This is a genomic window from Psychroserpens sp. BH13MA-6 (genome assembly GCF_052983595.1).
Genome location: NZ_JBRJGE010000007.1, coordinates 57,672 through 115,342, shown reverse-complemented (window position 1 = coordinate 115,342; position 57,671 = coordinate 57,672). Strand labels below are relative to the sequence as shown.

Sequence of the window (57,671 nt, the reverse complement as noted above, 5' to 3'; positions counted from 1 at the left end):
AAAATCGTTTTTTCTGATTTTCTTTATTTCCTCACCATTGGCATCATAGATCCTTGCTTCGAGTTTCGAGATGTTCACGTTGTCATCATAATGGGAAACGGCATTTAATTTTGAATTCCCATACTCATTGAAAACAGTTACAATGCGCTTTTTCGTTAATATATATTTATCGAAATCCTTAATTTCAACAACCGTTTGATCATAGCGCACCACAGCATTGACCTTAACTTTCAATTCTGAAGGAATGGTATAGGAAACTAAAAGATCCTCATCTTGAGAAATCACGAACATGGGTAGTAACAGCAAACAAAGTGTTGCTAAATATTTGAAGGGCATAAATGGCGTTTAATTTTGTAAGTTTTCAAATATAATTTTTTTCGAGGAATAGCCCTACGAATTTCTAAAATAAACAGAATTAATTACTTAATACTCTTTGTTTAGACAACCCCTTTTAATGAGATTAGTGATCCCCAAAAAAATGCCACAAGGGATTAATATATACTTGAATTCACTCCATAATACGCGTAATCCCCATTCTGAAAAAAAAGCGTCAATTCCAATGGGAGATACTTGAATGATGCGTTCTGAAAAAAAATATCTGGAGTTATCAAAGGGAATAAAAAAACCGACCCCTTTACCTCCTGTGGTCATCGCATCCAGAATTCCATGAGACAGTGTCGATAGAATGATTACTACAAAAAATAGCCACTTCCTTTGTTTGCCAAAACTCAGTGCTAAAATACTACTCCAGATGACAGCAAATATCACAGAATGTGTGAACCCACGATGTCCTAAAGGATGTAAATAAGGGATTCCTAATTGAAAACTCAGCACGTCAATATCTGGAATTACGGCAGAAACAATGGCGAGGAATACTAGTAGTTTTCCCGATTTCGAAGAAAGCGCTTTAGAGATTGTAAAAGCTACGATACCATGTCCAAAAATTGATGCCATCAGATACGATCTTTGGTGTCTATGATAATGGTTACTGGACCATCGTTTAAAAGGGATACTTTCATATCGGCTCCAAACTTTCCTGTTTGAACGCGCTTTCCTAAATGGTTTTCCAAAGCAGCTACAAAGGCTTTATATAATGGAATTGCGATATCTGGTTTTGCAGCCGCTAGGTAACTTGGTCGATGACCCTTTTTGGTACTTGCGTGCAAGGTAAATTGACTTACGACAATAACATCTCCTTCTATTTGCTGCAAGGACTTATTCATCACGCCATGCTCATCATTAAAGATGCGTAAATTGGCTACTTTTTTAGACAACCATGAGACATCTTCTTCTGTATCTTCATTTACAATACCAACCAACACAAGGAACCCATTTGATATTTTCGCTACTTCTTTGTCTTCAATCACTACGGAAGCATGACTCACACGCTGAATAACTGCTTTCATAACTTAACTTTCTTCCCAATTGTCTGTTCGGTAGTGTTCTTCATCACCATCTAATATCTGTAAATAGCTCCGATATCTAGAATACGCAATATCGTCGGTATCTAAAGCATCTTTCACAGCACATTTAGGTTCTTCAACGTGCAGACAGTTGTTGAACTTGCAATCCTGTTTCAGCTCAAAAAATTCAGGAAAATAGTCGCCTACTTCCTCTTTATCCATGTCCACAACACCAAAGCCTTTGATTCCTGGCGTATCAATAATCTTCGCATCAAAACTCAAATCGAACATTTCAGCAAATGTCGTCGTGTGTTGACCTTGACTATGCTGGCTTGAAATTTCTTTCGTCTTCAAATCTAATCCTGGCTCAATTGCATTTACTAAGGTTGACTTACCAACACCAGAATGACCAGCAAACATACTCACTTTACCAATCATGAGGGATTTAACTTTGTCGACATTTTTACCAGTTTCCGCCGAAATACCGATACATTCATAACCAATCTTTCTATAAATATGTGCTAAATAACGAACTTCATCTAAAGCTTCGTCATTGTAAGTATCGATTTTGTTGAATAACAGAATGGTCTTGATGGAATAGGCTTCCGCAGTGACTAAAAATCGATCAATAAAGCTGGTAAATGTTGGCGGATTATCAATCGTAATCAACAAAAAGACTTGATCAATATTAGCAGCAATGATGTGTGTTTGCTTTGATAAATTAACCGATTTGCGTACAATGTAGTTTGTGCGATCATGAATGCGATGAATAACGCCTGTGGTTTCGTCATTATTGGTTTCTAATTCAAAGTCGACATGATCACCAACGGCTATAGGATTGGTGCTTTTAATATCTTTTAGGCGAAATTTACCTTTAATTCTACACTGATAGGTCGCACCAAGACTCGTCTTGACGGTATACCAACTTCCTGTAGATTTATATATTGTTCCGGTCATTCATTAAAATTATGAAACAAAATAACGATTTTTAATTTTATGAAATCTTATCTTAGGAATATAATTTAAAATCAACATTATGAAAAAATTAGCATTAACTATAGTATTGGCATGCTTGTCATTCACGGATGCCTTCGCGCAAGTTGAGTACAAAGTAGTCACTAGTGTCGAATCCATTGTACCAAGTGGCCTAGGTAGATCGCGAATCATATCTTTCAATGAAGATCGAGATTACAAGGAATTTACCTCAGAACAGACTGAAGAAGACAATACCAGAAACAAATCAAAGCGAAGTGATATTCGTGTCAAAGATTTTGAAGAAACTAAACTTTTAAATTTTTACAACATTGGTGGCATTCGATTTCAGAATATTGCTGCAAATGATGCGGTGGTCTCCTCTAAAATAAATGGTATGATTGAAGCGGGATGGGAATTAGCTTTTGTGACTAGTGCTGTAGAAAGCGATAGTGGCAAAGATGATGGCAACGGTATATTTGTGACACGCTATATTTTTAAACGCAATAAACAATAAAAAAAGCCCGTCGATTGACGGGCTTTTTAATTTTTTAAATCTGAATGTTATTAGTTCACAGACATGACGCCTAACTTATCCTCAGACTTTCTGGAAGAATAAATAATATATTCACTGGCCGATTTTCTAAAAAATACACGTGGTCTTAAAACCAATTGAGATTTTTCTACATCTTCTTGGTCTACACGCGTCATTACTCCGTTGTTATCAAACATCACAGCCGCTGGAACCGCCTTATTGTAATTACCTAACCATTTGATGTCCTCGATATCCGTCACACCATAGTTTTTAGTATTGTCATTAAATATCACAGTCAACTTATCATTTTCGTAGATCGGCATGGCGCTTAAATACTCAGGTCCTTTTCCAAGCACAGCGACAGGAATACTAAAACTTGCACTTACCGTAAAGTTAGAATTGCCTGCAAATGCCGCAAAACCAACCGACATAGTAGTGTATGCCGCCTTTTGTTTTTTAGGAATGACATTAGACCATCCAACAGTACCATCTGGATTTACAGATGTTACAATAATTTCATTATTGATATGTGTGACAGGCGTAAAAGATAACGGCCCTATTCCTGAGCTACGACCAACAATAATTTGTTGGTATTCTGATAGAAGTATTAATCCACCATCACTCTTCTGCACTAAACTATGGGTCACATACAACGGCTTTACGTCTTTACCTTTTTTAGCTCTTCGTTCACCGATGAGCTTAACTTTCGTATCGTAGTCAAATTCATTGAATTTCAATTGAGTGACACTTTTAGCATTGACATCTACAACAGCTGCATAAACACCCTTAAGTTCTTTATTTGCCTTACCATTTTCTCTAACACTCGAATAAAAACCAACCAATCTTACCATATCATCATCGCCAGCTAACATCTCGCAATTAATAATTTCTTTGTCTGTAAAAGCAATGTCAATGATTTCTTTTTCATAACCATTAGCAGCCTTAAATGCATGTACTTGAAATTTTTCGTTATTCGTTTTCGTTTTTTTATCTCGATAACTTTCATTGATCACGATGAACACATCATCATTAAAATTAACGTCAAAATCTGCTATATCAAACTCTAAGTCTCTACGATCATTAAAGGGCACTTTTTCTAAATGCTGTGCCATGATATCTAAATTATTATTGATCAGCTTCATTTCATACTGAATCACTTCTTCTTTCTCAAAAAGAGCAGCATGAAGGATTAGTAGTCGATCAGCATTTGGAGATTCCTTAATGTAAAAGGCACCACGCTCACGGTTTTTAGTAACTTTTGTCGAAAATAATTTCTTTGTGTTTTTTGTTAGGGTTCCGTCTTCAGCTATTTCAGCAGCCAATAAATTCGCTACCTTTTCTTTTTTATCATAGACACTACCCAAGATAAATATGCGTCCATCGAGAACAGCGATTTCCTCAAACTCTGGTTCTTTATCCTTAAAATCTCCCATTTCAATCTCATTAGTTGAGATCAAAGACATGTCGTCAGCATTAAACACTTTAATGTAGAAGTTGTTTTTGGTAGTTGCTAAAGTGTAAATCTTACCATGTGCCTCTCCAGCAATTCTAACTATCTTTTCCTTGTCAGCATCAATTTCTTGTCCGTGAGTAATAGAAATAGGTCCAATAGTTTGTGCATTTACTAGACATGAGAGACCAAGGGTCATGAATAGACACAGCATTTTTTTAATCATAAGTAAATCTTGTTGTTGTTAGCGAAAGTATTTTCTTTCAGGAGCAAAAATAGACTATTATTTGGTTTTACAAACTTTTATGGCTTTGTGTACGAACCACTAAGAGCAAAAAGTCTCACCAAATGGTGAGACTTTATTTATCCGTTGATAATTTTTTCTTGATGATTTATGGATTCTTGGTGAATCGCTTTAAATAAGCGTAAGATAAATTCTTCACTCAGGCCTTTATCTTCACCTTCAAGCACCATTTTCCCAAGTATTTCATTCCATCTTTTACTCTGAAGAACGGCGACGTTCTTTTGTTTTTTCAATTCACCAATACCATCAGCCACCTTCATACGTTTACCCAACAACTCAATAATTTGATTATCAACCACATCAATCTGTGCTCTCAAATTATTCAAGGTGTTATTGTACTCGGCCTCAGGATCTGTTTCTTTACGAATTCTAAGATCTTCCATTATTTGCACAAGACTCTTTGGAGTTACTTGTTGAGCGGCATCACTCCACGCATTGTCGGGATCAAAATGTGTTTCTATCATCAAACCATCAAAGTTCAAATCCAAGGCTGTTTGTGATACATCAAAAATCATGTTGCGTTTTCCTGTAATATGAGATGGGTCATTTATTAAAGGTAAATCCGGGAATTTTGTTTGAAGCTCAATGGCGATTTGCCATTCCGGATTGTTGCGGTATTTAGATTTTTCATAGGTTGAAAATCCTCTATGAATAACTCCAAGATTCTTAATATCTGAAGAAGCCAATCGTTCAATAGCTCCTAGCCATAATGGTAAATCTGGATTCACTGGATTTTTAACCAAGACGATTTTATCGGTTCCCTTTAGGGCATCAGCAATTTCTTGAACAATAAATGGACTCACCGTTGAGCGTGCACCAATCCATAACAAATCAATATCGTGTTCTAGTGCCAATTCCACATGATTTCTATTGGCAACTTCGGTCGCAGTTTTCAATCCTGTTTCTGCTTTGACCTTTTGTAACCATTTAAGTCCTAAGGCTCCAACACCCTCAAAATTTCCAGGACGTGTTCTCGGCTTCCAAATACCTGCTCGATAATAATTGACATCCGTATCTTTTAGCTCATGGGCAATTTTAAGGACTTGTTCTTCCGTTTCTGCACTGCAAGGACCAGCGATAACCAGTGGGTGATTTAATCCTAGATCATCCAACCATTTTCTCATTTCTTTTGTATTCTCCATAATTCTCTTTTAAGCAATTCCGTTCAATATATCTTTTATATGATTTGTATTTTTCATTTCGTTGTAAATCTCATCAAAATCATCGGCTTCCATCAATGCCTTAAATCCTTTGAGGTTATTTATGTATTCCTCTAGAGTTTCAATAACATTGGCTCTATTTTGTTTAAAAATAGGTGTCCACATATCTGGTGAGCTTTTAGCTAAACGCACGGTACTTTCGAATCCACTTCCCGCCATATCAAAAATATCACGCTCATTTTTTTCTTTTTCAATGACGGTCTTTCCTAACATAAAGGAAGAGATATGTGACAAATGTGACACATAAGCAATATGCTTATCATGTGCTTCAGGATTCATATAGCGAATACGCATTCCCATATCTGAAAACAACTTCAGTGCTTTCTCTTGTAACTTAAAGGTCGTTTTCTCAACTTCACAAATGATGTTTGTTTTTTTCTGAAATAAGCCAGTCATAGCTGCCTTAGGTCCAGAAAACTCGGTGCCTGCAATAGGATGCGTTGCCAAAAAATTGCGACGTCTTGGGTGTGATTCCACTGATTGACAAACTGGTAATTTTGTAGACCCAACATCCACCACTAAGGTCGTATCAGAAATAACATCCAGTATCTTGGGTAACACTTTTACAGCCATATCTACAGGAATAGAAAGAATGACTAAATCGGCATGAATGAGATCCTCATACGTCGCTTTTTCTTGAATCACGTTTAAATCAATCGCCTGATCTAAATGAGCATCATTCGTATCAATCCCATAAACCTTCACTTGAGGATTTAATAATTGTATATCCATAGCCATACTACCACCTATCAACCCAACACCTATGATGTAAATTTTATCCATAATTTTTATTTCAGTCTTGCTAGAGCCTCCTCTAATTCTTCCAAAGGTGCACAAAGTGAAATCCTTATATATCTCTGACCATTGGATCCAAAAATGGTTCCTGGAGTGATAAATATCGATTTCTCTTTTAAAATTAAATCTATGTATTCTTCGGCATCTAAATATTCGGGCAGTTTTGCCCAAACAAAGAGTCCAGATGCATTTTTATTGAATGTACAGTTTAAAGCTTCTGCAATTTTCCATACGACTTCACGACGTTGCTCATAAACACTATTGAGGCTCATATACCACATATCAGAACAGTTTAAAGCTTCAACAGCGCCTTTTTGAATGCCCAAGAACATACCAGAATCCATATTACTTTTCACGCGCAACACCGCCTTTATATAATCACCATGACCCATCAACATCCCGACGCGCCAACCTGCCATATTGAACGTTTTACTCAATGAATTTAATTCTAGACAGACCTCTGAAGCACCTTTGTATTTCAAAATACTTCTAGGGTATTTATTCAAAATAAAACTGTAAGGATTATCATTAACAATGAGGATATCATTTCGCTTAGCGAACGTGATCAAATCTTCAAAAAGCTTGTTGGTTGCAATCGTTCCTGTTGGCATGTGCGGATAGTTTACCCACATTAATTTAACGTTTTCAACCCCTCTTTTTTCTAAAGCCAGTAAATCTGGGAACCAATGACTCTCCTCTGTGAGGTCATAAAATATAGGTTTAGCTCCCACCAAATTTGTCACGGATTTATAAGTAGGATAGCCTGGATTGGGAATCAAAACCTCATCACCTTCATTTAAAAAAGCCATCGAAATATGCAGAATCCCTTCTTTACTACCCATTAATGGGAGCACTTCGGTTAATGGACTTAAAGGAACATTAAATCGGTCTTTATAAAATCGAACCATGGCTTCTCTGAGCTCTGGCGTTCCTTGATAACTTTGATATTTATGTGCCGCATCTTCATTGAACGTCTCAACCAACGCGTTCAATACGCGTTCGGGCGGATTTAAATCCGGACTCCCAATCCCTAAATTAATAATAGGTTTTCCCTGGGAAATAAGCCTATTGACCTCTCTCAATTTCTTTGAAAAGTAATATTCTTCTACTTGCTTCAAACGATCAGCTATCTGTATCATAATTTCGCATTTTTATATTCCCCTAACACCTTAAAATCTTGCGCCATGATTTCCATGATGGATTTGGCTTTTTTATAATCCTTATAATCCTCGAAAGTGACATCCACAAAAAAAGCATACTTCCATGGTGTATCCATTTTAGGGAGTGATTGTATCTTGGTTAAATTTAGTTTACAATCACTTAAAACATTCAAAATAGTCGCCAAACTTCCTCTTTTATGGTCTAATTCAAATTTCACTGAAGCCTTATTGATTTCCGCCTCTGGAATTTCTGAATTTTTCGTCTTAACCACAAAAAAACGCGTCTCATTGTGCTTGATTGTTTGAATACTCTCTGCTAAAATCTCGAGTCCAAACAATTTTGCTGCAAGCGTAGAAGCAATTGCAGCCACTTTACTTATTTGACCTTCTTGAATGCGTCTCGCTACTTCAGCAGTATCCTTATCTTCAATCAATTTGATATGCGGGTATTGCTTAAAAAATGTCTTGCATTGTAATAAAGCCATAGGATGTGAGTACACCTCTTCAATCTCTAAAATGGATTGATTTGGCAAGGCCATCAAATGGTGTTGGATATCTAAATAATGTTCTCCTATGATATGCAATCCGTGTGTATCGATAAGTGCATAGTTTGGAATAATGGAGCCTGCAATAGAATTTTCGATAGCCATAATAGCGGCATCACTTTGGTTATTTAAAATACTATCTGCCACAGCATCAAAAGTCAAACACTCGTTGACTGAAATCGTCTCATCAAAAAATTGCTCAGACACAATATGATGAAAGGACCCTTTAATACCCTGTATAGCTACCGATTTAATCATAAAAAAAGTCCCGATTTTCATCGAGACCTATATTAAATTTATTGTTTATAAATTACACATATAACGCCTCTCATTTCTCTGAAAAAAAGAAATAAAACCAGTTGTAATATGTGAAATTAAATGTGTTCATCGTATAATTATGTTGCTAATGTAATTATTATTTTAAGAAATCAAAATTGTTGAACCACATTTTTAGGGAATCTATTTCAGTTTTAAAGATTTCACAATTTAAACAAACACCTTACTTATAATTACTATTTTTGAATAAATTTATTGCTATATGTCTATTGAAGTTACTCATATCACCAAATGCTATGGTGAACAAAAGGCTTTGGATGATATTACCTTCTCTGTAAATAAAGGTGAAATTGTTGGTTTTTTGGGTCCAAATGGTGCCGGAAAATCAACATTGATGAAAATACTTACTACATATATTGAGGCTACTGAGGGCGAAGCAAAAGTTAATGGGTTTAATGTACAAAGCGAAAAAATGGCTGTTCAAAAGAGCGTTGGATATTTACCAGAGCACAACCCGCTTTATTTAGACATGTACGTTAAGGAATATTTAAAGTTTAACGCTGGTGTTTATAGTATCCATTCATCTCGAATAGAAGAGGTTATTTCCTTAACAGGTTTAACACCAGAATCCCACAAGAAAATAGGACAATTATCAAAAGGGTATCGACAACGTGTTGGACTGGCGAACGCATTGTTACACGATCCGTCGGTTTTAATTTTAGACGAACCTACAACAGGTCTTGATCCTAACCAACTAATTGATATTAGACATCTCATTAAAAATATCGGTAAGGACAAGACCGTATTTCTCTCCACTCACATCATGCAGGAGGTTGAAGCTATTTGTGACCGTGTGATTATCATCAACAAAGGAAAAGTTGTTGCAGACAAGAAACTCAAAGAGTTACGAGACGAAAAAGAACAAACGGTTATCGTAGAATTTGATTATCGGGTTGAAGATGCGTTTCTTCTCAAACTACCAAAAGTTAATCGTGTGAAAAACACGCATGATTTTGTTTATGAAATCACCTTTACTACATCGGAAGATATGCGTTCACATGTGTTTGATTTCGCGCATGACAATCAGTTAAAAATCCTTCAATTAAATCAGAAAAATGCCAGTTTGGAAAGTTTATTCAGAGATTTGACAACAGAGGCTATTCCTCAAAAATAAGGGCTCCTGTATAAAATGCTTCTACATCAACCAGTGGAGGTGTATTCACAGCAATAACATCACCTGTACTTCTTATTTCGCCAGTGAGCGATTGTTGCGCATTGATTATCAAATCATTGCTACTGCGTTGAAATATGGTGACATCTTGTGCCTCCAGAAAACGCCCTTCAAATCTTGCATCGCCAGCATAAAATCCAATAAAGATAGTATCTACCTGTCCTGATAAAAAGACACTTGACAAATTATTAACGCCAATATTCATGGTATTGCAATCCACTTCGAGATTAAAATTTCCGTCGGTATGATAGCCTTCTGTGTCTTCAAAATCTTCTGAAAGCAACTGTAGAGCGTTATAACTCAAAACCCCTTCACTGCTGACTGTTAAACCCGAACTATTTCTAATTTGTGTAAGATTTGGAGCACTTACAAAGACTTTTGTAACACCATAATCACGAGTTATATTACAAGCGTTATTATTATATAACTTTAATCGGCCGTCTTCTACTTTAACGTCAATATCATTCATCAAATACTCTCCTGTTTGCACCTTAACACTTTGTGTAGGAGCATCCGAAACGATTAACTCTATACGTTCAAAAACGGTGATTTCGGTGAAAGTATCAACTTCAAATTCCTTCTCGATGATATCACCAGCATTTTGAAAACAATCGGGTATGTTTTCACCGTTGCAGGACAACAATACCAATAGACCAATGATGTAACTAACTTTTCTCATAATCTCACCCCTATTCCAAATTCTACAGCTTCTGCTTTTGCAGCATGTGATTTTAACGTAATCGCTCCAAAAAAGCGATCTCCAAAATAACGCTTAAGTCCAATCCTGTTATAAACCCGTCCCTCAAAATCATAAGGGTAGTACACATAATAACCAAGTTGTGTAATAAACGACATTTTATTAATGAACAACTCATGACCAACAAAAAGACCTACACGCTTCCAATCTTCGTTTCCTGTCACATTGAGTTCTGGAAATGCCACAGAATAAAAGTAAATCAATTCCTCTAAAAACTTTGAAAAAAAGACATCTGCTCCTATTTGAATCGCACTTTTTCGGTTCAAGCGTTTATCGGCATATGCTGAAATAATATAAAAAGGATATTGTCCAATGCCTACAATATCGCTCTCGTTGAGACCGCCTCTAAACACCAAATTATATTTGATGGGTTCTTTAAATTTTTTCTCTTCTACGGAAGGTAGATACTCTGACGTTTTATCATAATTAAACACATAATTTGTTCCTACATTAAAAACGAAGGTATTGGTTGAGTTATTAGGAGCTCTAAAATTAGCATTCGAATAATGAATAATGGAGATACCTGCTTGCAGTCCAAACCCCTTAAAAACCTGTTCCTTTTTATAGTTGAGCATGACATAGGTAGAGCTCAACAAATCCGACCCATAAGCGTTATTTCTAAAGTTCTCAACTTTGTCATATGGATGAGACGCATAGGCAATTCCTTGGGCGATTCTAAAGTTCAAATGACGCTTTAAAAAATAGAAATCATAATGGGCATACAAGCCATAATTCTCACCTAAAAAATCGTTTTTTAAATTTTGATAAATGAATGAAAATCCCCAATCTGGATAATTGTAGCGACTTTCCCAGGCCTTATAACCAAAAGTTTTCTTGCTATAACTCAAAATCAACCCTGTAGGATGGTCAGTGATTAAATGTGATATGGCAGGATTATGCTCTAGAATGGTCCCATAGTAAAAATGAGCATCCAAGCTAAAAAGATTAGGATCCTGATCTTGAGCATAGCTTAAGGCACATACAAAACAGCAGATGTAGGTTATTATAAAGCGCTTCATTCAATTTAATTATGAAGCAAAAATAACAGAATAATTAGAACACTTGTTCAGCAACCGACTTTATATTACTACTTTTTCCCATAGAATAGTAATGCAGCACTGGAATCCCTGATTTTTGAAGGGCTTTTGATTGTTCCACACACCATTCGATACCAACTTCACGAACTTGGCTATTATCCTTACATTTTACAACTTCAATAATGAGTTCCTCAGGTAAATCAACGTGAAAACGATGTGGAATCAAATTCAATTGCTTCTTTGTAGAAATAGGTTTAAGTCCGGGAATGATAGGAACCGTAATACCTTCATTTCGGCACTTTTCAACAAACTTGAAATATTTATCGTTGTCAAAAAACATCTGTGTTACAATATAATCAGCACCTTTTTTTATTTTCTTCTTCAAGAAGTGGATATCACTATCTAAACTTGGTGCTTCCATATGCTTTTCGGGATATGCACCTACACCAATACAGAAATTGGTAGGTGATGTATTCTGAAGTTCTTCATCCAAATACACGCCATTATTTAAATCTGAAATTTGACTCACTAATTCACTGGCATAATGATGCCCTTCCTTTTCGGGACGAAAATAGGTTTCTGTTTTTACGGCATCGCCGCGCAGTGCCATCACATTATCGATTCCTAGAAAGTCGAGATCAATTAGGAAATTCTCTGTGTCTTCTTTTGTGAATCCACCACAAAGAATATGAGGAATGGCATCAACGCCATATTTGTTTTGTATAGCTGCACAAATACCCACAGTTCCTGGACGTTTCTTAACAATTTGCTTTTTTAACAAACCATTGCCAACGTCTTTATAGGTGTACTCTTCTCTGTGATAAGTGACGTCTATAAACGGTGGTTTAAACTCCATTAACGGGTCAATATTATCAAAAATAGATTGGATGTGCTGCCCTTTTAATGGTGGTAAGATTTCAAAAGAAAACTGTGTATTACCCTGTGCGTTTTTTATGTGTTCTATTACTTTCATATTAGTTGGTTGCTATCAGAGATGCTATCCACAATGAGATAACTGTTAGCAAAATGAGTTGCAAAACAAATCTGATTTCTAGTTTATATTTCTTCATCTTATGAGGTTTAAAATTCAGTACAAGAGTATTGCTTTGAGATTTTCAAACCATTAGTTAATGTCTATTAAATTGTTAAGTTTCGGCTAAGTTTGGATTGAGCCATTTTCTTGCTTCATCTTCTGAAATAGCGCGACGTTTGGCGTAATCTTTCAATTGGTCTTCTGTGATTTTCCCAAGTCCGAAATACTTAGCTTCAGGATGTCCAAAATAATAACCACTTACACTGGCTGAAGGCCACATGGCTAAACTTTCCGTTAATGTCACACCTATTCGTTCTTCCACTTTCAAGGTTTTCCAGATGGTGGTCTTTTCCAAGTGATCTGGACAGGCAGGATAACCTGGTGCAGGACGAATTCCTTTGTACTGTTCCTGAATCAATTCGTCGTTTGTTAATGTTTCGCTTTGCGCATAACCCCAATGCGTTTTCCTAACTTCTTTGTGTAAATACTCAGCAAAGGCTTCTGCTAATCGATCGGCAAGTGCCTTAATCATGATGGCGTTATAATCATCATGATCTGCCTCAAATTTTTTAGCCAAATCCTCTGTTCCAAATCCAGTAGTGACACAAAAGAGCCCTAAATAATCTTCGATACCTGAATCCTTTGGCGCAATAAAATCGGCCAAAGCCATGTTGGGAATACCGTCACGCTTTTTCAATTGTTGCCGCAGAGTTAACAAAGTAGCCAATGCACTACCATCTTCCGCATATAATTGTATATCATCGTCGTTGACCGTATGCGCATGAAACAATCCAAAGATTGCTTTCGCTTTCAAAAGTTTTTCATCGAATACTCTTTTTAGAAGCTGTTGGGCATCATTGAATAATTCTTGAGCTTGCTGCCCTACCACATCATCCTTGAGGATTTCAGGAAATTTACCATGTAAATCCCAACTTCTGAAAAAAGGACTCCAATCGATATAAGCCTCTAGTTGGGTAATATCGAAGTCATTGATCACCTGAATTCCAAGGGTTTTGGGTCGTGTGATCTCAGTTGTGTCCCATGATAATTGTAATTTATTTTGTCGCGCATTTTCAATAGATATATAATCTTTACGCTTGCCTCGTTTCAGAAACTGTTCACGAAACTTATCATATTCCTCTCTTATTTGCTCCTTATATACCTGATTATTCTTCTGAAGAAGATTACCCACAACGGTCACCGCTCGTGAAGCATCGTTTATATGCACAACCGTATGCTCATAATTTGGCGCTATTTTTACAGAGGTATGTGCCTTAGAGGTGGTTGCTCCTCCAATCATTAGAGGGATATCCAGCGCTTCTTTTTGCATGGCTTTGGACACATACACCATTTCATCTAATGATGGCGTAATTAAGCCACTTAATCCAATAATATCGACCGCTTCAGACTTCGCCACTTCAATGATTTTTTCTGGTGGTACCATGACACCCAAATCTACGATCTCATAATTATTACAACCTAAAACAACACTCACGATATTTTTACCAATATCATGTACATCTCCTTTAACAGTTGCCATTAAGATCTTACCAGCAAACTCTTGTTTACCTTCTTTTTCAGCCTCGATAAATGGTTGAAGATAAGCAACTGCTTTCTTCATAACACGTGCCGACTTCACCACTTGTGGCAAAAACATTTTTCCACTTCCAAAAAGATCTCCTACGACATTCATTCCAATCATCAAATGTCCTTCGATCACATCTATGGGCTTTTCAGATTCTAAACGTGCCTCTTCAACATCCTCTATAATGAAGGTTTCAATCCCTTTGACTAAACTATGAGTGATGCGTTCTTGAAGCGTCGTATTTCGCCATTCTGAAACTTTAGTTTCATCTATTTTTTTCTGTCCTTTAAAACTATCGGCAAAATCCAGTAATCGCTCCGTCGCATCATCATGTCTATCAAATAGCACATCTTCCACATGTTGCAATAAGTCCTTCGGAATTTCATCATATACCTCTAAAAGCGTTGGATTTACAATCCCTAAATTCATCCCATTTTTGATGGCATGATATAAAAATGCAGAGTTAATCGCCTCACGAACAACAGTATTGCCACGAAATGAAAAGGACACGTTACTAACACCTCCAGATACATTAGCAAAGGGCAAATTTTCTCGAATCCATTTGGTCGCTCTAAAAAAATCCAAAGCGTTTAAACGGTGTTCATCCATTCCTGTTGCTACCGGAAAAATATTAGGATCAAAAATGATGTCCTGTGGTGGAAATTGCACCTCATTGACTAAAAGATCATATGAGCGTTTACAAATATCGATACGTCTTTGATAAGTATCGGCTTGCCCAACCTCATCAAAGGCCATCACAATAACGGCAGCTCCATAGCGCTTCACCAATTTTGCTTGTCGTTTAAATTCGTTTTCTCCCTCTTTTAGACTGATCGAATTAACAACCGATTTCCCTTGAACCACCTGAAGCCCGGCTTCAATAATTTCCCATTTAGAACTATCAATCATGATTGGGATTCGAGCGATATCTGGTTCAGAAGCAATGAGATTTAGAAACTTGACCATGGCATACTTACCATCGAGCATTCCTTCATCCATATTCACATCTAAAATTTGAGCTCCTCCTTCTACTTGATCTCTGGCGACATCCAAAGCTTCATCAAATTTTTCTTCTTTAATTAAGCGAAGGAATTTACGTGAACCCGTGACATTGGTGCGCTCACCAACATTAATAAAATTACTTTCTGGTGTAACGACTAAGGGTTCTAGTCCCGAGAGCGTTAAATATTTTTTAGAATCACTAACTATCATTTGGCAATCTGAGGTATTAATCTTGGTTGATAGTTTTTTGCAATATCGGCTATGGCTTTTATATGATCAGGATTGGTGCCACAGCAACCACCAATGATATTAATCAATCCATCTTTGAGGTAATCCTCAATAAGCTGTTGCATTTGTTTCGGAGATTGATCGTATTCACCAAAAGCATTTGGTAGTCCTGCATTAGGATGTGCCGACGTGAGAAATTCTGTTTGCTGAGACAATCGTTGTAAATAAGGTTTGAGTTGTTCTGCTCCCAAAGCACAATTAAAACCAACACTGAGTAAAGGGATATGTGAAATGGACGTCAAAAAGGCTTCAACGGTTTGCCCAGATAAGGTTCGGCCAGAAGCATCCGTAATGGTTCCTGATACCATGATTGGTATATCGATTTGACGTGCTTCTTTCACCTCTTCTATGGCAAATAAAGCTGCTTTCGCATTGAGTGTGTCAAATATAGTTTCTACCAAGAGCACATCTACACCACCATCTATTAAAGCTTCTACCTGCTGCATATAGGCGACTCGTAACTCCTCAAAGGTAATGGCTCGAAATTCTGGTCGGTTCACATCTGGCGACATACTTGCTGTTTTATTGGTTGGGCCAATACTACCAGCAACAAATCTTGGTTGATCGGGATTCACTTTAGTAAATTCATCCGCCACCTGCTTGGCAATTTTAGCTGACTCAAAATTGAGCTCATAAACCAAATCTTCCATATCATAATCTGCCATCGCGATGGTTGTTCCCGAAAATGTATTCGTTTCAACAATATCTGCGCCTGCATTGAAATATTGTCGATGTACATCGGCAATAGCCTCTGGTTGGGTGATGGAGAGCAAATCGTTATTTCCCTTCAATGATGAGGGATAATTTTTAAAGCGACTTCCTCTGAAATCTTCTTCTGAAAAATTGTAGCGTTGCAACATCGTGCCCATGGCACCATCAAGCACTAAAATTCGTTTTTGTAATTCTTCTTGTATGTTCTTCATTTAAGCATTATATAAATTTGAAGATAAATATCGGTCCCCTCTGTCACATATGATGACAACTACAGTTCCCGATTCTAATTCATTAATTACTTTTAAAGCCGTAGCGACAGCACCACCACTACTCATTCCTGCAAACACGCCTTCTTCATTTGCCAATCGCTTTGCCATATCTTTAGCTTCAGCCTCACTGACTTCAATCACTTGGTCTACTTTTGAGCGATCAAATATTTTAGGAACATAAGCAGGTGACCACTTTCTAATTCCTGGAATTCTAGAGCCATCTGTAGGTTGAGCGCCTACTATGGTTATTGCCTTGTTTTGTTCCTTTAGATATGTAGAGGTTCCCATTACAGTTCCTGTAGTTCCCATTGCCGAGACAAAATGGGTAATTTCGCCATTGGTATCGTTCCATATTTCAGGACCTGTTGTTTTGTAATGGGCTTTCCAATTATCTTCATTCTCAAATTGATTTAATAAGGTATACCCCTTTTCATCTCTCAATTGAAACGCTAGATCTCGAGATCCTTCAATTCCAATTTCCGCAGATGTCAAAATGACTTCTGCTCCGTAGGCCTTCATTGTTTTAATTCGTTCTTCGGTCGAGTTCTCTGGCATTATCAAAATCATGTGCAAACCGAGCAAATTAGCAATAAATGCTAGAGCGATTCCCGTATTCCCGCTCGTGGCTTCTACCAAGGTATCTCCCGCTTGAATATCTCCTCGCCGAAGTGCTTGGGAAATCATATTGTAAGCGGCTCTATCTTTGACACTTGCCCCTGGATTATGACCTTCCATTTTAAAATATAAATCCACATTTTTATGAGAATTAATCCTTGTCGATTTAATTAAAGGGGTGTTTCCAATTAATTCAATGATACTTTCTACTTTACTCATTTTGTTTGGTTCTTATATTATATTCTTTTTTATAGGTTAAAACGGAATTCGGTGGCACCGAATTGGTCACACACACATTCGCTCCTATGATACTATTTGCGCCAATAACCACATCACCACCCAATACTGTTGCGTTCGCATAAATGACCACATTATCCTCAATGGTAGGGTGTCTTTTTATATTAGCTAAGTTCTTTTTAACATGAACACCGCCTAAGGTAACACCTTGATAAATTTTGACCTCGTTATTAATAATGGTCGTCTCTCCAATCACAATTCCGGTGCCGTGATCCAAAAAAAATGAGGCACCGATGGTCGCACCTGGATGAATGTCAATACCTGTAATTCCATGCACATACTCACTCATCATCCTAGGGATAATACGAACGCCTATATTTAGTAACTTATGACTTAATCTATGGATGGCAATTGCATAAAATCCAGGATAGGCCAAATAAATCTCCTCGTGGCATTTATTGGCTGGATCATTATCTTCAAAGGCTTTAGCATCAAGATGCAATTGCAATCGTATTTCTGGTATAGACAATTCAAACTTTTTCCAAAATTGAAGGCCATCGGGAATTGACAGTGTGGTTGCCATTACCAAAAATTTTTCTCTGAGAAATTCAAGGTCTCCACTTTTTTCATCAAACAAATAATAATAGATCCGTTTGGTGAATTGTTCGATGTCATCCTTAAGTCTAACGTTATATTTAATATTCATGACTATTCCATTTAAGCACTGCCTGCTAAATATATTGTTTAATTATTTAACACTGAATTTCTATCCAATCGAACTTTCGGATCAAGACCAACATCATTTTTAAAAATAGGTTTTAAAAATTTTATGAGCTGATTACATTCTATTAAAAATGCGTCATGCCCATGTATGGACTTAATCTCAGAAATGGTGACATTCGCTTTTTTTTGCTTGAGTTCTACATAGGTTTTCCAATTTTCTTCAGGCTTAAAAAACAAATCAGAATTGATAGTTATAATGTGAATATCTGAGGTGATTGGCGCTACTACCTCCATAAAATTTCCTCGGTCTCTTGTGATATCGATTGTTTTTAGAATGTGATTCATGAGTTTGTAAGCTGCTAAATGAAAACGCTCATGCAGGCTTTGTCCGTGAAAATTTAACCAACTTTCAACGTTAAAAATAGCGGCTGCCTTTTCACTTCGTTGAAACTTACTCGTAAAGGATTCGGGAGTTCTATATAAGGTCATAGCATGCATTCGCGCATCCGACAGAGGTGCTTTTGAATGATTCAAAATAGCATCTTGAATATAGCAATTCGCAATTAACCAATCTGTAGACTTCCAATCACTTGCGATGGGAATAACATGCTCAATGAAGTTCGGATGTAAGGCTGCTAACTCCCAGGCAATGCCTCCACCAACAGAACCACCAATCACGGCAAACAAGCTAGTAATTTTCAATTGTCGTAAACCCTCTCCAAATAATTGAGCCACAACACGAGCGTTAAACGCTTTGTAATTATCTATCAAATGATCTTGCAATTGATCATAACCATTTCCGGGAATATTGAAAGCCAAAATTGTATAATTTTTGGTATCGATGCATTTGTCCTCACCAATAATATCTGACCACCATCCATCTTTTCCACAAACATTAGAATTGCCCGTCAATGCATGATTTACTAGTACAATGGGTGCTTGAAATAATGGCTGACCAAATAGTTGATAAGACAAGTAAATATCTTGCGATTTTCCAGAAGGCAATTTAAAATCTGATATGCATATGTATTGTAATTTAGACATTGTTTGAAGGTTTTAAATAAGTGCTATAAACGAATCAGTCTACAGCACTTACATTGAACACTATTTAAGATTTAAATTAAAACTGTCTTTTTTACAATGTCGAAAGCTTCTCTTAAATCAGCTTTTAAGTCATTAATATCCTCAATACCAACCGAAAGACGAATGAGATCCTTTGATACTCCTGTCGCTAATTGTGACTCATCACTCAGTTGCTGATGCGTTGTACTAGCTGGATGAATAATTAATGATTTCGTATCACCGATATTAGCTAACAAGGAGAATATTTTAGTCGTATCCACTATTTTTTTGGCAGATTCATAGCCACCATCAACACCGAATGTGACGATACCACTTTGTCCATTAGGCAAATATTTTTTGGCTAAATGCCTGTATTTACTAGACTCTAAACCAGGATAATTTACCCAATTCACTTCAGGTTGCTCTTGCAACCATTTGGCCAACTCAAGTGCATTTTGACTATGTTTTTTAATGCGCAGCTCCAGCGTTTCTAAACCTTGAATAATTTGAAATGCATTAAACGGACTCAAAGCACCACCATAATCGCGCAGACCTTCAATCCTGACCTTTGCAATAAAAGCGGCTGCTCCTATAGCTTCATTATAAACCAAGCCATGATAACCAGGAGACGGTTCGGTAAACTCCGGAAATTTGCCATTTCCCCAATCAAAAGTTCCAGCATCTATAATAACACCTCCTAAGGACGTACCGTTTCCATTGATATACTTGGTTAACGAGTGAATGACAATATTGGCACCATATGCAATTGGATTCAACAAATACGGTGTAGCCACCGTATTGTCCACAATTAGTGGCACTTTATAAGCTTTAGCTTCTTTTGATATCGCTTCGATATCCAATACATCTAATTTCGGATTACCTAAAGATTCAACAAAAAACACGCGTGTATTTTCTTGAGCTGCCTTTTGAAAATTTTCAGGATCAGATGGATCTACAAAGCTTGTTGTAATACCATGTCTTGGTAGCGTTACACTGAGCAAATTATAAGTCCCACCATAAAGACTATTCGAGGCAACAATGTGATCGCCAGCCTTCAATAAAGTGAGTAAGGTAGTTGAAATGGCCGAGGTTCCAGAAGCTGTTACAACGGCTGCAATACCACCTTCTAAAGCAGCCAATCTCTGCTCCAAAACATCGTTCGTTGGGTTATTCAATCGCGTGTAGATAAAACCTGGAACTGATAAGTTAAATCGCCCTGCAGCGTCATCAGCATTATCAAATACATAGGATGTGGATTGATAAATTGGAACGGCTCTCGTTCCTGCATTTTGACTAACATCATGTCCAGCGTGCAACGCTTGTGTTGCAAATTTTTGTGTACTCATTTTTCTAAGTTTTTGAGTTAATAAATAAATTAAAACAAAAGCCAAATAAGCTTCAAAGGAAGCATACTTAATAGAAAAATGTTAAAAAGAAATACATAACTACAGATGAGTAATTACGTTTGGGTTATCTATCCAGCTTATCGATAAATGAATCGAAAAACTCAGTAGAATTTAGCACCTTCATTGATTAATTCAATGGGTTGCTAAGGCTTCATCGGGTCTATTCCCTCCGCCTTTCTTGATAACATTTCAGTAAGTTATTGAACTTTGTGAACACAAATATTGCAATAGAAAAATTACAATTCCAAATTTATATCGCATTTTTTAGAAATATTTATAAGATTTCTATTTGATATACAAGAAACTGATTATTTCGTAATCTTTAGATGCTCCATTCAAAATAGCGTGAGGATCATAGGGATATAAAAAGCTTACACTTGGTTGTTTTTTGCCAGATATTTTTGACGAATAACCTCACCCACTGGTTTATTTTGAATTTTACTCTCTAACCAAGAAATAATATCTAAATACAGAAAAGCGCGACGTTCATATGGGTGATCTTCATAGGGCTTTAATATGTTATAGAGTTGCTCAAAGGCCTTCTTGATATCTTGCGGATAAATATCTTGTAACCCTCTAATGAATTTTATCATTTCCTTTTGCACCTCGTAAAGGTCATTAATTTTTAAAAGGAACTTATAAGTACTTCTTAACAAGGCTTCAATGTGATAATCCAAACCAGCTTCATAATGCGCTACCAAATTTAAAACGCGCGCGAAGCACTGTAAATCCTCGCGCATCAATAACGATTTATTACTGATAATTTTATCTAAGTAGAAGATACATTCTTTATTATTTCCAGCTCCAAAATGAAGACTAGCAAACTTGTAGTAAAAAATCATCGTATGGTGCACATCTAGCCGATCCTTGAACCTTTTCAGTTCTTTTTCAATTTTAGGAATAATTTTTAATCCATCCTGGAAGCTACCATCAATGAAATAAAGGTTGATTGAATTAAGATTTAAATATAAAAACGTAAGCGCTTGTACATTTTCATCTTTAGGAAACTTCTTTTCAGTGGTTATATGCTGAAATTTCAGTAGTTGTTCCTGAAATTTATCTTTATTGCCTATAAAAAAAAGCGCCTCAAGCAGGTAGTTATTCCCCTTGAGGAAAAACACAGGATTAAGCTGAATCATTTCTGGATGTTCATAGAACAAATCAACCCATTTCAAAGCATATTTATAACAATTTTTGAAATCCTGCATTAAAAAGCTATACCATAAATAGGCGTTGTATAACCATAATTTTTCTCTGAAGCCGAGATCCTTAATATGAAATTTTGGCAACCTATTTTCAAAATATTGCGTTACCTCTTGGCTTTCAGCTTCATTTTTAACATAACCTGTCTTTAAAATAATGCTATAAAGTTGCAAAGATAAATTAGACAGTTTACTCGCTATCACATTCTGAAAACTGAGTTCTTTCGCTTGTATGGTCAATTCATCAGCGCGTGTACTGATACTTCTTGTAATGTATTGTGACTCAATTATTTTTTCAAGTTCCACAATTTCGTAGGCCAAATTTTTCTCCTCATTTTGAATCGCCACCTCCTTGGATTTATCCAAAATTTTAAGACTTTGCTTATACAAGCCTTTATGATATAAAATGGAGGCAAAATCTAATTGTTCTCTAATTTGAGATCTGATATTTTGATGCGAAGGATTGAGCTTCAAACTAATTAAAATCTGCTTATACAGATGGGCTTTAACATTCGCTAACTGCTGTTTCTTAACCGTTCCAGTTTTTAGAATTGCCGACTCATCATATGAGGAGGCTTTGTCCAAAATATTGAATAAATTCAAAAATTTTGAATCCTGATTAACCTCTAATCGTCCAACATACAATTTGAATTGTCGCTTTTCTGATTTGGTGAGCGATTTTACCAATAGAAATAAGTTATCTTTTTGATCCTTAGTCATCTAATAGAATACGATTTATATTATTGATTTTCAGTTATTTAAATCTAATTTAATTCGTTGAACATCGTAAAGTTAGTTTAAACAGAAACGTTAATGTATAACCAAAGTATAAATTCGTAAGACAACTGAAAAATAAATGTTCAATAAATGTCTGATAACAACGTACAAATTTTTGACACAACGCTCCGAGATGGCGAGCAAGTCCCAGGCTGTAAATTAAATACCAATCAGAAATTAATCATTGCAGAGCAGCTGGATGCTTTAGGCGTTAATGTCATTGAAGCTGGATTTCCAGTTTCAAGTCCAGGTGATTTTAAATCGGTAGAAGAAATATCCAAACTCATAAAGAATGCCACCGTATGTGGATTGACACGTGCTGTAGAAAACGATATCAAAGTGGCTGCTGAAGCCCTTAAATATGCAAAAAAACCGAGAATACATACAGGGATTGGCACTTCTGAATCACATATCAAATTCAAATTTAATTCAGATCAGGACACTATTTTAAAACGCGCATACGACGCCGTTGCTTATGCTAAGTCTTTTGTTGAAGATGTGGAGTTTTATGCGGAAGATGCAGGACGAACCGATAATGAATTTTTAGCTCGTATCTGCGAGGCAGCTATTCAAGCAGGTGCCACAGTTCTAAACATCCCTGACACTACAGGCTATTGTCTGCCTAGTGAGTACGGTGAAAAAATGAAATATCTCATGGAACACGTTAGAGGTATTGACAAAGCCATCTTATCTTGTCATTGCCATAACGACCTTGGTCTGGCCACAGCAAATTCCATCGAAGGTGTCATTAATGGTGCACGTCAGATTGAATGCACTATCAACGGTATTGGAGAACGTGCTGGCAACACAGCTTTAGAGGAAGTTGTGATGATTTTAAAACAACATCCTTATCTCAAGTTAGATACCAGTATCAATACGCAACACCTCTATGGCATTAGTCAATTAGTTAGTGACAGTATGGGTATTTACACGCAACCCAATAAGGCTATTGTTGGCGCCAATGCGTTTGCGCATAGTTCTGGGATTCACCAAGACGGTGTTATTAAGCATCGTGAAACTTATGAAATTATCGACCCTAAAGACGTTGGTGTTACTGAAAGCGCTATCGTATTAACCGCAAGAAGTGGACGTGCAGCATTAGCTTATAGAGCCAAAAATGTAGGCTATGAATTAACGAAATTACAGTTAGATGATGTTTACGCTAACTTTTTGACGTTTGCCGACCGAAAAAAGGAAATCAATGATAATGATATTCATCAAATCATTGAAACGAGCCAAGTATATAGAGAAATAATTAGCGCATAAATGGGACAGACATTATTCGACAAAGTTTGGGATGCACATGTGGTAGATTCGATTCAGAATGGACCACAAATATTGTATATTGATAAACATCTAATACATGAAGTTACAAGTCCGCAAGCATTTAAAGAATTGGAAGATAGACATATTCCTATTTTCCGACCAGATCAAATTGTGGCAACGGCAGATCACAATACACCAACCACGAACCAACATTTACCAGTTAAGGATGCTTTATCTCGAAAACAATTAGAGCAACTCTCCTCAAACTGTAAAAAAAATAATATCACACTTTATGAATTAGGTCACAAATACAATGGTATTGTCCATGTCATGGCTCCTGAACTAGGAATTACGCAACCAGGCATGACCATCGTTTGTGGCGACAGTCACACATCTACCCATGGAGCTTTTGGGTCTATTGCCTTTGGTATTGGGACCTCTCAAGTGGCTCAAGTATTTGCAAGCCAATGCTTGTTGTTGACAAAACCAAAAAGTTTACGAGTAACGGTGAATGGCAAATTAAAGCATGGTGTTTTGCCTAAGGACGTCATTCTTTATATTATCTCTAAACTTGGCACCAATGCTGGTACGGGTTATTTCTGCGAATATGCTGGTGATGTTTTTAAAAACATGTCTATGGAAGGTCGTATGACGGTTTGTAATATGAGTATCGAAATGGGTGCGCGAGGCGGCATGATTGCTCCAGACCAAACGACTTTCGACTATGTTGAAGGAAGAGCCTTTGCGCCAAAAGGTGCTGATTTTGACCAGAAAGTGGCGTATTGGAAAACATTAGCCACAGATACAGATGCACAATTTGACAAGGAGTATTATTTTGACGCTGAAGACATAGAACCTATGGTGACCTACGGTACAAATCCTGGAATGGGAATTAAAATTTCCGATTATATTCCTGAGACTAGCGATGCTTCCTTTGAGAAATCATTGAAATACATGAATTTTGAAAAAGGAGAATCACTTATTGGGAAACCTATCAATTTTGTGTTTATTGGCAGTTGCACCAACTCAAGAATTGAAGATTTTAGAGTGGCAGCAGATTACATCAAAGGGAAACAAAAAGCAGATCATGTCACTGCTTGGCTAGTTCCAGGTAGTAAACAAGTGGAAGCCCAAATTATCAAAGAAGGCTTAAAAACTATTTTTGACGATGCTGGTTTTGAGCTTCGTCAACCTGGTTGCAGTGCTTGTTTGGCAATGAATGATGATAAAATTCCGCAGGGAGAATATTGTGTTTCGACGAGTAATCGCAACTTTGAAGGACGACAAGGTCAAGGTTCAAGAACTATTTTAGCAAGCCCATTAATGGCAGCAGCTACAGCCGTTGAAGGTAGAATCGTGGATATTACAAAACAATTAAATTAATATGGAAAAGTTTACAAGCTTAACATCGCAAGCTATTCCATTAGCTATTGAAAATGTCGATACCGATCAAATCATACCTGCACGTTTTTTAAAAGCCACAGACCGAAAAGGCTTTGGTGACAATGCCTTTAGGGATTGGCGATATGACAAAGATGGTCGTTTGAATGCTGACTTTGTGTTGAATGATGCCTCTTACCAAGGACAAATTCTAGTCGCAGGTGATAATTTCGGGTGTGGCTCGAGTCGTGAGCATGCAGCATGGACTCTAACCGATTATGGATTTAAAGTTATAGTATCGAGTTTTTTTGCAGATATTTTTAAAGGGAACGCCTTAAACAATGGCTTGCTACCTGTTCAAGTTTCTGAAGCTTATTTAGCTGAATTGATGCAGACCATCACGGAGCAACCTGACACCAAAATAACTGTAAATCTCGAGGCACAAACCATAGGAATTGAGGGTAACGCTCATGTTGAAAATTTTGACATAGACCCATATAAGAAAACTTGTATGATGAATGGCTACGATGATATTGATTATTTACTCAGTAAAACCGATCGTATTGTGGCCTATGAACAAGCAATGAGTCGCGTTAGGGATTGAGGCTTTGTTGGAGCTCCTTGAAAAGAGCGACTGCCGAAAGCCCGACCTTGGGAACGCCCAAATTAATAATAAAATGAACCCTTAAATTAAGGACAACCAACATACTAATTAATGAAATTACAAATTGCTGTTTTACCAGGTGATGGTATTGGACCAGAAGTGACCAAACAATCTGTAAAGGTTTTGAAAGCCATTGCACACGAGTTTGATCACACGTTTTTATTCAAGGAAGCTCCCGTTGGCGCTATTGCTATTGATCAAACTGGTACACCGCTACCAGATGATACTTTAGAACTCTGTAAACATTCGGATGCCATACTTTTTGGTGCTATTGGCGATCCTAAATATGACAATAACCCGTCGGCAAAAGTACGTCCTGAACAGGGATTGTTAAAATTGCGTAAGGCCTTAGAGCTATATGCTAATATTCGACCTGTAAAAGCATACGATACCTTGCTAAGCAAATCACCTTTGAAACGTGATATCATTAAGGGCACTGACATAAGTATTTACCGAGAATTAACTGGTGGGATTTACTTTGGAGAAAAGCAATTGAGCGATGATGGTGATACGGCTTCAGATTTATGTGAGTATTCACGTTTTGAAATTGAACGCATCACCCATTTGGCATTTAAAGCGGCACAAACGCGTAAACAAAAAGTGACTTTAGTAGATAAAGCCAATGTATTAGAGAGTTCGCGTTTATGGCGAAAAGTCGTCAAAGAAGTCGCTCAAAATTATCAGGATGTCACCTTGGATTTCCTCTTTGTTGATAATGCAGCCATGCAAATGATTTTAAATCCGAAACAATTTGATGTGATCTTAACCGAAAACATGTTTGGTGATATCATTAGTGATGAGGCTAGTGTGATTGGAGGGTCAATAGGTCTTTTAGCTTCGGCTTCTGTGGGCGACAAGCATGCCATGTTTGAACCCATTCATGGGTCTTATCCGCAAGCGAAGAACTTAGGCATTGCCAATCCCATAGCTTCCATATTATCAGCAGCCATGCTTTTGGAACATTTTGAACTCTTCGAAGAAGCTGATCTTATTAGGGAAGGTGTTGATCGCTCGTTGAAATTGAATATTACAACACCTGATTTAAATACCAAATACAATCATATCACAACGACGAAAGTGGGTGATTTTATTGAAGATTTTATCAATAACCCCAAAGACACCAATATGAATTTCGCAAACATACATTTAGGTCAATCTACTATTATTTAACTTTAAGGGTAAGTCTATTAATCATAGTGGCATTGAATAGAAAAGCATCTGGAAACAGGTGCTTTTTGTTATCATGACTTTCTTGGTCTTTAAACGAGAAACTGAAATAAATCCGGTTTGTCATTGAGGTAATCACCATAAAAGTTATGCAGTTTCATTTTAGTAATTAAAGGCTGCAAATCCTCGGCAGATTGTAATTCCAAGCCTACAACGGCTGCGCCATTTTCGCGATTGGTTTTTTTGGTATATTCAAAATGGGTAATGTCATCATTCGGACCTAAAATTTCAGCAACAAATTCTCGCAAGGCACCTGCTCGCTGTGGAAATTTTATAATAAAGTAATGCTTCAGGTTAGCATATAACAAAGCACGTTCCTTGATTTCGGCAGTTCTTGTAATATCATTGTTACTCCCACTAACCACGCATACCACGTTTTTCCCACTCAAATCGTCTCCATACTGATCAAGAACAGCAATGCTCAATGCACCTGCAGGCTCCACTACGATGGCATCCTTATTATATAAATCTAAAATGGTTTGACAAATTTTTCCTTCATCCACGACTTTAACATCATGCAATGTATCCTTACAAATAGCGAAATTCAAATCGCCTACGCGTTTGACCGCAGCACCATCTACAAAGTTTTCAATATGATTTAATGTCGTGTTTCGATTGTTCTTTATAGAGGTCAACATGGAGGGTGCCCCTTTTGGTTCCACTCCTATAATTTTAGTTTGAGGTGACAAGGCTTTAAATACCGTTGACAAACCAGCTGAAAGCCCACCACCTCCAACAGGTATAAATACATAATGAATTGGATGTGCCTTGGCTTGATCTATAATTTCTAAACCAACAGTCGCCTGACCTTCAATAACTTTCTCATCATTAAAAGGGTGAATAAATGTTTTGTTTAAGCATTCACAGACTTCCATAGCCGAATGGTACGCGTCATCAAAAGTGTCACCTACCAATACAACATCTACATAAGCCTCACCAAACATTTTTACCTGTTCTATCTTTTGATTTGGCGTTGGTGCAGGCATAAAAATAGTCCCTTTTATTTTCAACAGTTTACAAGAAAGTGCGACGCCTTGCGCGTGGTTACCTGCACTCGCACAGACAATTTCATTTTCTATCTGTGTCGTATCTAATGATGAAATTTTGTTATAGGCACCTCTAATTTTATAAGATCGAACCTCTTGAAGATCTTCCCGCTTAAAGTAAATATTAGCATTGAATTGCTTCGAATAGCGCGCATTCTTAATTAATGGCGTCACAGATGCAATGCCTTTTAATTTTTCTGCAGCTGCTTCAACAGCATCTAAAGAGGGTTTGTATGTTGTTTGAGTCTCCATTAAGCCAACACCGATTGCGGCGTTTTTACATCTTCTGTTTTGATGACTTTCATCGCACTCATAGATGCTCGCAATCTTTTACCTACAATCTCGATTGGATGATTTCTAATAGCCTCATTCACACGAATGAGTTCTACATTGTCTACGGCATTTGATTGTGCATAAGTGCTTCCAATTAAGGAGGTATCAACTGACGTCATAAATTCCTTTAGTAATGGCTTGCAAGCATGATCAAATAAATAGCAACCATATTCAGCGGTATCAGAAATAACACGATTCATTTCAAACAGTTTTTTTCTCGCGATGGTGTTTGCGATTAAAGGTAATTCATGTAGGGATTCGTAGTAAGCGGAATCTTCAATGATCCCTGCGCTCACCATCGTTTCAAACGCCAATTCTACACCCGATTTCACAAATGCTACTAAAAGAAGCCCATGATCAAAATAGGCTTGCTCACCGATATGACTAGTGGTTAACGCTGTTTTCTCAAAAGCAGTTTCACCTGTTTCTGCGCGCCATTTTAACAAGTTATGATCATCGTTTGCCCAATCTTCCATCATGGTTTTTGAAAAATGTCCTGAGATAATATCATCCATGTGCTTTTCAAATAGTGGTCGCATAATCCCTTTCAATGTTTCTGCCAATTCGAAGGCTTTAATTTTGGCCGGATTAGATAAGCGATCCATCATATTGGTAATCCCTCCATGCTTTAAGGCTTCTGTTATCGTTTCCCATCCAAATTGAATCAGTTTAGCCGCATAACCAGCATCGATTCCTTCTTCTACCATTTTATCAAAAGATAGAATAGCACCTGTTTGTAACAAACCACACAAAATAGTTTGCTCTCCCATTAAATCAGATTTTACTTCTGCCACAAAAGACGATTCAAGCACACCTGCTCTATCACCACCAGTAGCCACAGCATACGCTTTTGCTTGCGCCCAACCTTTGTTTTCTGGATCATTTTCGGGATGTACAGCAATTAATGTTGGCACACCAAAACCACGTTTATATTCTTCACGAACTTCGGTACCTGGACACTTAGGTGCTACCATTATCACCGTGATATCTTCACGAATTTTCATTCCTTCCTCCACGATGTTAAAACCATGAGAATAACTGAGGGTGGCACCTTTTTTCATCAGTGGCATCACTGCTTTTACCACATTACTATGTTGCTTATCTGGTGTCAAATTCAAGACTAAATCGGCATTTGGAATGAGTTCTTCATAAGTCCCTATAGGAAAGTCATTTTCAGTGGCATTTTTAAAAGATGCTCTTTTTTCATCGATAGCTTGCTGTCTCAAAGCATAAGCAATATCCAATCCCGAATCTCTCATATTCAATCCTTGGTTCAGACCTTGAGCGCCACAACCTATAATAACAATCTTCTTTCCTTTTAAGGCATTCACACCGTCTTCAAACTCTGAGGCTTTCATAAAGCGGCATTTTCCTAATTGATCTAATTGTTGTCTTAATGATAATGTGTTAAAGTAATTTGACATTTTAGTAGTTTTTAATGTTGAAATGCTTCGAGCATTTTTGATATCTTCATTTCATCTTTGGTGACTGCTATCCTCCCTGATCGGGTAAATTGCATGATTCCAAAAACACTTAATTCTCTGTATAACAATTCTATTTCCTGCTTACGTCCTGATTTTTCCAAAACAAAAAACTCCTTATTCACCGTCACAATTCTAGCATTGCTCTCTTTAATAATATTCTGAATTTGACGTTCCTCAAACAACAAATCCGATTTAATTTTAAACAAACAAGATTCTTGATAAATGGTTTCATCTTCTCTGTGATAAAACGCTTTAATAACCTCAACTTGTTTATCTATTTGACCGATGATTTTTTTCATTTGAGTTTCAGTCATATTCACCACAATGGTAAATCTTGAGACGCCTTCAATTTCTGATACAGATGAATTAATACTCTCAATATTAATATGACGTCGTTGAAAAATGGCTGAAATTCTGTTTAACAGACCAATGTTATTTTCTGTGTATACCGAAACGGTAAATTGATTAATTTGCTCTTCCATAATTATTCTAATCTTATATCTGAAACGGATGCTCCGGATGGCACCATAGGAAACACATTATCTTCCTTTTCTACACAAACCTCTAAAAAATAGGCTTCTTTACTTGCAATCATTTCCTCAACAGCAGCGGCTAATTCTTCACGTTTTGTCACTCGTTTTGCATTTAAATAATAACCTTTAGCAATGGCGACAAAATCGGGATTGGTCATTTCGGTAGACGCATAGCGTTTATCAAAAAATAATTGTTGCCACTGTCTTACCATCCCTAAAAAGTCGTTGTTTAAAACCACCACTTTCACAGCCGTTTTTTGCTGAAATATGGTACCAAGCTCTTGAATGGTCATTTGATAACCACCATCACCAGATATTGAAATCACTTCACGATCTGGCGCTGCCATTTTTGCTCCAATAGCTGCTGGTAAGCCGAAGCCCATAGTTCCTAAACCTCCTGAAGTAATATTACTCTTAGTCGTATTGAATTCGGCATAACGACAAGCGATCATTTGATGCTGTCCTACGTCCGTGACTATGGCTGCCTCTCCTTTGGTTTGTTTGTTGATTTCCTTTAAAACTTCACCCATTGTTAGGCCTTCCTTAGTTGGATAAAGATCCGCCTTTATCACTTTTTCATATTCAATCTGATAAAGGTCTTTGAATTTTTGGTGCCATGCTTCATGCGAATTCGATATCAATAGTGGCAAGAGAGCCTCTAAGCTAGTTTTGGCGTCTCCAAGAACAGCGACATCTGTTTTCACATTCTTATCCACTTCTGCAGGATCAATTTCGAAATGTATGATTTTAGCTTGTTTTGCATAGTTATCAAGGTTGCCAGTTACACGATCGTCAAATCGCATCCCAATGGCTATTAAGACATCACATTCATTGGTCAAAACATTGGGCGCATAATTGCCATGCATTCCAACCATACCTACATTTAACGGATGTGAAGTTGGAATAGCGGAAGCTCCAAGTATCGTCCAAGCCGCAGGAATACCTGCTTTTTCAATAACCGATTTAAATACATTTTCTGCTTCACCCAAAATGACGCCTTGTCCCCAAACCACTAATGGTTTTTTAGCCTTATTTATCAAGTCTGCAGCAGCTTTCAAATCGTCTGGATTGGCTGTGGGAACAGGTTTATAACTTCTTATTCCAGTACATTTCTTATATGCAAAATCGAATGTTTCGAATTGTGCATCTTTTGTAATATCGATCAAGACAGGACCAGGTCTTCCGCTTCTAGCAATATAAAAAGCCTTGGCAAGCACTTCTGGTATTTCAGAGGCTTTGGTTATTTGATGATTCCATTTGGTCACAGGTGTTGAAATACCGACGATATCCGTTTCTTGAAAGGCGTCACTACCCAACAAGTGAGAACCCACTTGACCCGTAATGCACACCATGGGTGTAGAATCAATTTGTGCGTCTGCGATTCCAGTGATCAAATTCGTAGCTCCAGGTCCAGACGTTGCAATGGCGACACCAACCTTTCCAGAAATTCTAGCATACCCCTGAGCTGAGTGTGTCGCTCCTTGTTCATGACGTGTTAGGACATGATGTATCTGATCTTGATACTTGTAAAGTTCATCATAAACTGGCATGATGGCACCTCCAGGATAACCGTATAATGTGTCAACACCCTCAGCTAACAAACATTTTATGATCGCCTCACTTCCTGAAATATGTTCAGTGGATGGGACAGTGTTTGATGGATGATGCATGGTTTGTGGATCTTTCATACGTATAGTTTAAAATTCATCGGTCACACAACCTTTAGATGCTGATGACACAGTTTTTGCATATTTATAGAGAACACCTCGATCAAATTTTAAGTCTGGTGCCTTCCATTGTTGTTTTCTTTCTTGTAATACCTCATCGGAAACCTCAACTGAAATTGTATTCGTCTCGGCATCAATCGTGATGGTATCACCGTCTTTCACCAAAGCTATGGTACCACCTTCTTGTGCCTCTGGCGTTATATGTCCAACCACAAAGCCGTGGGTGCCTCCAGAAAAGCGACCATCTGTTATGAGTGCCACATCATTTCCTAATCCCGCTCCCATGATAGCTGCTGTAGGCTTTAGCATTTCTGGCATTCCTGGTCCACCTTTGGGTCCTTCATATCGAATAACGACAACATCACCTTTCTTTACAAGGCCATTCCTGATACCATCATTTGCTTCATATTCACCTTCAAACACCTTGGCTTTCCCTGTAAATCGGAGACCCTCTTTACCAGTTATTTTTGCGACGCTACCATCTTCAGCCAAATTGCCGTACAACATCCTGAGATGTCCTGAAATTTTAATCGGCTTTTCAATAGGTTTGATAACTTGCTGTCCCTCTTCAAGGTCATTGACGTCCAATAAGTTTTCAGCGATAGTTTTACCAGTAACAGTAAGACAATCTCCATGAATTAGGCCTTTCTTCAGGAGGTATTTTAGTACTGCAGGAATGCCTCCTACAGCATGCACATCTTCCATAAGATATTGACCACTAGGCTTTAAATCAGCCAAAAATGGTGTTTCATCACTGATATCTTGAAAATCCTTAAGTGTGAAATCTATTTGCGCAGCTCTAGCGATAGCCAGAAAGTGAAGAACCGCATTGGTAGAACCTCCTAAAATGGTCACGAGACGCACAGCATTTTCTAATGATTTTCTAGTGATAATATCGGAAGGTTTAATATCTTTTTCTAAAAGTGCGCGCATCGCTTCTCCTGCCAGAATCGACTCTTTCTTTTTAGCATCACTCAAAGCAGGATTGGAAGAATTAAAGGGCAATGACATTCCTAATGCTTCAATTGCCGAAGCCATTGTATTGGCCGTATACATTCCGCCACAAGCACCTGCTCCTGGACAGGCTTTTTCAACGATATTTTGATAGTCATTTTCTGTCATGGTCCCAGCCACCTTACTACCCCAAGCTTCAAATGCGGAGACGACGTCTAGTTTTTTTCCATTATGACATCCTGAATCAATCGTCCCACCATAAACGAGAATACTTGGACGATTTAAACGTATCATTGCCATCAATGCGCCAGGCATATTTTTATCGCAACCTACAACCGTAACTAAACCATCATAGCTCATCGCCTGAACAACGGTTTCCATGGAATCAGCGATAATATCACGAGAAGGTAATGAATAACGCATTCCAGGTGTTCCCATAGAAATACCATCACTTACACCAATAGTATTAAAAATCAATCCTACCACATCTTCATTTTTAGTCCCTTCCTTGACCAGCTGAGCTAAATCATTTAAATGCATGTTGCATGGATTGCCTTCATAACCAGTACTGGCAATACCTATGATAGGTTTGTAAAAATCTTCCTTAGTCAATCCGATAGCATGTAACATTGCCTGTGCCGCAGGTTGTGTTGGATCTTGTGTTACAGTTTTACTATATTTATTCAGTTCACTCATATGATAATTTTTGCAAATTCAAATTGCAGTGTCTAAAATACCGGTTTCACATTCCTTCATGGGTATTTTTAGGTGATTCGCGCTAAACCCAACACACAAAATAAACACTCAAAAAACTGAATAACAACAAGTTAAGTGTTTTTAAGTATGATGTTCAAAAGGGGCAATTTTCTTAATAAAAAAGCCTTCTCAATTGAGAAGGCTCTGTATTTAAAAAAATCAAGAGAGTTAGGTTCTGGTGCCATGAGCTAAACACGAGGCAAATCTCCTGCTTCTTTTAGTGGTAAATTTGACTGTCCCATTAAGTAAGCATCCACATAGTGTGCTGCTTCACGACCTTCCGAAATCGCCCAAACAATAAGGGATTGACCGCGTCTCATATCGCCTGCTGTGAAAATACCTTTTACATTGGTAGCATAATCTTTAGTCGTTGCTTTTATATTCGTTCTGAAGTCTGTTTCAAGACCAAATTGATCGGCTAATGTTTTTTCAGGACCTGTGAAACCTAAGGCTAGTAAAACCAAATCACAATCCCATTTTTTTTCAGTATTTGGTAGCTCTTTCAAAACTGGTCGTTCATCTTTTTTAAAGACCCATTCAACTTCAACTGTTATTAAACCCGTAAGGTTACCATTCTTATCGCCCAAAAATTCTTTCGTTGAAATGCTAAAAAAACGTTCAACACCTTCCTCATGTGAGGATGTCTTCTTAAGTTTCATTGGCCAATAAGGCCATGGCTGATGTGCTGGACGCCCTTTAGGCGGTTTGCTTAAAATCTCAAAATTTGTGACAGATTTCGCTCCATGACGATTAGAGGTTCCTATACAGTCAGAACCTGTATCGCCACCTCCAATAACAATTACATTTTTATTTTTAGCCGAAATAATAGCTTCAAAAGGCACTACACCATCCACATATTGGTTATTTTGTTTTAAAAAATCCATAGCTTGATGAACGCCTTTCAAGTGACTACCCTTGATAGGAATGGATCGTCTTACCGAGGCACCGCCACATAGTAATACGGCATCAAATTCTGCTTTGATGGTTTCTACGTTAATAGTGTTTCCAACCTCAGCATTGGTTTTAAAATTGATTCCTTCTTCTTTTAGTATTTCAAGTCTTCTATCAATAATTGATTTCTCCATTTTGAAATCTGGAATCCCATATCGTAGTAATCCTCCAATTTTTGCATCACGTTCAAAAACAGTCACATGATGTCCGGCACGATTAAGTTGTTGAGCTGCCGCTAATCCGGCTGGACCAGAGCCAATAACTGCTACCTGCTTTTCTGTTCTAATTTTAGGAGGCAGCGCTTTGATCCAACCTTCTCTAAAGGCAGTTTCAACGATATTCTTTTCAATAGTTTCAATAGCTACAGGATCTTCGTTAATGCCTAAAACGCATGCTTCTTCACAAGGAGCTGGACATAAACGTCCGGTAAATTCTGGGAAGTTATTAGTGGCATGCAAAATTTGAGCTGCCTCTTTCCAACGACCTTTATAAACTTTATCATTAAAGTCTGGGATTAAATTCCCTAGCGGACAGCCACTATGGCAAAATGGAATGCCACAGTCCATACATCTTGCTCCCTGATCTTTCAGTTTTTCCTCATTTAAAGGGATTGTAAACTCCTTATAATTTTTTAGACGATTCGCTACCTTTTTATATGGTTCATCTGCTCTTTTGTATTCTAAAAACCCTGTTATCTTTCCCATGTTCTTATGCTATTAATGTATTTTCTGCTTCCAATCTAATGAGTGCTTGACGATATTCTTCTGGTAAAACTTTAATGAATTTTGGAAGCTCTTTTTGCCAATTCTCCAAAAGACGCTGAGCTAGTGGACTTAATGTCGCATTGTAATGATTTTCGATAAGTCCTCTTAGTTCTGTCACATCATCGGTCTCACGGACTGGTTCTAAATTTAAGCCCTCTTTATTACAGAGTTTATCAAAAGTTCCTTTTGGGTCATAAACATAAGCGATGCCGCCACTCATACCTGCTCCAAAATTCCTGCCTACTTCACCTAATACTACGACACGTCCACCGGTCATATATTCACATCCATGATCACCAATACCTTCTACCACTGCTAAAGCTCCTGAATTTCTCACACAGAAGCGTTCTCCAGCTTTTCCATTGACATAGGCTTCGCCAGAGGTGGCTCCGTAGAGCGCCACGTTTCCTATGATAATATTATCTTCTGGCACAATGGTGGCTTCATCTGGTACTTTCACAATTAATTTAGCACCAGACAGACCTTTACCGAGATAATCGTTGGAGTTACCATTAATAATCAAAGACAAGCCTTTCGTTGCAAAGGCTCCAAAACTTTGGCCTGCGGAACCTGTAAAATTAATCTTCAATGTATTTTCTGGTAATCCTTGAGCTCCATAAATCTTAGAAATTTCATTACTTAAAATGGCGCCAAAAGCACGATCTCTATTCGTAATTTTAAATTCTAAAACTGTCTTTTCTTTACGGAATAAAGCAGGATGGGCCCGACTTATAACCTTGAAATCCAAGGCCTTTTCCAAACCGTGATCTTGGCTTTCAGTGTTATATAATTTTGTTTCTTCAGGGACCGTCACTTTATGAAGAATAGGTGTTAAATCTAAGCCCAACGCTTTGTAGTGTGCTATGGTTTTATTGCGATTTAGTTTCTGAACTTGACCAACCATTTCATCCACAGTTCTAAAACCTAACTGCGCCATAATTTCACGTAACTCTTGTGCTACGAAGTACATAAAATTAACGACATGCTCAGGCTTTCCTTTAAATTTTTTACGAAGTTCTGGGTTTTGTGTAGCAATGCCTACTGGACAAGTATTTAAGTGACATACACGCATCATCACACAACCAGAAGCTACCAAAGGCGCTGTGGCGAACCCAAACTCTTCTGCGCCTAATAAACAAGCTATGGCTACATCACGACCTGTTTTCAATTGTCCGTCGCATTCCAAAACCACGCGATTTCTTAGGTTATTCATCACTAATGTCTGTTGCGCTTCTGCCAATCCAAGTTCCCACGGAAGTCCGGCATGTTTAAGTGATGTTAGAGGCGAAGCACCAGTTCCACCGTCATGACCAGAAATTAATATCACATCACCTTTAGCTTTTGCGACACCAGCTGCAACCGTACCGATACCAACTTCAGACACAAGCTTTACATTAATTCGAGCCGTTCTATTTGCCGATTTTAGATCGTAAATAAGTTGAGACAAATCCTCAATAGAATAGATATCGTGGTGAGGAGGTGGAGAAATCAACCCTACATAAGGTGTAGAATTTCTGGTCTTCGCAATTTCTGGATTCACTTTTGAACCTGGTAATTGACCGCCTTCACCAGGCTTCGCTCCTTGCGCCATTTTTATTTGTATTTCCGAAGCATTGGTTAGATAATTTGAAGTCACTCCAAAGCGTCCAGAAGCCACCTGCTTAATAGCAGAATTTTTCCAATCACCATTAGCGTCTTTGTAAAAGCGCACTTCATCTTCACCACCTTCTCCAGAGTTACTTTTGCCGCCAATTCGATTCATCGCAATCGCCAAATTTTCATGGGCTTCCTTACTAATAGAACCATACGACATAGCTCCAGTTTTAAAGCGTTTTACAATTTCCGTCCAAGGCTCTACTTCTTCTAATGGAATAGGGTCATAATTCGTGAATTCAAACAAGCCTCTAATGGTCATTAGTTGCTTGGTCTGTTCATTAATTAATTCTGAATATTCTTTATAGGTTTTGTGTTTATTTCCTCTAACAGCCTCTTGTAATTTAGCCACGGTTATTGGATTAAAGGTATGCTTCTCACCATGTCGTCGCCATTTATATTGTCCTCCAAAATCTAATTGCAAATCCGCATCCACGACAGCTGTTTTATAAGCTTTTTTATGTCTCTTACTAATTTCTTTTTCAATTTCACGCAAGCCAATTCCTTGTAATCTTGTTACGGTATTTGGGAAATAATTGTTGACTACGGTCGTATTGAGACCAACACATTCAAATAGCTGGGAACCACGATAAGAATTGAGTGTAGAGATCCCTATTTTATTCATTACTTTCAAGATACCCATTCCAATGGCCTTATTGTAATTTTTTATCGCTGTTAAATACGCCAACCCTTCAATTTCTTTGTCTCTAACTTGATCGAATACAATCTCATTCACGATATATGGATTGATTGCACTCGCACCAAATCCAAATAGCAAAGCAAAATGGTGTACCTCTCGTGGTTCTGCTGACTCAATAATAAGACTCACTTTCGCTCGCTTTCCTATTTTATAAAGCTCATGATTCACGTAAGAACAAGCTATCAATGCTGGTATAGGTGCCCATTTTTTATTGACGCCTCTATCTGATAGGATAATAATATTACCACCTTGATCAATGGCGTTTGAGGCCTGATGGACTAAATTCTCAAGAGCACGTTCTAATTCGTTGAGACCTTTATCAACTTCGTATAATATTGAAATAGTCGTCACTACAAAATCAGGATTATTTTGGTAGTTCTTTATTTTATCTAAATCGTGCTTAGATATCACCGGATTTTGAATTTTTAACTTCCGACATTGATCCTCATTAATTTCAAAAATATTGGTATCACTACCCAATGTAAGACTAATGTCAGTTATCAATTTTTCACGAATACCATCTAACGGAGGATTGGTCACTTGAGCAAACAACTGTTTGAAATAGTTGTAAATGAGTTGTGGTCTTTCAGAAAGCACTGCAATAGGCGTATCATTACCCATGGAGCCAATAGGTTCTTTACCGTTCTGAGCCATTGGTTTAATAATGGTGTTCAAGTCTTCTTCGGTGTACCCAAACACTACTTGTCGTTTTACGAGTGTATCCTCTTTGTGTTTAATTGGGCCTTTTTTGGCTGGAATATCAGCCAAATGCACCAAGTTTTTGTCCAACCATTTTTTATATGGATGCTTTGAAACAATAGCCTCTTTGATTTCTTCATCATTAATAATCCGACCTTGATTCATATCAACCAAAAACATTTTACCTGGTTCTAAGCGGCCATGTTTTTCAATATTTTTAGGATCAACCTCTATAACGCCTGTTTCTGAAGACATGATGACAAAACCATCTTTCGTTACCGAATAGCGTGATGGTCGTAAGCCATTTCTATCTAAAACAGCACCGATATAATTCCCATCAGTAAATGGAATAGAAGCTGGCCCGTCCCAAGGCTCCATCACACAGGAATTATACTCATAAAATGCCCGTTTTGCTTCAGACATATCTGGGTTCTTTTCCCAAGCCTCTGGAACCAACATCATCATAACTTCAGGTAATGAGCGACCTGTCATCAATAATAATTCAACCACCATATCCATTTGTGCCGAATCTGATTTACCAGGCATTATAATCGGAAAAATGCTTTTAATATCCTCCCCAAACCAATCGCTTTCCATGAGTTCTTGACGTGATAAAATACGAGATACATTACCTCTTAGTGTATTAATTTCGCCATTATGACACATGTAACGGAAAGGTTGTGCAAGATCCCAGGTTGGAAATGTATTGGTAGAAAATCGTTGATGCACGAGCGCCAAGCGCGTCACCAAGGTAGGATCCTGCAAATCGGTATAATACAATTTAATGTCCTCAGGAATAAGTAAGCCTTTAAAGATGATTGTTTTTGTTGATAAACTCGGCACATAAAAACGGGCTCTCTCTGAAAGTTTAGAGTCATTAATATGATGCTCCAATTGCTTTCTGGCCGTAAAAAGTTTTAAATTAAATTCGAAATCGGTTTGCTTAGTATTTGACTTTCCAATAAATACTTGTTTCACAAAAGGTTCTGTTTCTGCTGCTATTTCTCCTATAACGGAGGTGTCTACAGGAACATCTCTCCAACCTAATAACTTAAGATCATGCGCCTTGATGTAGTGTTCAAACTTATGAACGCAGTAATCACGTTGATTAGCTCTTTTTGGAAAAAACACATTACTCACCGCGTAATCCCCAAATTTGGGTAATTGAAAGTCGCAGTGTTCTACAAAAAACTCATGAGGTATATCGATTAAAATCCCAGCACCATCACCCGTTTTACCATCGGAACTTACAGCGCCACGATGCTCTAATTTCTCAAGAATTTCAAGCGCTTTATGAATGATTTTATTGGATTTATTTCCTTTTAAACTACATATAAATCCGGCACCACAATTATCGTGTTCAAATTCTGGCAAATAGAGCCCTTGCTTCTTCAACATATTCTTCATTTTATTCGTCTTTTACAACCGATTCGAATATGTAAGATATTAGTCCATCATCAATAAATAAAATGCCTGAAACACTTTTTCGAAAATGATAATTAAAAGACTTTATTTTAAAAAATTCACATTTTTAAAGCTAATAATTTCAGAATCAAACAATGCATTTTATTCGAAATTAATAGCATTTTATTGCGAAAACGTTTTCGTTATCGCCAATAATTTGAAGATTATTTAAAAATATAAATCAAAACCTTCCTTTTTATCAATTTGAGATTATCAAATACGCAATATTATTATTATAATTTAAAATTACCCTAATAAAAATAGGGTTAAAATTAAATAATTTATAAAAATTAAGTAATTACCCCTATTTTTTTAGGGGTCATATTATTTTTTTATAGATTTGAGACGTCATCTATCAAATAACGTAACAGTTAAAATTTACATTTTAAAAACCATTCAATAGGGTCAATTTTCAAAAGGTTTCGAATTCATTAATCAAGCTATTAGAAACGATATCAATTTAATTATTAGAATAGATGAAAAAAATAGAGGCGATCATTCGGAAATCAAAATTCTCTTCGGTCAAAAAAGCACTTCATGACGTTGGTGTTAATTTCTTCTCTTATTGGGATGTCACAGGACTAGGCAATGAAAAAGAAGGCCATGTCTACCGAGGCGTATCTTATAGCACAAGCGACATTCAACGTCGCTACCTATCCATTGTAGTTAATGATGATTTTGAAGCAATCACTATAAAAGCCATTATTGAAGCAGGCGCTACAGGAGATGTGGGTGACGGTAAAATATTTGTATCCCATATCGATGAGGTTTACAGAATACGAACAGGAGAAAAAGGTGCTAATACTCTAAAATAATATTGGATTCATGGAAATACTTACAACAAATAATGTGTGGATGATGATTTGTACAGCTCTAGTGTTTTTTATGCATCTTGGGTTTGCACTTTTAGAGATTGGTCTCACACGCCAAAAAAACACCTTAAACATTTTATTCAAAAACATTTTTATTATTACAGTAGGTCTATTGTTATACTGTCTTGTAGGTTTCAATTTAATGTATCCAGGTTTTGAAGATGGTGCTTCTGGATTTTTTGGTTTTGCAGGATTTGGACTGGATTCACCACTTACCGCTGAAGGCACTTTAGACTTGAGCTACAATGAAGGCTATACGTATTGGACGGACTTTTTATTTCAAGGTATGTTTGCCGCAACGGCCGCAACAATTGTATCTGGAGCTGTGGCAGAACGCATGAAAATTGGACCTTTTATGATTTTCACCATACTGTATGTTGGTTTGGTATATCCTATTGCTGGCTCATGGAAATGGGGCGAAGGGTTTTTAGATATGCGAGATACGCCTTTTCATGATTTTGCAGGTTCTACACTTGTTCATTCAGTGGGTGGTTGGGCAGCATTGGTAGCTGTTTTTTTACTTGGCTCAAGAATTGGCAAATTCAAGGATGGTCAACCACAGGCAATTCCAGGTCACAATATTCCTATGGCTACAGCCGGTGTTTTAATCTTATGGCTTGGTTGGTTTGGGTTTAATGGCGGCTCTGTACTCTCTGCTGACCCAGGCAGCACCTCATTGGTATTAGTAACCACTTCCTTAGCAGCTGCTGCAGGAGGCGTGATATGTGCCCTCATTTCTACATTACTATATAAAAACATGGACTTAACCATGTTTCTGAACGGTATCCTTGGCGGATTGGTTGCCATAACAGCTGGCGCAGATCAAATGTCTCCTACAGATGCCATCATAGTAGGTGCCATAGGAGGTGCCATCATCGTTTTTGCAGTTTCCATGATTGACAAAATCAAATTGGATGATCCTGTGGGTGCGATAGCGGTCCATTTATTTTGCGGGATCTGGGGGACTTTGGCCGTTGGTATCTTCGGTAAATTAGCCAGTACCGATCAATTTATAAGTCAGTTAGTTGGTGTTGGATCCTATGCCTTGTTCTGCATCCTAACCTCCTTTATCATCATATTCGCCCTAAAGAAAACCGTTGGCATAAGAGTTTCAGAAAAAGAAGAATTTGAAGGATTAGATGTTCATGAGCATGGCATGAATGCCTATCCTGATTTTAGATTGAATGAGCATTAACGTGTGATTGATTAGTTTTATTAGTGAGACTTGCCCTTAGTAATTTTATTAGGGGCTTTTCTTTTGACTGTATCTTTTTCTAGTTTCAATATTATATGTACTTTTGTCGACAACTTAAAAAAGAGAGGAAAAATTTGTTCTGATTGCAACCTCATAAAAAAATGCTAAAGCAGTTATTCCAAAACTTCTCTAGCAACTTAGCAATCGCAATTTATTTTTTCAGAATTCTAAAATAATACGATTATATGGGATATTTATTTACTTCGGAAAGTGTCTCTGAAGGACATCCAGACAAAGTAGCAGATCAAATTAGTGATGCTTTAATAGATAACTTTTTAGCTTTTGATAAGGAATCAAAAGTTGCTTGTGAAACTTTAGTAACGACGGGTCAAGTGGTCCTAGCAGGTGAAGTAAAATCGAACACCTATTTAGACGTTCAAAAAATTGCTCGAGATACTATCAATAAGATTGGCTACACCAAAAGCGCCTATATGTTCGACGGTAATTCATGTGGTGTCTTTTCGGCGATTCATGAACAATCGGAAGACATCAATCGTGGTGTTGATAGAGCTAGCAAAGAAGAACAAGGTGCTGGAGACCAAGGTATGATGTTTGGTTATGCCACGCGTGAAACAGATAATTTCATGCCATTAGCCTTAGATTTATCACATCGAATCCTCAAAGAATTAGCAGACCTTAGAAGGGAGAACAAAGAGATTACCTATTTACGCCCTGATTCTAAAAGTCAGGTCACTATAGAGTACAGCGATGATAATGTGCCTCAGCGCATTGATGCCATAGTGGTATCTACGCAGCACGACGACTTTGGTAGTGACGATGCGATGTTATCCAAAATTAGAAAAGACATCATTGATATTTTAATTCCGCGTGTGGTTGCTAAGCTTCCTGAACACATCCAAGTACTTTTTAACGATAACATTACTTACCATATCAACCCGACGGGAAAATTTGTCATTGGTGGACCGCATGGTGATACAGGTTTAACTGGACGTAAAATTATTGTGGATACTTACGGTGGAAAAGGGGCACATGGTGGTGGTGCTTTCTCTGGAAAAGACCCAAGTAAGGTTGATAGAAGTGCCGCTTATGCTACACGACATATTGCAAAAAACATGGTAGCTGCTGGTGTATGTGATGAAATCTTGGTACAAGTAAGCTATGCCATTGGCGTGGTTGAACCTACTTCCATTTTTGTAGATACCTATGGAACCTGTCCATTCAATTTAACGGATGGAGAGATTGCTGAAAAAATCAAATCGATTTTTGACATGCGACCTGCCGCGATTGAAGAGCGTTTAAAATTACGTCAACCAATGTATAGTGAAACGGCAGCATACGGACATATGGGTCGACAGTCTGAAACCGTCACCAAAACATTTGAGCAGCCTAATGGTGATCCAATCACCCTTGAAGTGGAATTATTCACGTGGGAAAAATTGGATTATGTAGATAAAATTCAAAAAGCTTTTGATATTATGTAAGAGTATCAAATTATTCAAAAAGCCTTTAAACAGCTAAGTTTAAAGGCTTTTTTTTTTGCGTTAAGGATCGAGGCCTTGTGGAGCTCCTCCAAAGAGAGCGACTGCCGAGAGCTTGACCAACCCAAATATGGGTTGGTAACGCCCAACTCTTATAAGGAATAAATGACCCTAAGCGTTACAAATCGCGGTTGGATAAAATACTCTGTAGTACTCACCGAAAAGTTACTCTGACTGTTGTTGAATCGGGATTGGGTATTCAATAAATTCGTGGCACGAAGCTCATACTCTAGTTTGGCATCCTTATCCTTTCGGTACGCTAGTGAGGCATTCCACAGCTCATTACTATTTAGCGTTCTCGTTTTATCACGAGTTTCGTTATAGGTGAAATCCGTTTTAAAGGTCACTGATTTCCAGATATACGCGTCAAATTCGACAGTTGGTGCATGCGTGTAAAACGTGGTGTTGTTGCCACCTTGCTTGTTATTATTGATGCCATAACGGTAACTCACCTCAACATTGGGAGCAGACTTAAAATTGGTGCGTAATTGCGCGCGATAGTTTTGATTATAGCTCTCGTTGACCGAACGTCGATCTTGAATAAATTGATTGAATTTAGAATAGGTGAAACTGCCGTTTAAAGTGGCTCTAATCTTTCTGAAATTTCTTTGAAAGCGACCAAAAGCATTAAAAGTTTCATCGGCAAATCCCGAATTAAATGGTGAACTTGTTCGAATAATACTTTCGAAATTGGAAAGACTTCGAATTTGATCAATACGTTTGCTATAACTCAAATTTCCGAAGACGTTGGTATAATTGAACATATTAAAACTAAAGTAGCGCAAACTCACATTATGTGAGGTTCCATTCTTTAAGGTTTGATTTCCTGAGAAATAGGAATCATAATTATTCATGACCAAACCTCTCGCTAATTGCGTAACATCGGTAAACTCGGTTTGCATACGGTAATTAAAATCGATATTTTCACTCTTTTTCAATTCCAGTCTCACATTTAAATCGGGCAATAATCTAAAAAAGTTGTCATTATACTCTGTACCAAACTGGGTGTTTTTAGCGCCATAGATGTGCGCAGAAAATCCTGGAGTTACAGTAAACTTCCCTGTTTTTAAACGGTAGTGCGTCCCCAAATAAATATCAGTAAAATTATACTTGATATCGTTGGTATCTAAACCGTCGTTGAAGTTAGGAGCCGAATCAAAGACACTGCCATCCTCTAGAAACTGAAAGATATTACTATCGAAATCTTGTCGGCTTAAAATGGTTCCTAAGGTAAAGTTAATGTTGCTTTTATTATTCAAGACATTCCAATAATCTAATTTCGCATCCAATTGATTGGACTTGATACGTTTATCTTGTGCTATATCATAATTATTTAAAGTCTGGTCAAAGCCTAATCCTGCTGCGGTATTATCAAATGGATCACGATCTTCGGGATTGGCATTGTTGTTCGTTGGATCATTTTCCAACAACGCATTATAAAATGGATCTTCATCTTGAATTAAATGCTGTGCTTCCAAAGCAAAAATATTCCGCTCATCCATGGTATAATAGTAATTCAATTCTTGATTAATACTATACGGACTGTTCTCCTCAAACTGCAAGGTACTACCAACGACAGACGATGTAAAATTCTGATCTTGGGATTCTTTAGATGTTCGACCAATGACGGCATAATCTAATTGATTATTGGTATTGGGCTTGTATTTTGCATTGAGTTTGAATAAGGCCAAATCACTTTTCTGCTGCGTTTTACTTTCGGTATCTTCATCTGGAATTCCTAAATCGGCATCGGTATATTGAACAGAACGGTTTTCCTGAAGCCCAACTCTTGAACTCGTGAATATAGCAAAACCGCCAAGGTCTAAGGTTTTCTTTGGCGAGTAACTGAAATTAGCCGCTCCAAACTTCGTCTCGATACTTTGAGCCTGATTATTTTGAAGACTGAGAAACCCTAAATTATTATTTCCTAAATTGATATTCGTCCCACTTTGTTGACTTGGCGGATTGAATCCTCCTGAAAAATTGAAGAAATCACGTCGTGTAAAGGCAACTTCTCCCGTGTTATTGATATCACCAATGAGGTTGATACTGTACTTCGGACTGTAATAAAAGAGTTTGGGTTGCACGAGGTAAAGTCCGTCATTATCAGCAACGCCTGCACCTGCTGTGATATCACCAAACCAAAAATTCTTTTTCCCTTCTTTGAGTTTGATATTAATGGCAATATTATCTTGATTGTTTGTCACACCACTTAATTGTCCAACATTCGAGTAATTTTTCAGTACTTGTACTTTATCGACCGCATTAGACGGAATATTCTTGGTCGCCAATTTTGAATCGCCATCAAAGAAATCCTTACCATCCACCATCACTTTGGAGACCACTTTGCCTTCAACTTCTATTTGGCCATCATCATTGATTTCAACGCCAGGTAATTTTTTTAAGACGTCCTCCAATTTACGTTCTGTACCGTCTTTGAAGGAATCAGCATTATAAACCAAAGTATCCCCTTTGATGGTTACTGGCATTTCATAAGTGAGTTCCACTGCAGCTAAGGCATTGTCTGTTTGAAGCGTATAATCCTTAGATATATTTGCTTCCTTGGTTGTCATCTCCTCGGCGAGCGTTTTCATTCCTATATAGCTTACTTGAATACTGTAAGTGGTGTTTTTATCTAAATCTAATTTGAACTGACCTTTATCATTGGTGATGGCATAGGAAGCCATGGTTTTCGTTGCTTTGTTAATCGCGATGACATTAGCCAGCTCCAAAGGTTCTCCTATACTATCTTTAACGACACCTCTTACTGAAATTTGCGCATTAAGAATGCTAGTGGTTGCCAATAGCAACAGGATCACAAAAAAATGTTTCATTGAATTGAATAGTTAAATGTTTCTGACAATCGTTCAATGTGGTCAGACACGTTTTTTGATTGATTTATTTGATTACTTAATTTCTTCTACCACGTCCTCGACCACCATACATCTCGCGCATCTCTTCAATTTTGTCTTTCATGATTTGATTATATTCATCACGTGTGACAACTTCGCCTTTTTTTGGTTTTTCAATAGTCGCTTTCTCTTGAGGGTTCATGGTTATTTTTGTACAGAGCATAACGGTTCTGTCTGCAGTTACTTCTAATATCAAACCAGGAAGTCCATGATACTCTGCTGGACCAATACTCACAGGGATTTGCGGTGTATACCAAGCAGTAACTACCACAAATTTCGGAACTTCAACCTCATCAAAAGGATCCTCATTCTTAGTGGAATCTGCTTTTTCTTCACCTTCCTTCTTTTCTTCATTATCTCTATTTCTCCTTCTCATACTCATGAAATCCATTTCGTCCACTTTTTTGGTAGTGGTCGCTTTAAAGCACGTATATTGACCAATTTGCTTGGTTTCATTTTCTAGTTTCCATTCCAAATTTGGTAGCGAATCCTTTACTAAAAACTGTTTTCCGAAAAACTCCTGTTCTTGTAAAATGATTTTATCCTTCATGTTTCTATATTGCGGACCTCCTGTAAAACTGCTCATCATACCAGACCACATACCTCTACCAGAGCCAGGTGCTTCGAGTTTTTCTTCCTCTTTATAGGTAGACTCGCTCCTATTGAAATTGAGCACGTAGGTTTTCTCAAGCATACTCTTCATGCGCTCTTCAATCATTTTTCTACGTTGATCGGTCATTTCCCTTCCGCCCCAACTACTCATATCAATAGTCGTCTTTGTTTGGTATACAGCCATACCCTGAAACTCTTGTGCAAAGGTCGTAGCACCTGATAAGAGTAACACTATTAAAAAGGCTCTCTTGGTTATAAATTTCATACTTTTTGAAGTTTAAATTATGAAAAGTAAAGTTACACTTTACAAATCACTTAGACTCCAATTTACAGTATTTGTAAAACCTCTAAAGGTTAAATTTTTCTTAAATCTTTAAGTCCTAACCTCCTATTCTAATCTCAATGGTCTCACCATCATCCCTTCTGTTAGAACGCATGCGCTCTTCCATCTCCTTGAGTTTCTTTTCCATAATAGCGTCGTAAGCTTCTTGGGTGACCACTTTCCCTTTTTTGGGTTCCTCAATGGAAGTAGCCTCTTTCGGATTGAGAACAATTTTACTGCATATAACGGTTTCACTACCATCATTAACCTCTAAAATTAATCCAGGTAATCCTTGATAATTTCCAGGTCCAGTGCTTACTGGAATTTGAGGCGCATACCATGCAGTGATCGTGATGGTCTTCATTTTTGGTACTTTGTTCTCGCTTGTGTTCAAGTCCTTATCGCCATTTATGCTAATACCACTTTCTAGGTCTTCCACTTCTCTGGTAGTGGTTGCTTTAAAGCAAGTGTACTCTCCTATATTTTTGGTATCTGGTTCTAATTTCCAAGCAATGTCTTTCAAATGGTCTTTAATCAAAAAGATTTTACTGAAAGATTCATTTTGATTCACATAGCGTTTTTCTTGAGTGTTTTTATAAAGTACATCAGAACCTCCAGTGTTCACCATCACCATTTCCATACCTTGTGGTTGCGGTGGCGCCAAGGACGCCTCTTCTTTGTAAATGGATTCATTTTTGTTAAATGTCAAGAGGTAGGTTTTTTCAAATTGCTTCTTTAACATTTCAACCATTTGTTGATGCATTCCTGTATCCATTTGGGTGCTATCAAGTTGAATATCAATTTTACGTTTTGACTTATACGTTGCCTGACCTTGAAACTCTTGCGCATTTGCTTTGGTAATACATACCAAAACAACCGTCACTAAAATTTTTACTAAAACTTTCATGTGCCTGTCTATTTATTACTGTAATAGTTGATAGCCGCGTTTCTAATCTTATTCACTGATTTCAAAAATGAGTTAATGTCACTTGTATTGCCATTTACCTTATAAGTTAATGTAGTGGTTTTACCATTAGACATTTTATCGCCATTACATACGACTTCAAATGACACGTCTTCATTCACATTCAGTTCTCCTAAAATCTCCCTAATATCGGCTATTGTAAATGTGGATTCCAATTCTTCAGCAGAATCTATACTGATGGATACTCCAAAATCTTTTAATTTTACCTCTTTTAAGACTTGTTCCTTGTCTACAGAAGTTTCTTGTGCGTAACTAATTGTTGTTAAAAAAATTCCTAATACTACTGCTAAATTTTTCATTGTAATTGTTTTTATGATTAATACTCTACAAATCTAAGTGTCCGTTTTTTGAATTTGAGTTAACCAGTGTTAACGTGTGTTAACCGATTAGTTTTTAAGGGATTTTACAGCTACTTTTGACCTATGAACGATTCTAAGTACAGATACACTTTATACCTTATCATTGTCGTGATACTTGCCACAATAGGTCTCCAAGCCTATTGGAATTACAAAAACTATCTGAGTAGCAAACAACAAGTGATTAATGATATTCAAGTGAGTTTGGATAAAGCTATTGATGACTATTACGCAAATCTCGCAGAAAATAGCACCATTGGTTTTAGCGTCAAAGGCATGACTCAAAAAGATTTTATCTCCACTGGAAGGTTTGACAGTATTCTCACTTCTATTGAATCTTCAAGTGCTCTAGGTTTTGGCAATATAGATTCTATCAATCCGAAACTAATGGAAGGCGTGTCTATAGTAAAAGGACCTAAAGCCGATTCGATCATCGAACAAATGCACAAAACAGAATCGTTTGCATTCGACAATGACACTGTTCATAGCTTACAAACAATGGATTTTGATACGTATTTAAATCAACCGAAATTGTTGGATTCTTTAGACATTTCAGAAAAAAACTTAAAATTTTTAACTTCAAAAGTCATTATTTCAATGACTACCGACTCCTTATCATTGATGGGTATTGACACGCTCCTCCAAGCTGAATTGCGCAGAAAAGATATTCAAATTGATTATACCATAAAATATACCGATCCATCGAAAGACATCGATTATTATGATCATATTAATAAAGATTTGGAATCATTGGAGGGATTAAAAAAAGAGCGGCCTTTATCCACGACTTCAAAATCTACTTTTTTACCAAAAAACAGTCAATTAAGTCTTCTGTTCGATCAGGTCTCTGATGATATTATCAGACGTATTATTTGGTCCATTGTCATTTCAACATTATTAGTATTAGCCGTTATTAGTTGTTTGTTTTATCTTTTAAACATTATTAAGCACCAAAAACAATTAGCAGAAGTTAAAAACGACCTCATCAGTAATATTACTCATGAATTTAAAACACCTATTGCCACTATAGGTGTTGCTTTAGAGAGCATTCAAAACTTCAATGCTTTGAACGATAAAGCCAAGGCTAAAACCTATTTGGACATGTCTAATTTACAGCTTTCTAAACTGAACACCATGGTCGAGAAATTATTAGAAACAGCGACTCTTGATAGTGAAAATTTAGAGCTTAATTTAGATCGTTATCCTATTTCCGAAGTGATTAATAGCATTGTTGAAAAACACCAACTTCAAGATTCAGGTAAAACTATTGAGAGTGACATAGATGAAGATATTTTTGCACATGTAGATGTCTTCCATTTTGAAAATGCCATTAATAACGTCATAGACAATGCCGTAAAATATGGCGGTAACCAAATATACGTGACATTGAAAAAACAAAACGCAGCCATTGAGATCACTATTTCTGATAATGGCACAAGTTTAACCAAAGCCAACAAGGAACAAATTTTCGAAAAGTTCTATAGAGTTCCAAAAGGAAATACACATGATATTAAAGGTTTTGGAATAGGATTGTACTACACGAAAAAAATTATAGAGAAACACCACGGTCGAATAGACTTAGTCTTGAGTCCAAAACAAACCACATTCAAAATCAGTTTACCAGATGCCTAAAACGACTATTTTATTAGCAGAAGACGAACCTGCTTTAGGGCAGATCATTAAGGAAAGTCTTGAAACTAGAGATTTTGAGGTGCTGCTTTGCAAAGACGGAGAAGAGGCTATGGAAACCTATCGCTTGCAATCCCCAAAACTGTTGGTTTTAGACGTGATGATGCCGAAAAAGGATGGATTTTCAGTCGCTAAAGACATTCGGGCCATTGATGACACTATTCCGATTATATTCTTAACGGCTAAATCGCAAACACAAGATGTGGTTGAAGGCTTCACCATTGGTGGTAATGATTATTTGAAGAAACCTTTTAGCATGGAAGAGTTGATTGTGAGAATCAATAACTTATTGCACAGAACGAAAACCCAGCAAACCTCAGAAATATTAGAAATTGGTACATATCGTTTTGATTTCCCAAAGCAGCAACTTCATTTTAAAGACGAGTCACAACTGCTCACACATAGAGAGGCGCATTTGCTGTTTCATCTCATAAAAAACAGAAACCAAGTACTAGACCGCTCGTTAATTTTGAAAAAATTATGGGGTAATGACGATTTTTTCTCAGCGCGTAGCATGGATGTCTTTATTTCTAAACTTCGAAAAAAACTTCAAAAAGATGATGCCATTCAAATAATCAATGTAAGAGGTTTTGGTTATAAATTGGTATGCTAAAATAAGCACTGTAAATTCAACGTTTTAGAATAGTTGTTTAAATACTGTCTTAATTTTTGTAATTTTCAGAGCTAGAACCCGATCATGAGCAGATTCATCGTTGTTATCCTTTTCTTTTTAACTACAGTTTCTTTTGGACAAACCCAAGTAAAAGCTATAGTACTAGATGCCACTGTAATTAAAGCAGACAATATTATCGCCATAGATAACTTCGGAACCTTATATTACACGTTTAACAACTCGTTTTATAAAAAGCCTAAGGATAAGCCATCTATTAACTACAGCAATGTCCAGTTAGGGCAACCAAATACCATCAATGTTTTTAATCCGCTTAAGATTAATTTGTTTTACCAAGACTTTAATACCGTCATTATTCTAGATAATCGCTTGGCAGAAATTTTCAAAATTGACTTTAACACGATTCAACCATACAAAAACATTTCTCATATTTCTACGGGTTACGACAACACCCTTTGGTTATTTAATCAAGACCTTCAGCAACTGGAACTCTTTGATTATAAAAACAACAAGACCAGAGCAACAACGGTACCTGTGCAAACCAATGTACTGGATCTTCAGAGCGACTATAATTATTGCTGGCTGCTCACAGAAAAATATCTTTATCAATATACCTACTTTGGTAGTTTGTTATCGAAAATAGAAAATAAAGGGTATACGGCTATCGCTGTTCATGACGAGAACATTGTCCTGAAATCCAAAAAAGGCCTCTCTTACAAATCGAAAAACAACGACGTTATTGTTCCGTTGGAAATCCCGCAATTGTTAATAAATCAGTTTTTACTAACCAACGAAACCTTGTATATTTACGATCTTGAAAAACTCCATAAATACCAACTAAAAATCAATTAGATATGCACGTTGCCGTTGCCGGAAATATTGGTGCTGGTAAAACCACACTCACAAAATTACTAGCGAAACACTTCAGATGGGAACCACAATTAGAAGATGTGGTAGACAACCCATATCTCGATGATTTTTATAATCAGATGGAACGCTGGAGTTTCAATTTGCAAGTCTATTTCCTCAATAGTAGATTTCGACAAGTGGCCCAAATTCGTGAAAGTGGGAAAGACATTATTCAAGATCGAACCATCTATGAAGATGCGCATATTTTTGCACCCAACTTGCATGCCATGGGATTGATGACGAATCGTGATTTTGAAAATTACCGCTCCCTATTTGATTTAATGGAAAGTTTTGTGGAAGGTCCGGATCTATTGATCTATCTGCGAAGTTCAATACCAAATCTCGTGTCTCAAATTCACAAGAGAGGACGTGATTATGAAAATTCTATCAGTATTGATTACCTCAGCAGATTGAATGAGCGTTATGAAGCTTGGATTCACGGTTATGACAAAGGTAATTTATTAATTATTGATGTCGACAATTTGGATTTTGTGGCTAATCCCGAGGATCTTGGTGGCATCATTAATAAGATAGACGCACAAATCAACGGATTATTTTAAAAAATAGCATTTTCCTAACATTCTTATCCGCAATTTATTCTTTATTTGTGCACTATGAAGTTGTACAATTCAAAATATTATCATCGCGATTTATCATGGCTTCGGTTTAACCACCGCGTTTTGCAAGAAGCTAAAGATCCCATCAATCCACTTTATGAACGCCTAAAATTTTTAGCCATTTTCTCATCAAATTTAGATGAATTTTTTCGTGTGCGTGTGTCAGATATCCGACAGATCAAAACCATAAAAAAGCCTTTAAGAAAAAAGCTCATTACCAAGCCTAATAAGGTTTTAAAAGAAATAAAAAAACAAGTGGATATCCAACAAAAAGCGTTTGGTAGCATATTCCACGAAGAGATTCTCGCGGATCTAAAAAAAGTCAACATTCATCTTATTGATCACCATCAATTCAATGAAACACAGAAAGACATTGCACTCGATTATTATGAAAAGCAACTGATTCCCAAATTACATTTGGAACATGGTTATCACACCACACCAAAGTCTGTATTTGTTGAAAATGAAAGTTCCTACTTGGCTGCAATCACAGACCAAAAGTTACACTTGGTAAAGATTCCTAAAACAGAACCTCGTTTTTTTAGCTTCCCTTCAAAAGATGGCAAGCATTATCTCACCTTTATCGACGACATCCTAAAATATGCGCTGTGTAAGTCGTTTGATAGTGACGCAACTTACTATGCGATTAAAATTTCTAGAGACGCTGAATTATATATAGATGATGAGTTTTCCGGAGATTTGATGAAAAAGATTCAAAATTCGCTTCCGAAGAGAGACAAAGGGCAACCTACTCGTATACTTGTAGATCCAGAAATGCCGAAATCATCCCAAGAATTTTTGAAGGAACTATTGGATGTTACTGGTGCCGATTTAATTTTAGGAGGAACTTATCACAATTTTAAAGATTTTTTCCAGTTTCCGAATCCTACGAGTTTAGACTTGAACTACAAAGAATTGCCACCAATTCCACATCCAGAATTATCAAAAACCATCGATATTTTTGAAACTATTGATCAAAAAGATCAATTATTGCACTACCCTTACCAGTCTTTTGATCCCATTATTGAATTAATGGAAACTGCCGCTACGGATCCTACGGTCACGACCATTAAAATGACCATGTATCGACTCGCAGAAGAATCAAGATTAAACACAGCTATCGCGCTTGCGGCAAAAAACGGGAAGAAAGTCATCTTATTTATTGAAGTCAAAGCACGCTTTGATGAGAGGAACAATATCAAATGGGGCACAATATTTAAAGACAATGGTGCTGAAGTTATCTACAGTTATGCCGATATTAAGGTGCATTCTAAAATTCTCTACATCGAAAGAGAGAAGGACAATAAAACCAAGCGTTATGCCTTAATTAGCACTGGGAATTTTAATGAAAATACCGCTCGGGTTTACAGTGACTTTTCGTTATTGACAAGTCATAAAAAAATCACTAAAGATATCAATAAGGTATTTATGGTTCTTCAGGGCATAACGATTGTTCCTAAAACGAAATTACTATTAGTATCACCATTTAAAACGAGGCATACATTAGAAAAATTGATACAAAACGAAATATCGTATGCAAAATCTGGTAAAAAGGCGCGTATCATTTTAAAAATGAATAGCCTCCAAGACAAGGAGTTGATTGAATTGTTATACCAAGCAAGTAACGCTGGTGTCAAGATAAAGTTGATTATTAGAGGTATTTGTTGTCTCATTCCTGGCATAAAAAATCAAAGTGAAAACATCACTATTATCAGTATTCTCGATCGTTTCTTGGAGCATAGTCGTGTCTATATCTTCGGAAACAATTCTAAAGAAATCATGTATATTGGCTCGGCAGATTGGATGACCAGAAATCTTGATCACAGGATAGAAGTATTAGTTCCCATTTTAGACGAGGATATCAAAAAAACACTTAGAAAGATGATCGATTTACAGTTGAATGATACGGTAAAAGCTAGGTATATCGATCGTGCGCAACAAAATACTTATGTAGAAGATACAGCCGAGACAAAGCTGAGATCTCAATACGCGACTTACTCCTATTTACAATCCCTTAATAAATCCATGTAATCGCGCATGAGTGATCGCATCTTCACTACTTTCTACTAAAAGTACAGGGATATCATTGAAATTTTCGAACAATGAAGCTACGCGTTTCATTTTCTTTCTATGACGCACACTTCTCAAGTAAATAGCAGCTATTTGTGAAGGAAATGCCTTCGCAATTTCCAAATAAATATCGGCATCGTGCTCACCGCTATCGCCTATTAGAATAAAGGGCAGGTCAGGATAGGTTTTTAAGATATTCAAAATTTCTTTCTGTTTTTGGGGCTGATCACCTGACTTTTTTTTGAAGATCGTTTTAAAACTTCGCAGTAAAATAGGTCCTTTTGGGAATACGTGTTGTTTCAGAAAAAATTCTAAATAGCGATAAAGATTCCAAGGACTATGGCTCACATAAAATATAGGATTGGCATTCTTACCAGAAGCACCTTGATGCAATTTCAGATAAAAATCAGCAGCACCTTCTAGGGGAATTCTACTCGCGGCACTTTTAAAAATGCTATTCACCAAAACTTTCCATTTGAGTGTAGATACAACACCTGTATGCAAAATAGTGTCGTCAATGTCGCTAATCACACCAAATTCAGCATGGTCAGACGGAATCAATAATTCTCCAGGAAATCTATTTTCATTTTGAATGCTGCGCTTGATATTGACATCGTCATAGGCTACCTCGAAATTAAGCCAACCCTCCTCATTCGCCATGGCACTTAAACCTTCCAATTGCTCATCAATTTTAAAATAACCATGATCGTCGGTTGTAGTCTTTAAAATAGTTCCATTAGGTAATTTCAGATTTAACTTCGTATGTTTAATCTCGTCACTTTCAAAGCGCTTCCAAGAGTTAATAAAAAGGCCAAATAAGCCCTTTTGTTCAAGATCTATGGTTTCATCTTCCAGAGCTCGTCCACGCATATAAAAATGGGAATCCGTGCCATAACTTTGAAATGTTATAATTTGTAATGGGTCTTTCTTGAACACTAATCGCAGATATTAAGTGCCCAAGATACTAAAATCGTAAAATATAGGTCTTAGGTCTTAGTAGATATTCACCTGTTCATCAATAAGTCGCTCAATATCAGATCGCAATAACTCTAAAGCATCCATAGATTCCTGATGTTTGATAAGAACAATATTCATATCCTTTTGTAATTCGTTGGTTTGATTACCATCAGAGTGCAACTCAGAAAGAGCTAAGTCATGTTCTAATTGTCCTTTCTTGTGATCCAATTCATATATACACGCTATTAATTGATTGAAGGTTTGTTTAAAAGACGTAATCATTTCTTGCTGCTTCGGTAGCGCTTCTAACAGTTGTTCCAACAAGCGATCAAAATCTATATTCACTTTAGAATGTGCACAACCTAAACGATGACTTCTTAAGTTCTTTGGACACAAGGGAATTCGGTCAAAAGTAATCGTACGATCAAGCTGTTTAAAACGCGGTTTGTTTTGCGCATTTAGAGCAACCCTTTCATGATGTAATTGACAGCTAACTACCTGAAATTTCTGAAAGGTTTTTTGTAGCAGCATTAATTTAGTAGCATTAGACATCTTACAAAAATATAAGATTCGTCAATTATATAAAGCCGTATAAATACCCGTTTTTAATGAAAAAAGCCACGATAAACGTGGCTTTTTAATGAAACATATGTTTTATATAATTTTACTTTTCTTTAGTAACTTCCATTTTTTTAATCACTTTTTTAGCATCACCTTCAACATTAACGGACGCCTTTTCAAAAGCTTCAAGTTGCTCATTAACCTCAGCTTCCGTTCCTTCAAAAACTTCTTCTTTGGTTACTTCTTCACCGTTCTCTATGGTAGTATAAGTAATGGTTGCTTGTGCCAATTCTTTAGAGGCTACAGTCATTTCTACCTGTACTTCTTCCATATCATCTGCCAAAGCTGTTTCAGAAGAATGTCCACCTAAAATTGGTGCGATCACCAATCCAACCAAACAAGTTAATTTAATCAAGATATTCATAGATGGCCCAGACGTATCCTTGAATGGATCTCCAACCGTATCACCTGTAACTGCGGCTTTATGAGCATCAGAACCTTTGTAAGTCATTTTTCCATCAATCTCAACACCAGCTTCAAACGATTTTTTAGCATTATCCCAAGCACCACCAGCATTATTCTGAAAAATTGCCCACATAACACCACTAACACAAACTCCAGCCATATAACCACCTAAAGGTTCGGCTCCAAAAAGTAATCCAATAAGGATTGGTGTGATAATGGTAATTAATCCTGGAAGAATCATTTCTTTCAAAGCAGCTTTCGTTGAAATATCCACGCATTTAGCATATTCTGGTGTACCAGTACCTTCCATGATCCCTGGAATTTCTTTAAACTGGCGACGCACTTCTTGAACCATTTCCATGGCTGCTTTACCCACTGATTGCATAGCTAATGCTGAGAATATAACAGGAATCATTCCTCCAACAAACAACATCGCTAACACATCTGCTTTAAAAATATTAATACCATCAATTCCTGTAAATGTCACATAAGCAGCAAATAAAGCTAACGCTGTTAAAGCGGCTGAAGCAATGGCAAATCCTTTACCTACAGCAGCAGTTGTATTTCCTACAGAATCTAAAATATCGGTACGCTCACGTACTTCAGGATCTAATTCACTCATTTCTGCGACACCACCTGCGTTATCTGCAATTGGACCAAAAGCATCAATCGCCAACTGCATTGCCGTGGTTGCCATCATAGCAGAAGCAGCTAAAGCCACACCATAAAATCCTGCCAATTCATAAGAGCCATAAATAGC

47 protein-coding genes and 1 riboswitch (2 of these 48 cut by a window edge) are annotated in these 57,671 nt (G+C 37.1%); of the genes, 14 read left to right on the top strand and 33 right to left on the bottom strand.

Going from position 1 to position 57,671, the window contains the following annotated elements; all coding sequences use genetic code 11:
- From ACU8DI_RS13670 to rsgA, 4 genes are all read right to left on the bottom strand, one after another.
- A protein-coding gene (locus ACU8DI_RS13670) for a DUF3857 domain-containing protein (RefSeq protein ID WP_447113348.1) crosses the window boundary here: on the bottom strand, positions 1 to 336 show its 5' end (the start). 1,569 nt of this gene lie to the left of the window's left edge; the window shows 336 of its 1,905 coding nt (coding positions 1-336); its start codon is at positions 334 to 336; its stop codon lies beyond the left edge, outside the window.
- An 87-nt stretch (positions 337 to 423) separates the two neighbouring features.
- Entirely contained in the window at positions 424 to 954 is a 531-nt protein-coding gene (locus ACU8DI_RS13665; protein ID WP_447113347.1) for a metal-dependent hydrolase, read from the bottom strand.
- Positions 954 to 1,406 carry a D-aminoacyl-tRNA deacylase gene (gene dtd / locus ACU8DI_RS13660; RefSeq protein WP_447113346.1) on the bottom strand — a complete coding sequence of 151 codons (453 nt, stop codon included), beginning with the start codon at positions 1,404 to 1,406 and terminating at the stop codon, positions 954 to 956. Before dtd ends, ACU8DI_RS13665 begins: the two co-directional genes overlap by 1 nt.
- Positions 1,407 to 1,409: 3 nt before the next feature.
- The gene (rsgA, locus tag ACU8DI_RS13655; RefSeq protein WP_447113345.1) at positions 1,410 to 2,360 is read right to left on the bottom strand and encodes a ribosome small subunit-dependent GTPase A; all 951 of its coding nucleotides are present in this window, start codon (positions 2,358 to 2,360) and stop codon (positions 1,410 to 1,412) included.
- Positions 2,361 to 2,439: 79 nt separating this feature from the next.
- Here rsgA and ACU8DI_RS13650 point away from each other — a divergent pair, with 79 nt between their 5' ends.
- Positions 2,440 to 2,892 (top strand): hypothetical protein, encoded by a 453-nt coding sequence (locus tag ACU8DI_RS13650; protein ID WP_447113344.1) that lies wholly within the window; start codon positions 2,440 to 2,442, stop codon positions 2,890 to 2,892.
- Between the two features lie 50 nt (positions 2,893 to 2,942).
- Here ACU8DI_RS13650 and ACU8DI_RS13645 read toward each other — a convergent pair whose 3' ends face one another.
- The 5 genes from ACU8DI_RS13645 to ACU8DI_RS13625 form a co-directional block, all read right to left on the bottom strand.
- Positions 2,943 to 4,559 (bottom strand): hypothetical protein, encoded by a 1,617-nt coding sequence (locus tag ACU8DI_RS13645; RefSeq protein WP_447113343.1) that lies wholly within the window; start codon positions 4,557 to 4,559, stop codon positions 2,943 to 2,945.
- A 164-nt stretch (positions 4,560 to 4,723) separates the two neighbouring features.
- Positions 4,724 to 5,806 (bottom strand): chorismate mutase, encoded by a 1,083-nt coding sequence (locus ACU8DI_RS13640; protein ID WP_447113342.1) that lies wholly within the window; start codon positions 5,804 to 5,806, stop codon positions 4,724 to 4,726.
- A gap of 9 nt (positions 5,807 to 5,815) precedes the next feature.
- Positions 5,816 to 6,667, bottom strand: a complete 852-nt coding sequence (locus ACU8DI_RS13635) for a prephenate dehydrogenase (protein ID WP_447113341.1) — start codon at positions 6,665 to 6,667, stop codon at positions 5,816 to 5,818.
- 5 nt (positions 6,668 to 6,672) lie between these two features.
- A complete protein-coding gene (locus ACU8DI_RS13630; RefSeq protein WP_447113340.1) occupies positions 6,673 to 7,818 on the bottom strand; it encodes a pyridoxal phosphate-dependent aminotransferase in 1,146 nt (381 codons plus the stop codon).
- A complete protein-coding gene (locus ACU8DI_RS13625) occupies positions 7,815 to 8,642 on the bottom strand; it encodes a prephenate dehydratase (RefSeq protein WP_447113339.1) in 828 nt (275 codons plus the stop codon). The genes ACU8DI_RS13630 and ACU8DI_RS13625 overlap by 4 nt, the downstream gene beginning before the upstream one ends.
- Positions 8,643 to 8,922: 280 nt before the next feature.
- On the opposite strand from ACU8DI_RS13625, the gene gldA reads away from it, so the two are divergent.
- A complete protein-coding gene (gene gldA / locus ACU8DI_RS13620; protein WP_447113338.1) occupies positions 8,923 to 9,834 on the top strand; it encodes a gliding motility-associated ABC transporter ATP-binding subunit GldA in 912 nt (303 codons plus the stop codon).
- On the opposite strand, the gene ACU8DI_RS13615 is transcribed toward gldA, so the two are convergent.
- From ACU8DI_RS13615 to ACU8DI_RS13570, 10 genes are all read right to left on the bottom strand, one after another.
- Positions 9,818 to 10,570, bottom strand: a complete 753-nt coding sequence (locus ACU8DI_RS13615) for a head GIN domain-containing protein (protein ID WP_447113337.1) — start codon at positions 10,568 to 10,570, stop codon at positions 9,818 to 9,820. The two genes, gldA and ACU8DI_RS13615, sit on opposite strands and share 17 nt — an antisense overlap.
- Positions 10,567 to 11,667, bottom strand: a complete 1,101-nt coding sequence (locus ACU8DI_RS13610) for an acyloxyacyl hydrolase (protein ID WP_447113336.1) — start codon at positions 11,665 to 11,667, stop codon at positions 10,567 to 10,569. The genes ACU8DI_RS13615 and ACU8DI_RS13610 overlap by 4 nt, the downstream gene beginning before the upstream one ends.
- Before the next feature lie 34 nt (positions 11,668 to 11,701).
- Complete coding sequence (gene metF / locus ACU8DI_RS13605; protein ID WP_447113335.1) at positions 11,702 to 12,658, bottom strand: methylenetetrahydrofolate reductase [NAD(P)H]; 957 nt, start codon at positions 12,656 to 12,658, stop codon at positions 11,702 to 11,704.
- Between the two features lie 172 nt (positions 12,659 to 12,830).
- Complete coding sequence (gene metH, locus ACU8DI_RS13600; protein WP_447113334.1) at positions 12,831 to 15,515, bottom strand: methionine synthase; 2,685 nt, start codon at positions 15,513 to 15,515, stop codon at positions 12,831 to 12,833.
- The gene (locus ACU8DI_RS13595; protein WP_447113333.1) at positions 15,512 to 16,516 is read right to left on the bottom strand and encodes a homocysteine S-methyltransferase family protein; all 1,005 of its coding nucleotides are present in this window, start codon (positions 16,514 to 16,516) and stop codon (positions 15,512 to 15,514) included. The genes metH and ACU8DI_RS13595 overlap by 4 nt, the downstream gene beginning before the upstream one ends.
- Positions 16,517 to 17,410, bottom strand: coding sequence for a cysteine synthase CysM (gene cysM, locus ACU8DI_RS13590; protein ID WP_447113332.1), 894 nt, complete (start codon positions 17,408 to 17,410; stop codon positions 16,517 to 16,519).
- Entirely contained in the window at positions 17,403 to 18,134 is a 732-nt protein-coding gene (gene epsC, locus ACU8DI_RS13585) for a serine O-acetyltransferase EpsC (protein ID WP_447113331.1), read from the bottom strand. The genes cysM and epsC overlap by 8 nt, the downstream gene beginning before the upstream one ends.
- A gap of 38 nt (positions 18,135 to 18,172) precedes the next feature.
- Positions 18,173 to 19,195 (bottom strand): alpha/beta fold hydrolase, encoded by a 1,023-nt coding sequence (locus tag ACU8DI_RS13580; RefSeq protein ID WP_447113330.1) that lies wholly within the window; start codon positions 19,193 to 19,195, stop codon positions 18,173 to 18,175.
- 71 nt (positions 19,196 to 19,266) lie between these two features.
- A complete protein-coding gene (locus ACU8DI_RS13575; RefSeq protein ID WP_447113329.1) occupies positions 19,267 to 20,559 on the bottom strand; it encodes an O-acetylhomoserine aminocarboxypropyltransferase/cysteine synthase family protein in 1,293 nt (430 codons plus the stop codon).
- A gap of 121 nt (positions 20,560 to 20,680) precedes the next feature.
- Positions 20,681 to 20,807: riboswitch (SAM riboswitch) on the bottom strand.
- 183 nt (positions 20,808 to 20,990) lie between these two features.
- Complete coding sequence (locus tag ACU8DI_RS13570; protein ID WP_447113328.1) at positions 20,991 to 22,541, bottom strand: hypothetical protein; 1,551 nt, start codon at positions 22,539 to 22,541, stop codon at positions 20,991 to 20,993.
- Between the two features lie 147 nt (positions 22,542 to 22,688).
- On the opposite strand from ACU8DI_RS13570, the gene ACU8DI_RS13565 reads away from it, so the two are divergent.
- From ACU8DI_RS13565 to leuB, 4 genes are all read left to right on the top strand, one after another.
- Entirely contained in the window at positions 22,689 to 23,864 is a 1,176-nt protein-coding gene (locus ACU8DI_RS13565) for a 2-isopropylmalate synthase (RefSeq protein WP_447113327.1), read from the top strand.
- Positions 23,865 to 25,247 (top strand): 3-isopropylmalate dehydratase large subunit, encoded by a 1,383-nt coding sequence (leuC, locus tag ACU8DI_RS13560; RefSeq protein WP_447113326.1) that lies wholly within the window; start codon positions 23,865 to 23,867, stop codon positions 25,245 to 25,247. It begins immediately after the preceding gene.
- 1 nt (position 25,248) lies between these two features.
- Positions 25,249 to 25,848, top strand: a complete 600-nt coding sequence (gene leuD / locus ACU8DI_RS13555; protein WP_447113325.1) for a 3-isopropylmalate dehydratase small subunit — start codon at positions 25,249 to 25,251, stop codon at positions 25,846 to 25,848.
- 111 nt (positions 25,849 to 25,959) lie between these two features.
- Positions 25,960 to 27,078, top strand: a complete 1,119-nt coding sequence (gene leuB / locus ACU8DI_RS13550) for a 3-isopropylmalate dehydrogenase (protein ID WP_447113324.1) — start codon at positions 25,960 to 25,962, stop codon at positions 27,076 to 27,078.
- A gap of 89 nt (positions 27,079 to 27,167) precedes the next feature.
- Here the strand turns inward: leuB and ilvA are convergent, their stop codons facing one another.
- The 7 genes from ilvA to gltB all read right to left on the bottom strand — a co-directional run bounded on the left by ilvA (position 27,168) and on the right by gltB (position 40,133).
- On the bottom strand, positions 27,168 to 28,433 hold the full coding sequence (gene ilvA, locus ACU8DI_RS13545; RefSeq protein WP_447113323.1) for a threonine ammonia-lyase: 1,266 nt from the start codon (positions 28,431 to 28,433) through the stop codon (positions 27,168 to 27,170).
- Positions 28,433 to 29,938: a ketol-acid reductoisomerase gene (gene ilvC, locus ACU8DI_RS13540; RefSeq protein WP_447113322.1), complete on the bottom strand. Its 1,506-nt coding sequence runs from the start codon at positions 29,936 to 29,938 to the stop codon at positions 28,433 to 28,435. The genes ilvA and ilvC overlap by 1 nt, the downstream gene beginning before the upstream one ends.
- Before the next feature lie 11 nt (positions 29,939 to 29,949).
- Positions 29,950 to 30,480, bottom strand: a complete 531-nt coding sequence (ilvN, locus tag ACU8DI_RS13535; RefSeq protein WP_447113321.1) for an acetolactate synthase small subunit — start codon at positions 30,478 to 30,480, stop codon at positions 29,950 to 29,952.
- Between the two features lie 2 nt (positions 30,481 to 30,482).
- On the bottom strand, positions 30,483 to 32,219 hold the full coding sequence (ilvB, locus tag ACU8DI_RS13530; protein WP_447113320.1) for a biosynthetic-type acetolactate synthase large subunit: 1,737 nt from the start codon (positions 32,217 to 32,219) through the stop codon (positions 30,483 to 30,485).
- 9 nt (positions 32,220 to 32,228) lie between these two features.
- Positions 32,229 to 33,908 (bottom strand): dihydroxy-acid dehydratase, encoded by a 1,680-nt coding sequence (ilvD, locus tag ACU8DI_RS13525; protein WP_447113319.1) that lies wholly within the window; start codon positions 33,906 to 33,908, stop codon positions 32,229 to 32,231.
- A 248-nt stretch (positions 33,909 to 34,156) separates the two neighbouring features.
- Positions 34,157 to 35,623: a glutamate synthase subunit beta gene (locus tag ACU8DI_RS13520; RefSeq protein WP_447113318.1), complete on the bottom strand. Its 1,467-nt coding sequence runs from the start codon at positions 35,621 to 35,623 to the stop codon at positions 34,157 to 34,159.
- 4 nt (positions 35,624 to 35,627) lie between these two features.
- Entirely contained in the window at positions 35,628 to 40,133 is a 4,506-nt protein-coding gene (gene gltB / locus ACU8DI_RS13515) for a glutamate synthase large subunit (protein WP_447113317.1), read from the bottom strand.
- Between the two features lie 542 nt (positions 40,134 to 40,675).
- On the opposite strand from gltB, the gene ACU8DI_RS13510 reads away from it, so the two are divergent.
- The 3 genes from ACU8DI_RS13510 to metK all read left to right on the top strand — a co-directional run bounded on the left by ACU8DI_RS13510 (position 40,676) and on the right by metK (position 43,768).
- Positions 40,676 to 41,014 carry a P-II family nitrogen regulator gene (locus tag ACU8DI_RS13510; protein ID WP_447113316.1) on the top strand — a complete coding sequence of 113 codons (339 nt, stop codon included), beginning with the start codon at positions 40,676 to 40,678 and terminating at the stop codon, positions 41,012 to 41,014.
- 10 nt (positions 41,015 to 41,024) lie between these two features.
- On the top strand, positions 41,025 to 42,266 hold the full coding sequence (locus ACU8DI_RS13505) for an ammonium transporter (RefSeq protein ID WP_447113315.1): 1,242 nt from the start codon (positions 41,025 to 41,027) through the stop codon (positions 42,264 to 42,266).
- A 245-nt stretch (positions 42,267 to 42,511) separates the two neighbouring features.
- On the top strand, positions 42,512 to 43,768 hold the full coding sequence (metK, locus tag ACU8DI_RS13500; protein WP_447113314.1) for a methionine adenosyltransferase: 1,257 nt from the start codon (positions 42,512 to 42,514) through the stop codon (positions 43,766 to 43,768).
- Between the two features lie 149 nt (positions 43,769 to 43,917).
- On the opposite strand, the gene ACU8DI_RS13495 is transcribed toward metK, so the two are convergent.
- The 4 genes from ACU8DI_RS13495 to ACU8DI_RS13480 form a co-directional block, all read right to left on the bottom strand.
- Positions 43,918 to 46,659, bottom strand: coding sequence for a carboxypeptidase regulatory-like domain-containing protein (locus ACU8DI_RS13495; RefSeq protein ID WP_447113313.1), 2,742 nt, complete (start codon positions 46,657 to 46,659; stop codon positions 43,918 to 43,920).
- 76 nt (positions 46,660 to 46,735) lie between these two features.
- Positions 46,736 to 47,614, bottom strand: a complete 879-nt coding sequence (locus tag ACU8DI_RS13490) for a GLPGLI family protein (protein WP_447113312.1) — start codon at positions 47,612 to 47,614, stop codon at positions 46,736 to 46,738.
- Between the two features lie 115 nt (positions 47,615 to 47,729).
- Positions 47,730 to 48,578 carry a GLPGLI family protein gene (locus ACU8DI_RS13485; protein ID WP_447113311.1) on the bottom strand — a complete coding sequence of 283 codons (849 nt, stop codon included), beginning with the start codon at positions 48,576 to 48,578 and terminating at the stop codon, positions 47,730 to 47,732.
- A gap of 8 nt (positions 48,579 to 48,586) precedes the next feature.
- Positions 48,587 to 48,955 (bottom strand): hypothetical protein, encoded by a 369-nt coding sequence (locus ACU8DI_RS13480; protein ID WP_447113310.1) that lies wholly within the window; start codon positions 48,953 to 48,955, stop codon positions 48,587 to 48,589.
- Positions 48,956 to 49,078: 123 nt separating this feature from the next.
- Here ACU8DI_RS13480 and ACU8DI_RS13475 point away from each other — a divergent pair, with 123 nt between their 5' ends.
- From ACU8DI_RS13475 to ppk1, 5 genes are all read left to right on the top strand, one after another.
- Positions 49,079 to 50,644, top strand: coding sequence for a sensor histidine kinase (locus ACU8DI_RS13475; RefSeq protein WP_447113309.1), 1,566 nt, complete (start codon positions 49,079 to 49,081; stop codon positions 50,642 to 50,644).
- Positions 50,637 to 51,314, top strand: coding sequence for a response regulator transcription factor (locus ACU8DI_RS13470; RefSeq protein WP_447113308.1), 678 nt, complete (start codon positions 50,637 to 50,639; stop codon positions 51,312 to 51,314). The genes ACU8DI_RS13475 and ACU8DI_RS13470 overlap by 8 nt, the downstream gene beginning before the upstream one ends.
- A gap of 84 nt (positions 51,315 to 51,398) precedes the next feature.
- Entirely contained in the window at positions 51,399 to 52,184 is a 786-nt protein-coding gene (locus ACU8DI_RS13465) for a hypothetical protein (RefSeq protein WP_447113307.1), read from the top strand.
- A 2-nt stretch (positions 52,185 to 52,186) separates the two neighbouring features.
- Positions 52,187 to 52,801 carry a deoxynucleoside kinase gene (locus tag ACU8DI_RS13460; RefSeq protein ID WP_447113306.1) on the top strand — a complete coding sequence of 205 codons (615 nt, stop codon included), beginning with the start codon at positions 52,187 to 52,189 and terminating at the stop codon, positions 52,799 to 52,801.
- Between the two features lie 54 nt (positions 52,802 to 52,855).
- On the top strand, positions 52,856 to 54,889 hold the full coding sequence (gene ppk1, locus ACU8DI_RS13455) for a polyphosphate kinase 1 (protein WP_447113305.1): 2,034 nt from the start codon (positions 52,856 to 52,858) through the stop codon (positions 54,887 to 54,889).
- Here the strand turns inward: ppk1 and ACU8DI_RS13450 are convergent.
- The 3 genes from ACU8DI_RS13450 to ACU8DI_RS13440 all read right to left on the bottom strand — a co-directional run.
- Entirely contained in the window at positions 54,863 to 55,864 is a 1,002-nt protein-coding gene (locus ACU8DI_RS13450) for an App1 family protein (protein WP_447113304.1), read from the bottom strand. The genes ppk1 and ACU8DI_RS13450 overlap by 27 nt on opposite strands.
- A 57-nt stretch (positions 55,865 to 55,921) precedes the next feature.
- The gene (locus ACU8DI_RS13445; protein WP_447113303.1) at positions 55,922 to 56,416 is read right to left on the bottom strand and encodes a hypothetical protein; all 495 of its coding nucleotides are present in this window, start codon (positions 56,414 to 56,416) and stop codon (positions 55,922 to 55,924) included.
- A 133-nt stretch (positions 56,417 to 56,549) separates the two neighbouring features.
- Positions 56,550 to 57,671, bottom strand: the 3' portion of a protein-coding gene (locus ACU8DI_RS13440; RefSeq protein ID WP_447113302.1) for a sodium-translocating pyrophosphatase. The gene runs 1,281 nt beyond the window's last position; only the last 1,122 of its 2,403 coding nucleotides appear in the window; its start codon lies off the right edge, out of view — the gene reads right to left on this strand; it ends in the stop codon at positions 56,550 to 56,552.

What these genes read in the sequence shown, in the direction of transcription:
- ACU8DI_RS13665 (WP_447113347.1), bottom strand. Translation starts at nt 954, where the DNA reads ATGGCATCAATTTTTGGACATGGTATCGTAGCTTTTACAATCTCTAAA.
- dtd (WP_447113346.1), bottom strand. Translation starts at nt 1,406, where the DNA reads ATGAAAGCAGTTATTCAGCGTGTGAGTCATGCTTCCGTAGTGATTGAA.
- rsgA (WP_447113345.1), bottom strand. Translation starts at nt 2,360, where the DNA reads ATGACCGGAACAATATATAAATCTACAGGAAGTTGGTATACCGTCAAG.
- ACU8DI_RS13650 (WP_447113344.1), top strand. Translation starts at nt 2,440, where the DNA reads ATGAAAAAATTAGCATTAACTATAGTATTGGCATGCTTGTCATTCACG.
- ACU8DI_RS13645 (WP_447113343.1), bottom strand. Translation starts at nt 4,559, where the DNA reads ATGACCCTTGGTCTCTCATGTCTAGTAAATGCACAAACTATTGGACCT.
- ACU8DI_RS13640 (WP_447113342.1), bottom strand. Translation starts at nt 5,806, where the DNA reads ATGGAGAATACAAAAGAAATGAGAAAATGGTTGGATGATCTAGGATTA.
- ACU8DI_RS13635 (WP_447113341.1), bottom strand. Translation starts at nt 6,667, where the DNA reads ATGGATAAAATTTACATCATAGGTGTTGGGTTGATAGGTGGTAGTATG.
- ACU8DI_RS13630 (WP_447113340.1), bottom strand. Translation starts at nt 7,818, where the DNA reads ATGATACAGATAGCTGATCGTTTGAAGCAAGTAGAAGAATATTACTTT.
- ACU8DI_RS13625 (WP_447113339.1), bottom strand. Translation starts at nt 8,642, where the DNA reads ATGATTAAATCGGTAGCTATACAGGGTATTAAAGGGTCCTTTCATCAT.
- gldA (WP_447113338.1), top strand. Translation starts at nt 8,923, where the DNA reads ATGTCTATTGAAGTTACTCATATCACCAAATGCTATGGTGAACAAAAG.
- ACU8DI_RS13615 (WP_447113337.1), bottom strand. Translation starts at nt 10,570, where the DNA reads ATGAGAAAAGTTAGTTACATCATTGGTCTATTGGTATTGTTGTCCTGC.
- ACU8DI_RS13610 (WP_447113336.1), bottom strand. Translation starts at nt 11,667, where the DNA reads ATGAAGCGCTTTATAATAACCTACATCTGCTGTTTTGTATGTGCCTTA.
- metF (WP_447113335.1), bottom strand. Translation starts at nt 12,658, where the DNA reads ATGAAAGTAATAGAACACATAAAAAACGCACAGGGTAATACACAGTTT.
- metH (WP_447113334.1), bottom strand. Translation starts at nt 15,515, where the DNA reads ATGATAGTTAGTGATTCTAAAAAATATTTAACGCTCTCGGGACTAGAA.
- ACU8DI_RS13595 (WP_447113333.1), bottom strand. Translation starts at nt 16,516, where the DNA reads ATGAAGAACATACAAGAAGAATTACAAAAACGAATTTTAGTGCTTGAT.
- cysM (WP_447113332.1), bottom strand. Translation starts at nt 17,410, where the DNA reads ATGAGTAAAGTAGAAAGTATCATTGAATTAATTGGAAACACCCCTTTA.
- epsC (WP_447113331.1), bottom strand. Translation starts at nt 18,134, where the DNA reads ATGAATATTAAATATAACGTTAGACTTAAGGATGACATCGAACAATTC.
- ACU8DI_RS13580 (WP_447113330.1), bottom strand. Translation starts at nt 19,195, where the DNA reads ATGTCTAAATTACAATACATATGCATATCAGATTTTAAATTGCCTTCT.
- ACU8DI_RS13575 (WP_447113329.1), bottom strand. Translation starts at nt 20,559, where the DNA reads ATGAGTACACAAAAATTTGCAACACAAGCGTTGCACGCTGGACATGAT.
- ACU8DI_RS13570 (WP_447113328.1), bottom strand. Translation starts at nt 22,541, where the DNA reads ATGACTAAGGATCAAAAAGATAACTTATTTCTATTGGTAAAATCGCTC.
- ACU8DI_RS13565 (WP_447113327.1), top strand. Translation starts at nt 22,689, where the DNA reads ATGTCTGATAACAACGTACAAATTTTTGACACAACGCTCCGAGATGGC.
- leuC (WP_447113326.1), top strand. Translation starts at nt 23,865, where the DNA reads ATGGGACAGACATTATTCGACAAAGTTTGGGATGCACATGTGGTAGAT.
- leuD (WP_447113325.1), top strand. Translation starts at nt 25,249, where the DNA reads ATGGAAAAGTTTACAAGCTTAACATCGCAAGCTATTCCATTAGCTATT.
- leuB (WP_447113324.1), top strand. Translation starts at nt 25,960, where the DNA reads ATGAAATTACAAATTGCTGTTTTACCAGGTGATGGTATTGGACCAGAA.
- ilvA (WP_447113323.1), bottom strand. Translation starts at nt 28,433, where the DNA reads ATGGAGACTCAAACAACATACAAACCCTCTTTAGATGCTGTTGAAGCA.
- ilvC (WP_447113322.1), bottom strand. Translation starts at nt 29,938, where the DNA reads ATGTCAAATTACTTTAACACATTATCATTAAGACAACAATTAGATCAA.
- ilvN (WP_447113321.1), bottom strand. Translation starts at nt 30,480, where the DNA reads ATGGAAGAGCAAATTAATCAATTTACCGTTTCGGTATACACAGAAAAT.
- ilvB (WP_447113320.1), bottom strand. Translation starts at nt 32,219, where the DNA reads ATGAAAGATCCACAAACCATGCATCATCCATCAAACACTGTCCCATCC.
- ilvD (WP_447113319.1), bottom strand. Translation starts at nt 33,908, where the DNA reads ATGAGTGAACTGAATAAATATAGTAAAACTGTAACACAAGATCCAACA.
- ACU8DI_RS13520 (WP_447113318.1), bottom strand. Translation starts at nt 35,623, where the DNA reads ATGGGAAAGATAACAGGGTTTTTAGAATACAAAAGAGCAGATGAACCA.
- gltB (WP_447113317.1), bottom strand. Translation starts at nt 40,133, where the DNA reads ATGTTGAAGAAGCAAGGGCTCTATTTGCCAGAATTTGAACACGATAAT.
- ACU8DI_RS13510 (WP_447113316.1), top strand. Translation starts at nt 40,676, where the DNA reads ATGAAAAAAATAGAGGCGATCATTCGGAAATCAAAATTCTCTTCGGTC.
- ACU8DI_RS13505 (WP_447113315.1), top strand. Translation starts at nt 41,025, where the DNA reads ATGGAAATACTTACAACAAATAATGTGTGGATGATGATTTGTACAGCT.
- metK (WP_447113314.1), top strand. Translation starts at nt 42,512, where the DNA reads ATGGGATATTTATTTACTTCGGAAAGTGTCTCTGAAGGACATCCAGAC.
- ACU8DI_RS13495 (WP_447113313.1), bottom strand. Translation starts at nt 46,659, where the DNA reads ATGAAACATTTTTTTGTGATCCTGTTGCTATTGGCAACCACTAGCATT.
- ACU8DI_RS13490 (WP_447113312.1), bottom strand. Translation starts at nt 47,614, where the DNA reads ATGAAATTTATAACCAAGAGAGCCTTTTTAATAGTGTTACTCTTATCA.
- ACU8DI_RS13485 (WP_447113311.1), bottom strand. Translation starts at nt 48,578, where the DNA reads ATGAAAGTTTTAGTAAAAATTTTAGTGACGGTTGTTTTGGTATGTATT.
- ACU8DI_RS13480 (WP_447113310.1), bottom strand. Translation starts at nt 48,955, where the DNA reads ATGAAAAATTTAGCAGTAGTATTAGGAATTTTTTTAACAACAATTAGT.
- ACU8DI_RS13475 (WP_447113309.1), top strand. Translation starts at nt 49,079, where the DNA reads ATGAACGATTCTAAGTACAGATACACTTTATACCTTATCATTGTCGTG.
- ACU8DI_RS13470 (WP_447113308.1), top strand. Translation starts at nt 50,637, where the DNA reads ATGCCTAAAACGACTATTTTATTAGCAGAAGACGAACCTGCTTTAGGG.
- ACU8DI_RS13465 (WP_447113307.1), top strand. Translation starts at nt 51,399, where the DNA reads ATGAGCAGATTCATCGTTGTTATCCTTTTCTTTTTAACTACAGTTTCT.
- ACU8DI_RS13460 (WP_447113306.1), top strand. Translation starts at nt 52,187, where the DNA reads ATGCACGTTGCCGTTGCCGGAAATATTGGTGCTGGTAAAACCACACTC.
- ppk1 (WP_447113305.1), top strand. Translation starts at nt 52,856, where the DNA reads ATGAAGTTGTACAATTCAAAATATTATCATCGCGATTTATCATGGCTT.
- ACU8DI_RS13445 (WP_447113303.1), bottom strand. Translation starts at nt 56,416, where the DNA reads ATGCTGCTACAAAAAACCTTTCAGAAATTTCAGGTAGTTAGCTGTCAA.